This is a genomic window from Kluyvera chengduensis (genome assembly GCF_044197065.1).
Taxonomy (GTDB): Bacteria; Pseudomonadota; Gammaproteobacteria; order Enterobacterales; family Enterobacteriaceae; genus Kluyvera; species Kluyvera ascorbata_C.
The window spans coordinates 56,280-113,950 of record NZ_JBIQOI010000005.1; the positions used below are offsets into that span (position 1 = coordinate 56,280).

Here is a 57,671-nt window from a genome sequence, read left to right on the forward strand (position 1 = left end):
TGCCTTGAGCGCGCTGGCTGGCAGTTGAGCGATGTGGATTTGATTGAAGCCAATGAAGCCTTTGCGGCGCAAGCCATTTCGGTGGGTAAAATGCTGGAGTGGAACGAACAGAAGGTGAACGTGAACGGCGGGGCGATTGCATTGGGGCATCCTATCGGTGCTTCAGGCTGCCGTATCCTGGTTTCACTGGTCCACGAAATGGTGAAACGCGATGCTCGCAAAGGGCTTGCCACGTTGTGCATTGGTGGTGGTCAGGGCGTTGCGCTGGCCGTGGAGCGAGATATTCAGTAATAACGCTTTAGTTTCCTCGTAATTACCCCATCCCAGAAAGGCCTCAATAGAGGCTTTTTTTGTTTATCTGCACTGAGTTACGTGATTATCGTTGTGATTTTGTCTAGTTCATTCCTTTATGAATTTATGTTTATTTGTGTCGATTGCAAATTTTACGCATGAGTAGATGCTTAGCTGAATTATTAATTAAACATAAATTATTACTATTGCTAAGAATAACGTCAGTTATTTTTGGTGGTATAAGGTATTGAAAATGTTGTTTTTTATTTTTATCAAAATAAGGATGTGTGATCCATGTTCTATTTTTTGAGACCAGTTTCTATTTTTTGTTGAGCTTTATCACGTCCTTATTGTGCCACTTTTTATGAAACAAATAATTACGATCCTGATCACTAAAATGCATATCCGGAAAAAATAAAATCAAATTTCATAAAAAAGAAACATAATTTCAATTGAGGGATGGCAAATGTTTAAGAAAACTCTGGCCCTGGCCGTATTAACTGGCATGTCGTTCGCTGCTTCGGCGGTTACCGTTGACCTGCGTCATGAATATATTGACAGCGGCTCCAACGCAGACCGTGTTGCGGTGTCCCATCGCTTTGATAATGGTCTCGGTTTTGGCGTGGAAGCAAAATGGAAGACGGGCGGTGATACTGATAAGCAGGATCGTCCGTTTAACGAAATGGTGGGTAATGGTCATGAAGAATCCATTAACTGGCGCTGGAAGGCGACGGATAATTTTGCCCTGAACCCAGGTTTTAACATTGAAAGTAAAGACAGTTTCTCAATCTACAAGCCTTATTTACACGCGCAGTACAGCTTTGATAATGGTTTCTACGTAGCAGCGCGTTACCGCTATGAATATACCCGTGTACCGGCAACCTCCAGCAATGGCGGCGGCGTTGATGATAAAGTCAATAAAGTGGATACCTGGGTGGGTTGGGTAATGGGCGACTGGCGCGCTGAGTTGAACTATGTTTATGCGCGCAGTACGGTTGCCGACGATGAGCATAAGAGCCTGTATCGTAATAACAACAAACCGTACAGCACCGAATATAACGCTAAGCTGGCCTACAAATGGGATAAGAACTGGTCCCCGTACTTTGAAGTGGGCAACGTGGGCGTGAAATCTACCGATGAACGTCAGACCCGTTTACGTGTTGGTGTTGCTTACTCCTTCTAAATAAATTCGGACCCTCATCCGTTTTCCCCCCGGAGCATTTAGCCGGGGGTTTTTGTTTTTGTGGCTGTGTACGGTTTTCCCCCTCACCCTAACCCTCTCCCCAAAGGGGCGAGGGGACATTACTGCCCGCACCCAACGGTTCCCTCTCCCTTTTTAAGGGAGAGGGCTAGGGTGAGGGTTCCCGCACCGCCCCAAAAAACGGTCAAAAAAAAGCCCTCCAGAGGAGGGCAAGGCCAGTTACAGAAACACAAAACTCAGAATTATTATGCCTTCACTAACGCACGTTCAGAGGGCAGCTTAGCGATGTACAGCGCCGGCTTGCCGTCCTTGTCAGAGCTAAACAGCACCGCGCTGTCGTCCGGGGTAAAGGACGGATGCGGGTGGGTTACCTGACGGCTGTTTTGTACCGTTGCCCACGAGGTATCGTGACGAGCAACGCGGAAGTAGGCCTGTTTCGCCACGTCAAAGGCGTACAGGTACGGATCGTTATCAATGGTGTAGCCGCTGGTGTCTTTCACATCAACCGGCGTGCCGGAACCGTCGCCGACCAGCATGGTGCCGTCGAAGTTACTCATCAGGTGTGAGCAGGCTGGCATCTGCATCAGCGCTTCGTTAACGTTGGTATCCGGGTTGAAGCGGTAGATGGTGCGACCCTGTTGTCCTTTCAGGTAAGAGACGTACACCAGCGCAGAGCCGTTTGGCACCCAGAATTCGTGCGTGCAGCTTTCGCCTTCCGCGTGTTCTTTGACTTTGCGAACGTTGCTGCCGTCTTCGTTGACCAGCCACATGCGCGCGTCGACCAGGTCATGCGGACCCTCGTGACAGAAGGCGACGGTGCTGTCATCAAACGGACGGTAGATTGGGTGACCGAGCCAGATTTTTTCTTCGTGGATCACCGCGCTTTCGCCGGTTTTCAGGTCAACGCGCAGCAAACGGCAGTGCGGACCTTTATGGAAGAAATCGTGGAACAGCTGCCAGTCGTTCAGCGGCGTCCAGTCGCTTTTCGCAATCTCAATACCCACCAGCTTGGTGCAGTCGCTGTTAGAAACCCAGGTGCCGTAGCCAACCCACTCCTCCGGCACGCGGTATACTTCACGCTCGGCCAGGGTTTTCAGGTTCACTTCCAGCAGCGTGCGGTCGTTCTTCACATAGTAGAGCGATTTATCATCAGGGGAGAGGAAACCACCAAAGGTATTGTCGCCCGCGCCTTCGGTAAGCTGTACCGCTTCGGCATTAGCCACATCCAGCAAATAGTAGTTCCAATGGCCATCGAACTCGCCGGCAAATAACAGATGACTGCCATCATTAAAGAAACACTTCTGATAGAAGTAGTTACGATGACAAGTTACCTCCGGTGGCGTTAAGCGGGTGACCTCCGCGCCGGTATCTGGGTCGCGGCTGACCTCATAGTTCAATTTAACCCGCATGCCTTTAGCCATGATGCTCTCCTTTTACTCAAGCGGTCTCGGGGTGCTATCTCCCTCACAGGCCGATTTGGATGTTATTTTAAAAACTGAGTGTTAATTTATCAAAACAGCGTTTCATTGTTTGTGATGTCAGACTCACTTTATACGAAAAATCATCATTTCTGCTACTTTTTTGAGAAGCCACTCAGCGCATTGTCAAGCCCACCTTTGTTTTTACGTCGTCCTTTCCACCAAAGTGGTAATTTTTCAAAGAAAGCTGTAACCGAATGAATAACATTGTTTTTTATTTTTTCGCAACGCGTCTGAAGCGCGTATTCGTGATCGGATTTGCATTTTTGACAATATTATCCAGGAAAAATGAAACGATGTTTTATTTGCAATTGAAAACCCATTTCATCAGGGATAAGATACAAGCATTAAACAAATCGGAACGCAGTTTCGTTTCAATAAATAGAACATAAGACCACATTATCCTGGAGGTTCAGGTGGAAGTACGACAGAGCATTCATAGCGCTCACGCTAAAACGCTGGATACGCAGGGTCTTCGCGATGAGTTTTTAGTTGAGCAGGTTTTCAAGGCTGATGAATACACCATGGTGTATAGCCATATCGACCGCATTATCGTTGGCGGCATTATGCCGGTTGCAAAAACGGTCTCCGTCGGCGGTGAAGTCGGTAAACAGCTTGGCGTCAGCTATTTCCTGGAGCGTCGCGAGCTTGGCGTTATCAACATTGGCGGCGCGGGCACGATTACCGTTGACGGCCAGTGCTACGAAATTGGCCATCGCGATGCCCTGTACGTGGGTAAAGGCGCGAAAGAGGTGGTGTTCGCCAGCGTCGATGCGGCGAAACCAGCGAAGTTTTACTACAACTGCGCACCGGCCCATACGACTTACCCGACTAAAAAAGTCACGCCTGCGGACGTTGCGCCGGTCACGCTTGGGGATAACCTCACCAGCAACCGCCGCACCATCAATAAATACTTTGTTCCCGATGTGCTGGAAACCTGCCAGCTCAGCATGGGCCTGACCGAACTGGCGCCAGGCAACCTGTGGAACACCATGCCGTGCCATACCCACGAGCGCCGCATGGAGGTGTACTTCTACTTCAACATGGATGAAGACAGCTGCGTGTTCCATATGATGGGGCAGCCGCAAGAGACGCGTCATATCGTTATGCACAATGAACAGGCGGTGATTTCACCGAGCTGGTCAATCCATTCCGGCGTCGGTACGAAGGCTTACACCTTCATCTGGGGAATGGTGGGTGAGAACCAGGTCTTTGATGACATGGATCATGTAGCAGTTAGGGATCTGCGCTAGTCGCGGACAGCATTAGATTAACAATGCCTGTCCGGTACAGGCGCAAAACGACAAGGAATAAAAAATGATTTTGGATTCATTCTCTCTGCAGGGCAAAGTTGCCGTGGTTACTGGTTGCGATACCGGTCTGGGTCAAGGTATGGCGTTAGGTCTGGCGGAAGCGGGCTGCGATATCGTCGGTATCAACATCGTTGAGCCAACCGAAACCATCGAACGCGTTACCGCACTGGGCCGCCGCTTCCTGAGCCTGACCGCTGACCTGCGTAAAATCGATGGCATCCCAGAACTGCTGGAGCGTGCGGTGGCGGAATTCGGCCATATCGATATCCTGGTGAACAACGCGGGCCTGATTCGTCGTGAAGACGCTATCGACTTCAGCGAAAAAGACTGGGATGACGTGATGAACCTGAACATCAAGAGCGTGTTCTTCATGTCTCAGGCTGCGGCTAAGCACTTCATCGCACAGGGTAACGGCGGCAAAATCATCAACATCGCGTCCATGCTCTCCTTCCAGGGCGGTATCCGCGTACCGTCTTACACCGCGTCCAAAAGCGGCGTCATGGGCGTTACCCGCCTGATGGCGAACGAGTGGGCGAAACACGGTATCAACGTGAACGCGATTGCACCGGGCTACATGGCGACCAACAACACCCAGCAGCTGCGTGCTGACGAAGAGCGTAGCGCAGCTATCCTCGACCGTATCCCGGCGGGTCGTTGGGGTCTGCCAAGCGACCTGATGGGGCCAATCGTCTTCCTGGCTTCCCCGGCATCCGACTATATCAACGGCTATACCGTTGCGGTTGATGGCGGCTGGCTGGCGCGCTAAGTTCGCGTTGAGATGATAAAAAAACCTGCTTCGGCAGGTTTTTTTATGTCTGTAGGATTCCCGACGTCGCTTCGCTCGGACGGGCTACGCCAATGCCATCTATAGACTCAAATGTAGGCCGGATAAGCGCAGCGCCATCCGGCGGTCGGGTTGCCTGATGGCACTGCGCTTATCAGGCCTACACATCCCGCATCCTCGCCCGACCGAATGCCGCAGCGCCGGGGTCATTAATCATCCATATCCATATATTCATATAGTCCATGCTATTCATCCCATCATGAAATAGTAACGCATGTGTAATAGGGTTTTTTGCCGATGTGTAACAGGATTTCCTTCCATGCGAAAGTCGAATGTCCATCACAAAACGGACCTGTGCAGCAATATAGTCCATATTAATAACGTTTCTCGCCTGACGTCCTGACGTGGCTATCTCGTATTTTCATCTCATGTTTTATTTTGTCAGGCAGGAAAAAAATGACTTCAATCAGTAACGATTCAACGCTAGTACCGGGCGCGCAACGCGATACCCGACGTATGAATATGTTTGTTTCCTTTGCTGCTGCGGTGGCGGGTCTGCTTTTTGGTCTGGATATCGGGGTCATTGCCGGGGCGCTGCCCTTTATCACCGATCACTTTGTGTTAACCAACCGCCTGCAGGAGTGGGTGGTGAGCAGCATGATGCTGGGCGCGGCGATTGGCGCGCTGTTTAACGGCTGGCTGTCGTTCCGCCTGGGGCGCAAATACAGCCTGATGGTTGGCGCCGTGCTGTTTGTGGCGGGTTCTCTTGGCTCCGGGTTTGCCGTCAACGTTGAAATGCTGCTGGTCGCCAGGGTTATCCTCGGCGTGGCCGTGGGCATCGCCTCGTATACTGCACCGCTGTATCTGTCTGAAATGGCTAGCGAAAATGTGCGTGGCAAAATGATCAGTATGTACCAGTTGATGGTCACGCTGGGCATCGTGATGGCGTTTCTCTCCGACACCGCGTTTAGCTACAGCGGCAACTGGCGTGCGATGCTCGCCGTGCTGGCGCTGCCTGCCGTGATTCTGATTGTGCTGGTGGTATTCCTGCCGAACAGCCCGCGCTGGCTGGCGGAAAAAGGCCGTCATATTGAAGCGGAAGAGGTGCTGCGCATGCTGCGTGACACCTCTGAAAAAGCGCGCGACGAGCTGAATGAAATTCGCGAAAGCCTCAAGCTGAAGCAGGGCGGCTGGGCGCTGTTCAAGGTGAACCGCAACGTACGCCGCGCGGTGTTCCTCGGCATGCTGTTACAGGCGATGCAGCAGTTTACCGGCATGAACATCATCATGTACTACGCGCCGCGCATCTTTAAAATGGCGGGCTTCACCACCACCGAGCAGCAGATGATTGCGACCCTGGTGGTCGGCTTAACCTTTATGTTCGCCACCTTTATTGCGGTGTTTACCGTCGATAAAGCCGGACGTAAACCGGCGCTGAAAATTGGTTTTACGGTGATGGCTATCGGCACGCTGGTGCTGGGCTACTGCCTGATGCAGTTTGATAACGGCACCGCGACCAGCGGGCTCTCCTGGCTTTCCGTCGGCATGACCATGATGTGCATTGCGGGCTATGCGATGAGCGCCGCGCCGGTAGTGTGGATCCTGTGCTCTGAAATTCAGCCGCTGAAATGCCGCGACTTCGGTATCACCTGTTCGACCACCACCAACTGGGTGTCGAACATGATTATCGGTGCGACCTTCCTGACGCTGCTGGATTCCATCGGCGCGGCGGGGACGTTCTGGCTGTATACCGTGCTGAACGTGGCCTTTATCGGCGTGACTTTCTGGCTGATCCCGGAAACCAAAGGGGTTACGCTGGAGCATATTGAACGTAAGCTGATGAAAGGCGAGAAATTGCGGGATATCGGCGTCTAATCAGGAACCCGGCGGCGCTGCGCTTGGCCGGGCTACAGAATTAAAACGTAGCCCGGCCAAGCGCAGCGCCGCCGGGAAAGCTCAGTTCTACACCTTCGCTAAATACAATGCCGGCATTCCCTCAGCGTCCGAGGTATACAGCACCCACTCGCCGTCCGGTGAAAATGACGGATGCGGATGCGTCACCTGACGGTCACCGTCCAGCACCTTCCAACTGCTGTTGTGCTGGCAAATCGCTTTTTTCTCACCCGTTTTTAAATCAAACACCCAAATAAACGGATCGTTCAGGCTGATATCGCCGGTATTATGCGGCGCGCCATCGCCGACTACCTTTGAGCCGTCGTGGTTGCTCATCAGGTGAGAGCAGGGCGGGATCGCCATCAACTGGCGGTTTTCCAGCGTTGTCGGGTTGGCGCTGTAGAGATAACGGTGCGGGCTGTTCTCCTGATGCGCCACGTAGTAAAGCGCGGAGCCGTCCGGCACCCAGAATTCGTGGGTAAAGCTTTCGCCTTTTTGGTGCTGGCGTACACAGCGCATGTCGCTACCATCTTCATTAATCAGCCACATACGCGCATCGATAGCGTCACGCGGGCCCTCGTGGCAAAACGCCACCGTCTTATCGTCAAACGGGCGGTAGATAGGGTGCCCAAGCCAGCGTTTTTCTTGCAGAATGGTTCGCTGTTCCCCGGTTCTCAGGTCGATGTTAATCAGGCGGCATTCCGGGTTGGTAAAGTAGTAGGCGCGGAATTTCGACCAGTCGGTTAGCGGCTGCCAGTCGCTTTTTTTAATTTCGATGCCGACGAGCTTCGTACAGTCTGAGTTCGCCACCCATGTGCCGTAAGCGACCCACTCATCGTCCACTTCGTAAACCACGTATTCTTCCAGCGTGGAGAGATCCAGGCGTCTCAGCTGGCGCGTGTCTTTGACGTACCATAAGGATTTATCGTCGTCGGACAGGAAGCCGCCGAAGGTGTTATCCCCCGCGCCATCGGTAAGCTGGGTCGCCTGTTGGGCGGCAATATCCAGTAAATAGTAGTTCCAGTGCCCCTCGAATGCGCCGCCAAAAATCAGCTTGCCGCCGTCGCGGGTGAAGCATTTTTGGTAGAAGTAGTTTCGGTGGCAAATAATGTGCGGTGGCGTCATCCGGATCACCTCGTGACCGGTTTCGCTGTCTTTCTGCGTGCGGAAATTCAGCGGGATGATTTTGCCTTTCATGTGCTTTCTCCTTGAATAAAAAAATACCCCGCAACCGGAAGTTGCAGGGTATTGATAGCTAAATCGCGATTAGCGCATGGCGCGTTTCAGAATACGCTCGCCCTGACGCTGGAAGTCAGTTGCCGCTTCTTCTACGGATTTCTGGCCGTAGTCGATGTACTGCAGCGTGGTACCGAACTGGGCAACGATCTGCGGGTCATCAAAGTAAGGAGAGACGCTCAGCTTCGCTGGCAGAGACTGCGCCAGACGCAGGCCCGCAACAGAAGGATCGCTCTCTTTCAGGATGCCGTCTTCGGTCAGGTATTTCACCGCCACTTTGCTCAGCGGCACGCCGCGCTCCAGACCTAACGTATCGACCCCTTCTTTGCTGTTCAGCAGGAAGTTAATCACTTTCGCCGCGGCTTCTGGGTTCTTGGTTGATTTGCCGATAGAGAGCATCTGCGCTGGTTTGAAGAACAGACCCGCATCGGTGGCGCCCGGCAGCATTGGATAGCTACCCAGCTCCAGTTTTGCAGGTGGCTTCAGGTTATCGGAGTACTTGTTAATGGTGGAGTTCCACATGTAAGTACCGCCCCATTCGCCCTGAATCCACGGCTTCATTTCATACATGTTGCTCTTACCGAAGGACGCGTAGTACTTGGTATCCGGCATCACGTGGCTGTCGACCAGCTTTTTATACATCTGGAAGAACTCAACCCACTGCTCTTTGCTGTAGGAGAATTTCTTGGTTTCCGGGTTGATGGCCGGAATGTTGTACTTCTGGGTCATGTAGGAGTTCAGCAGCGCCAGGGTATCCTGGTGCTCCAGTACCACCGGGTAGTACTGTTTGCCCAGCTTGCTTTCGAAGGTTTTACCCGCCGCCAGCAGTTCGTCCCAGGTTTTCGGGTATTCAACGCCAGCCTGTTTCCAGGTTTCGTCGTTGAAGTAGAACACGCGCGCTGTCACGGAGATTGGAATACCGTTCAGCTTGCCGTTGACGGTGGTGGACTGCAGCTCTTTGGCATCGAACTGGCTTAAGTCGATCACGTCCTTCATTTTGTTCAGATCGTAGAAGCCGTCGCCGTTTTTGGAGAAGATCGGCAGCCAGTTCCAGTTAGTCTGCATCACGTCTGGCTCGGTGCCACCGGCAATCTGGGTGGTCAGACGGGATAAGTGGCCGTCCCAACCGGTGTATTCTGCTTTAACGTTAATATCAGGGTTCTGCTTATGGAACTCTTCCAGCGCCTTCAGGGTAACCTGGTGACGACCGTTACCTCCCCACCAGGACATACGAAGATCGACATCCTTTGCCATAGAAGGTAGGGCCGTGAGGCCCAGGGTGGCGGAGATTGCTGCGCTTAAAAGCACTTTTTTCATTTTAATACTCCAGATTAAAGGGAGAGGTTCTGTTCAGTTTTAGCATCAAAAATATGGCATTTATTCATATCAAACTTGAAGTACACCTTACGATGAAGCCCCTTATCAATCATCGGCTTAGCTTCATCTGAAGGGATTCGTGCCGTCAGCTCGTAGTTCGCGACTTTCAGGTAAACGAAGAACTCGTGGCCCATGTTTTCCACGCGAACCATCTCGCCGCTGCAGCCGCCTTCGGCAAACGGCTCGTCGGACAGCGAGACAAATTCAGGGCGAATACCGTAGAACACCTCTTCGTTGTCGTGACCGGCGAGTTTCTGGTTCAGCCCTTCGCTGAGCGCCATGAACTCATCGCCAATCGCCAGGTTTAAGGTGCCGTCTTTGTTCACCAGCTTGCAGGCGCGGATGTTCATTTCCGGCGCGCCGATAAAGCCCGCCACGAACATGTTCTTCGGCTTGTGGTACAGGTTGTCCGGGGTATCTACCTGCATGATATGACCCAACTTCATCACGCAGATACGGTCGCCCATGGTCATCGCTTCGGTCTGATCGTGGGTCACGTAGACGGTGGTTGCTGGCTTGCCGGATTTCTTGAGCTGCTTGTGCAGGTCGGAAATACGGATACGCATTGACGCACGCAGCTTGGCATCGAGGTTCGACAGTGGTTCATCGAACAGGAACACGTCTGGCTTTTTCACAATCGCACGACCTACGGCCACACGTTGTGCCTGGCCGCCGGAGAGCTGACGCGGCAGACGGTCCAGCAGCTCTTCCAGTTCGAGGATTTTCGCCGCTTCGTTAACCTGTGCGTCAATCTGCGCTTTCGGCAGCTTGCTCAGCTTCAGGCCGAACGCCAGGTTTTCACGCACGGTCATGTGCGGATAGAGCGCATAGTTCTGGAACACCATCGCAATCCCACGCTCTTTTGGCGCGAGGTTGTTGACGATTTTCTCACCGATACGCACTTCGCCGCCGCTGATGGTTTCAAGTCCTGCCAGCATACGCAGGGTGGTGGACTTGGCGCAGCCGGACGGGCCGACAATCACCATGAACTCACCTTCAGCGATTTTCAGGTCGATACCATGTACCGCTTTGAAGCCGTTGGAGTACACTTTTTCCAGTTTGTTGAAAATAACTTCAGCCATGATATATCCCTCTTAACCTTTAATTCCGCTGCTGGTAACGCCCTGTACGAAGTAGCGCTGCGCCAGGAAGAACACAATGATAGATGGCAGAATGGAGATGCTCGCCATTGCCAGAATTTCGTTCCACGGCGCGCCTTCGGTCACGTCGATGGACATTTTCAGTGCCAGTGCAATCGGATACTTATCAACGCTATAGACGTAGATCAGCGGGCCGATAAAGTCGTTCATGGACCACATGAACTGGAACAGTGCGACGGAGATAATCGCTGGCTTCAGAATCGGTACCACCACGTACCACAGCACCTGGATGGAGTTACAGCCGTCAATCTGCGCCGCTTCTTCCATGTCACGCGGCACGCCACGCAGGAACTGAATCAACATGAAGACGAAGAACCCTTGCGTGGCGAAGGCCAGCGGCAGGTACAGCGGCATGTAGCTGTTCAGCATGCCCATTTCGCGGAACATCAGGTACTGAGGAATCAGCAGTACGGTGCTCGGCAGCAGCATGGTGGTGATGAGCGTCGCGAACCAGAATTTCTTCCATGGGATCTCGAAGCGGGCAAAGCCGTACGCCACGATGGTGGAAGAGATAATGGTCAGGATGACCTTAGGAATCACATACTTGAAGGTGTTCAGCATGTAATGCCCGAAGGTGTACTCGGTACCGGTTTTCCAGCCGTTAATGAAACCGTCCCAGGTAGCATGTGCTGGCCACAGGCTCAGGGTAGTGAAGATCTCGTGGTTCGGTTTGAACGACGCCGAGAACATCCACGCCAGCGGGTAAAGCATTAACAGACCGACGATCAGCAGGATGGTGTAGCGAATCCAGGCGTTGATCTTCTCGCGACGCAGGGTGCGGGCAACCTCACGCTCGGCGATGGTTCTTGCGTCGGAGATTTGTTGGATATCAGCCATTTTTGCCTCCCTTATCGGCGGAGTAGAACACCCAGTATTTTGAAGACTTAAAGGCGATGCCTGCGAAGACAGCAACCACCAGGAACAGAACCCATGCCAGCGCTGCGCCGTAACCCATGTCGAAGTACTTGAACGCCGTGTCGTAGATGTACAGCGAGAACAGGTACGTTGAGTAGGTTGGGCCGCCGCCGGTAATCACGTACGGGCCGGTAAACTCCTGGAATGCCTGAGTGGTCTGCATGATGAAGTTGAAGAAGATAACCGGCGTAATCAGCGGCACGGTCACTTTCATAAACATCTGCCATTTAGACGCGCCATCGATCATGGCGGCTTCGTACTGAGACTGTGGAACGTTTTGCAGCGCCGCCAGGAAGATAACCATCGCGGAGCCGAACTGCCAGACGCGCAGCAGGGTAACGGACATCAGCGCCAGAGACGGTTCACCCAGCCAGTTGACCGGATCAAAACCAAGCACGCCGATAAAGCTATTCAGCAGGCCGTCGATGGCGAACAGCGCACGCCACAGAACGGCGATAGCCACGGAGCTACCGAGGATTGACGGAATATAATAAGCAGTACGGAAGAAGCCGATACCGCGTAATTTAAAGTTAAGAACAAACGCAATCCCTAACGCAAAAGCGAGTTTTAAAGGGATGGTCAAAAATACGTAGGCGAACGTTACGCCCATGGATTTCCAGAAGAGCGTGTCTTCTGTAAACATGTAGCGATAATTTTCAATGCCGTTAAATACCGGTGGACTCATCAAGTCATACTCAGTAAAACTGAGGAAGAAAGATGAAACGAACGGGAAGGCCGTGAAGATTATCAACCCAATGATATAGGGTGAAATCCAGGCCAATCCCAACATTCTGTTTTCATTCATACATACCTACCTGGCGAACAAGTGTGTCAAACGGATTGGGTGTCTGTTACATCCCCTGCGCCTGTTGGCGCCTGGGCGTTAAAGTCTTAGCTTGTTATTGGTCATGCAGCCTTTCCCTGTAAGTAGATGTAATTCAAATTCTTTTGTGGCTATCCATCGTCTGGTTAGTTGGTGTTTTAAATTCTTGCCCTTTGCGAGGGCTTTTTTATAAAACGCCGTTTTAAATTTATTTTATTGCGATTTGTTTCTGCGTCATTCGATTAATCATGAAAGTGTGATCGAAGTCGAAACGATGTTTCATTATAGTGATGGCGATTGTGTTTTTGCCGATGGTACGGCGCTTTCAGGGGGATCTGGTATGGAAGTTGATGGCTCCGTAAAAAACGATATAGTTGATCGTTCTAATGATTAACCCACTAATTCTTAGCGTTGCAGGAAATATTTAGTTGTAGCAACAAATACTGCGCTGGACGGTGGCGTAAATTCATTCTGGCGGTATGCGGATTATGATTAGGCGTGATAGGTTTTGTCGGAAAAAACGAATATTTAATGCGTAAGAGAGTAGCGCTAAGACGAATGTATAAATAAAAAAGCCGGGGTCGTGAAACGACCCCGGCTTTTTTATACGATGTCAGGCTTTAAGAAAGTCCTGACGCATTGGCGTAAAGGTATCCAGTAGCGTACCGGCTTTCAGGCAAACGCAGCCGTGCATAATGTTCGGCTGTTTATACAGCGTATCGCCCGAGCCAACCACGTGCTTTTCGTCACCGATGGTGAATTCGAATTCGCCCGACAGCACATAGGTCAGTTGTTCGTGCGGGTGGTTGTGCATCGGGCCGATAGCGCCCTGTTCGAAGTTCACCTCAACGGCCATCATTTTGCCATCGTGCGCGAGAATGCGGCGGGTTACGCCATTGCCCAGATCTTCAAGGGTGGTTTCTTTATGAAAAATAAACATCAGGCGATCCTGTTTGTATGTTGAAACGTTGTTTCATTAAATTTATCTCAGAAACGATCAAAAAGAAATCTATCGCCGCAGATGTGGAAAGTTGATCACAACTTTGGTTCACTGAGAGCACGACGCAAAACAAGGTGAACGACATGAAAACGATTGGGCTTCTGGGCGGAATGAGCTGGGAATCGACGATTCCCTACTATCGCTTGATTAACGAAGGGATAAAACAGCGGTTGGGCGGCCTGCATTCAGCACAAATTTTGCTGCACAGTGTAGATTTCCATGAGATTGAGCTTTGTCAGTCGCAGGGGGATTGGCAGAAGGCAGGAGATATTCTGGCGCAGGCGGCTGTGGGTCTTCAGCAGGCTGGCGCAGAGGGTATCGTGCTCTGTACCAACACCATGCACAAAGTCGCTGAAGCTATCGAAACTGCCTGCGATGTACCGTTTCTGCATATCGCTGATGCCACCGGCCGCGCTATCAGTCAGCAGAAAATGACCAACGTCGCGCTGCTCGGTACGCGCTACACCATGGAGCAGGATTTTTATCGCGGGCGCTTGCAGCAGGAATTTGGCATTAACACGCTGATTCCAGAGCAGGATGAACGTCAGAAGATTAACCAGATTATTTTTGATGAACTGTGTCTGGGGGAGTTCAGCGAGGCTTCACGTGATTATTATCTGAGCGTGATTGAAACCCTGGCGCGTCAGGGGGCGGAAGGGGTGATTTTCGGCTGTACCGAGATTGGCCTGTTGGTGCCTACTGCGATGAGTCCGCTGCCGGTGTTTGATACCGCGGCGATCCATGCGGAAGATGCGGTGGCGTTTATGCTGTCGTGATATTGGTTGCCGGATGGCGCTGGCGCTTATCCGGCTTACGGGCACGCGTTGGGTAGGCCGGATAAGATGCTTTGCGTCGCCATCCGGCAAGAACTGCTGAAATCCCTATTTCGCTCTGGTCAATAATTGCCAGGTGATATCCGTCTCCAGTTGCGTTTCATCGTTATTGCCGCTGAATGCGGCATCGTTTAATACCGGGAACAGCGTTACGGTCATACTCATCTGTTTGCCCGTCGGCACGCTATTATTCTCCACCGCTACGATCGTATCGTTGTTGCGAATGTACATGCTGGCGGCGGAGCCGCTCTCTGGTGTCAGGTTGATTTGATCGGTGGTTTTACCGACGTTGTATTCTTTACCATCCACCATAACGTGGCTGACTTTAAAGGCGACACCGCCTTTTTGCCCAAACTGGAAGCGCCCTTTTTCTCCTGCTGCGCCCTGCGCCTGAATGCCCATCTGCATTTTTTCCGGGCAAGATGCACTCATCGTCACTTCCCGCTCGGCCATTTTGTGCCAGCGTTGTTGTGTAGTGACAATGTCATCGCGTTTAAGCTTTGAGTAGTTAACTTCCGCCTGCGAAACGCTGAGCTGGCAATCATCATTATCTGCGTGAGCAAAGGTGGATAGCACTAACCCCGTGCCGATTAGAAGGCATTTCACACTATTTTTCATCGGCACTCTCCGTTTGCTTCTTCGTAAAATGCTTCTTCATCCCGATTGTCTCTGAGGGTATAAGCGATTTTACAAATCCGGTTGTTATTGTTGTCCATGGCGTACAGCGCCGCTAATTGATCCGCGTCATTCAGGAATACATGGCCGTCATCGACGCTGGTCACGACGTAATTCCCTTTGCCATCAACGATAGATAGGCCCTTGGCTAACGCGCTGCCATCGGCGCGTTTAACTCGCAACATCACGCGGCGGCTGTTGAGGACCTTAAAGCTGACTTCACTGACAGAAGCGTGTGCGGCGGCAACATACTTGGTGCCGTTGGCTAGCGTCATGCTTTGTGGCAGCTTGTTGGCATCAATTTCGATACGTGAGTTACGCCATTCATTGAGCGCAGGAATCACCGCCTGGCCCCATTTGTCCGTCCAGACGGTGCCCTGAGGCGTTGTGATCTCCACGCCCGCCTTTTGTTCGTTCAGCTTTGCAATCGCAAAGGTGTCGCGGATGGAATATGGGGTGAAGGTGACACCACTTTTATGCATGGCCACACCGCCAGATAGCGTAGCGTTATAGTTGCGCTGATGATTCCCGCTGCTGCCGCCACCAATACCTAGCTGGGTGTAGTGAAGGTTGCTGGTGACGTTGCCGTTAAAGCTGTTTTCGTTGCTTTCGTTATCGCGGTCGGCCGAGATGTAATAATGGGTATGCGGTGACAGGTTTCCTGAGTTTTGCACACCGTAACTGGTGCGGTTACCCTGATTACGCATATAGGCGCTGATACTCTGTGAGCCTCCGAGTGGAATACTCAGGTTCACGTAGAGCATGTCGTCATCTTGCGAATCGTCGTTGTTACCTACCGAACTTTGCCAGTTCACGGAAACTGAAGCGTATTTGAAGGATTTCCCCCACGATGCCAGCACATAGCGTGAATCTTCACCGTTGCCGCTGGCCTGGTTATAGTTAAAGCCGACGCTAAACGCCCCTGCAATGCCTGTTGCCCAGCTCAGGTTGGCAGACCAACTGTTGTCATAAGGCTGGAAATCATCGTCCATGGCATCTGCCAGTTCGCGATAGCCGCCGCTGTAATGCGATGCGCTGGTCGAAAGGCTAATCTGGTCACTTAATGACAGGTTGTTTTGCAGCTCCGTTTTCAGACCGCTATTTTCATCACCGAACTGTTCACGGCTTCCCGCTACGGTGGCTGAGATGTTCCAGATATCGGTCAATAACACTTCCGCACGAGTACCGACGGCCTGGTAATCCTGCGCGGCAGCGCCAGAGGTCAGGACATTCAGGCGAGGCAATACCCGCCAGCCGTCGGAAATATTCATTACCCATGGATCGTCGTAATCGCTATCGATATTGCGTACGCGACCTACCGATGCCGATAGCCCTTGAGGGCGCGATAGCTGCTGGGCTTTTACCGCCGATGCCGGAACGATAAAACGGTTGGATGCGCCATCGGATTCAATCACCGTGACTTCCAGATCGACGTTGCTGCGCACCATCGGGACATCATCCAGCGTGAACGGCCCGGCAGGGACGAGGGTGTTAAAGATCAGGCGTCCATTCTGGCGTACTTCGACACGGGCCTGTGACGTTCGGGCAATACCCGACACGCTGACGCCGTTGCCACTGTTGTTCAGGCCACTGGTTGGTGTTAACTGAACACCGGTAATGGGCAATCCGCTGAGAACGTCAGAATTGGCGTTGATCTCGCCAACCTGCATCGTCATTTTCTGCGCCATAAATACGTGTTCGGCGTAGGTGTAGATGCTTTCGGCATTTTTATCGCCGTCATCGTCGGTCATGATATAGCGGCTTCGTAGCGCCCAGTCAGCGACGTTAAAGCCACCTTCCAGGCTCGCCTGCGAGTAGTTATTGCTCTGGCTACCTTCATATTCATTGCGGGTGCTAAACAGGGAATAGTTCAGCAGTCCGGCCGTACCACCGTGCTGAAAGTTTTTGATATCCCCATTCAGACCATTCAATGCTTCCGGCGGCAGATAAAGTTCAACGGTTTCCTGTCCAGGCACTGCGTTGACAACAGCCTGCGGGTAGTCGCTACTGATATTGTGGCACTGCTCGCCAGATTTTATTGGCACCGGCATCAGCCCGGCAAAATCGAGAAAATCACTGTCGATGCACAGCGTGCCGTCTTCACCAAAGCGCGCGGCTGCCGTGCCGCGTTCCTTACCGTTTACCACAATCCTGACCGAGTGGACGCCGGGCAAAAAGCGCGGCGTTTCGGCAAAGTAACGGTTCAGGTCGGCACTGAGTCCTCGAGACTGGAGGATCCCAGTGTCGAAGGTGACTTCCCGTGCCTGAGGGCTCGAGGTGAAGAGGAGAGGCAATGCGCAGTACAGCGCGCGACGGATGCCTGAAGCAAGAGGTCGTTGTTTATGCATCGAGGTATCCCTTTATTTCGCGTTGAAATCGGCGATAAAACTCGGGACCTCTACACCATAACGACTGGCAGGGAAAAACTTCACTTTACTATTACCGCTGACGCTTTTAGATACCGTCACATCCAGGGTTTCGCCGGGCAGGATATAGGTTTTTTTAATACTGCCAGCGGTGCCTGAAGGCTGAAATACCACATTTTGCGCCAGACGAACGACGTATTTACTCGGGTTGGTTACTTTAGCGGTTGTGCCAGAACCCGACCATTGCAGCGTTTTCCAGGCATCGGTGACAACAGCCAGCTTCGCAGGGCGAATTAATACCGGGAGATCCTGGCGGATGTTAATGCCGATTTTAATTTTTTTGTCGTCATTTTTCGGCGGAATACCTTCAAAAGTGACGCGCTTATAATGCTCTGTTTCCAACGGCGCATTGTTTTGCAAAATAAAACGCAGCTGCTGTGTTTGCCCTGGCTCCAGACGAACCACGGGTTGGGTGACAACAAGCTTAATGCCGTTATTATCATCGGGAAGATCGACTACGGTGGTATATAACAGCGCGGGTACGCTGTCGGTGTTTTTGATGTTCATCGTGCCGCTATGGGTGGCTTCGTCAATCACCAATAAACTGGTTTCAGGCACCATGCCGGCGGCAAAAATAGAAAAAGGACTTAATAATAATGCAAAGGCCAACGCGGTATTACGAAAACTGCATTTTGAGTAAGACATAAATATTCTTCCTGAAAATAACACGACACTCCGTGTCCGTTGTTGAAGGCGTGAGGGGAGTTACGACTCACCCTCACGAAGAATAAATGAATAACCGATTAAATAATGATTAGAGGTAATTCAGGCTGATAGTTACCTGTCCATCTATAGGTGTATCATCAGTAATGGCTAATGTTGTCGTATCCTGAATGGTCGGATGGGGCTTCAGGGTAAAGGTTGCCGTGGTAAAGGCAAGGGGATCCACCGTGCCTGTAGAGGCGACAGTGAGCTGTTCAAAATGATCGCTTCTTTGTGTATTAACCTGATCGTCCCATGCTTTGGATGCACCCCAATCATTGTTACGATAAATCAGCGTACCTGCTTTTCCATCAACCGTAGGGTTTGGAGCAATCAAAAGTGCATAGTTACCAATATTTACGCCATCCTTTGTTTGGCCGAGGCCGAATACAAGGTACTTAGGTAAGCTGACCAACGAACCGGAAGCGTTTTTTACCTTTAATATTGAGGAGGGTACGCTATCAGCACGGTCATCCTGGGTATACCAGGATACTTTGGTCGGCGCAGTACAATTGATGGTGAGCTCTATACTTTTTTCATCTAACGGATTGATTGCTGTCGCAGACAGCGTGCCCAGACGCACATAGCCGTAATCGACTACTCCGCCGTTACTTAACTCCGGCGTACAAGCGGCATTTGTCAGCTTGCCGTTAACCTGTAGCACTGCCGTGGAGTCAGCGAAAGCAGAGCCTGCACACATCATCAATGTCGCTGCAATTAATGTCTTTTTCATTGGTTAGTCCTTAACGTCGTTTGGTCAATTACAGGTAGCGCAGGCTGATAGTCACCTGACCGTTCAGGTCAGTGTCATCAGTAATGGCCAGCGTTTTGGTATCCTGGATTGCCAAAGAGGTTACCAGTGGGAAGGTTGCTGTGGTGAAGCCCACCGGTTCAAGGCTCCCTGTAGTGGCAACGGTAATGTCGCGGTTGTTCTGGCCTTCGGTTATGCCGTCGGTGGTTGCGGACCAGACGTTGTTATTGCCGAGCATGTAAATGGTGTCGGCGCTTTTGCCATCAGCGACGACATTACTGACCTTGACAAATAGCGAGTAGTTACCGATCGCGACATCGTCTGCCGTCTTGCCAACGCCGTAGGTCTGGTTGGCATCAGAAATAGAACCATTGGTTGCGGAGCCGTTTGCGACGGCGACACCAGCGCGGCTGTCTACACGGTCGTCAGCCAGGTTCCAGGAGACTTTGGTTTCCGCATCGCAGGTAATGGTCAGGTCGATAGTTTTCTGGCCCAGTTGGTTAACTGCAGAGTCAGAAAGTTCAGACAGATGGATGGTGCCGTAGTCAACAACGCCGCTGTTGGATAATTCAGGAGTACAGGCAGAATTCGTTAATACACCTTTAATTTTTAATACAGCGGTCGGTTCGGCGAAAGCAGAGGTCGCACAAGCAGCCATAATAATGGCGAGAAGCGTTTTTTTCATTTGTTAGTCCTTAACAAAAATTCACTTACCATAGTAAGTGGTGGGTTGATATTCATTCTGATGAATGAATTTATTTCGAAATGCCGTCCTTGATTAATAAAAACACTCAGCGATTCTTAAATTTTATTTATATAACCGATGTAACTCAATGCTGATATGCCAAGTGCTTTTAGATACTAACTGGATAATATATTTGACGATTACAAATAGACCAGGCTAACTGTTAGTTGTCCGTCCAGATTCGTGTCATCAGTAATAGCAAGCGTTGTGGTGTCTCTTATTGCCAACGAGGTGACAATCGGGAAAGTAACGTCGCTGACTGCGATAGGATCATACGTACCGGTTGCATTGCCAACGCTCCAGGTTCGATAGCTATTGCCTTGTAAATAGAAACCGACAACCTGGGTCCATTTTTCACTGCCCTTCTGGTTGTAAACGGCCCGTACTTTATTTCCGTCTGCAATAACATTAGCTGCGTCAATAAAGGCAGAATAGGCGCCAATCGTTACATCGTCTTTCGTTTTTCCCACACCGAAGGTCCAGGTGTTACCCGTACCGGTTGAGTCACCATTATAGAATGCATTTTTAATGGTGATGCCTGTTGCAGCAGTATCGGCCTTATCGTCAACCAGAGTCCATCCAATTTTGGTAGGGGAAATACAGTTGATGTTAAAATCGATTTTTTTCTGGCCAAGTTGATTTGTTTCAGTAGAGGAGAGTTCGCCCAGGCGAATGTATCCATAGTCGATGATGCCGCCATTGCTGAATTCAGGAGTGCAGGACGAATTGGTCAATTTACCATTGAGCTGCAGCACCGCCGTGGGATCGGCATAAACTGTGCTGGCACATGCGGTGAGTGCCAGAATAATAAGCGATTTTTTCATGTGTTAATCCTTAACATGTGAAAAGTATTATATATCATCCGTGATATTATATTTTATTTACACTGATGACGGTTATGTATTGTACATGAGCACGTAATAGCTAAAGATAAAAAAAATTAAATTTGTTTTTTAATTTTTCTTAAATTGCGAGTTTATTCACTTTGTGAATTTTATATCCGACAGGAATGAATTGATTTTTACTATTTGTGGGGTGAAGAATGTTGCTCGATATTTATTGTGATGCAAAGATTATGCGATGTTAAAAATCTCACCTTGTCTTTTTGTGCGTAAATTTGGTTTCTTATCTTTCAAATCGTTAGCGAGTTTTCACACGCTATAATCAGCTTTGGCATTTCGGTGAAAAGATGTGCGCTAAACGCATCTACCAGTGCAGAGGCAGGGCGATGCAAAGGGTGAATCAGGCTCACCGTAAAGGGGACCGGGATGCTGAATTGGCGGATAGTAATTCCGCTATTGGCATAGTCCAGTGCGGTCAGCGGATTGACGATGGAAATCCCCACCCCTGCACGTACCATTGCACAAATTGACGCGGCGCTATGGGTTTCAATCACCATTCGGCGCTTCACCTGGTGCTCATGGAATAGCGCGTCTAACAATTGACGGTAACTGTCGGTGCGCGACAGGCTAATATAATTTTCCCCCTCGAAATCAGCGGGGGTTAATACGGGCTTATTCGCTAACGGATGCTCCTGAGGCAGAACACAAACTTCGTTCAGCGAAAGCAATTCGGTCCGTTTGGTACCGGCGGGCGTGTGCAGTGTTTCGGTTAACCCCAAATCATGGCGCTGCGCCGACAGCCATTCCTCCAGTAGCGGTGACTCCTGCGGCACTATCTGAATATTTACCTGCGGATAGCGGGCCAAAAACGGCTGCAGTAGGGGGGGCAAAAAGGATTGTGAAAAGACCGGCAGGCAAACAATAGATAACTCACCCTGGCGGAACTCGCGCAGGCTTTCAGCGGCGCTGACAATCCGGTCCAGCCCGTACCAGGAGCGCTGCACCTCTTCAAATAACCGTAATCCCTGCACCGTGGGGTGCAAACGCCCACGGCTGCGCTCAAATAGCTTTAACCCCAAAACCTGCTCGAAGCGCGCTAGCTCGCGACTGACGGTCGGCTGTGAGGTATTGAGCATTCGCGCGGCTTCCGTCAGGTTTCCCGCCGTCATAATGGCGTGAAAGATTTCGATATGGCGCAGGTTAACGGCTGGCATGGGCATCTCTCTGGTTAAGCATCCATATCATTTTTGCATAGACTCGCGATAAAACGATATTTTTTATTCGCTTCAGGCTGTGGCGTAATCATAAAAAAGATGATTACCGGAGTCTGCCAATGCCACGTCCGCTCAACAATACCGAAACCGACCTCACCGCCGACAACCTGCTGCGCCTGCCTGCTGAATTTGGCTGCCCGGTATGGGTGTACGATGCGCAGATTATTCGCGCGCAGATTGCTAAGCTGCACAAGTTTGACGTGGTGCGTTTTGCCCAAAAAGCGTGCTCGAATATCCACATTCTGCGCCTGATGCGTGAGCAGGGTGTGAAGGTGGACTCCGTCTCATTAGGGGAAATTGAACGTGCGCTGGTGGCCGGTTACGAAGCGGGTAAAGACGAGATCGTTTTTACCGCCGATACCATTGATGATGCGACGCTTGCCCGCGTGCATGAACTGCAAATTCCGGTCAACGCTGGCTCTGTGGATATGCTGGAGCAGCTCGGCCAAATTTCTGCGGGCCATCGCGTATGGCTGCGCGTGAACCCGGGCTTTGGGCACGGCCACAGTCAGAAAACCAATACCGGCGGCGAAAACAGCAAGCACGGCATCTGGTATAGCGATCTTCCGGCGGCCCTTGAGGTGATCCAGCGCTATGAGCTGAAGCTGGTGGGCATTCATATGCACATTGGCTCCGGCGTAGACTATGGTCACCTGGAGCAGGTATGCGGTGCGATGGTGCGTCAGGTGATTGAATTTGGTCAGGATCTTGAGGCGATCTCCGCGGGTGGTGGCTTATCCATTCCGTATCGCGAAGGGGAAGAGGCGATCGATACCGATCATTACTTCGGCCTGTGGAACGCCGCGCGTGAGCAGATTGCGAAACACCTGGGGCATCCGGTCAAGCTGGAGCTGGAGCCCGGTCGTTTCCTGGTGGCGGAATCCGGCGTGCTGGTGGCGCAGGTGCGCAGTGTGAAGGAGATGGGCAGCCGTCACTTTGTGCTGATTGACGCTGGCTTTAACGATCTGATGCGCCCGGCGATGTACGGCAGCTATCACCATATTTCCGCGCTGGCGGGTGATGGTCGTGCGCTGGATGCAGCACCGCAAATTGAAACCGTCGTGGCCGGGCCGCTGTGTGAATCGGGCGATGTCTTTACCCAGCAGGAGGGCGGCAAAGTAGAAACGCGTCTGCTGCCTGCGGTGGTGCCAGGGGATTATCTGGTGCTGCACGATACCGGCGCGTACGGCGCATCGATGTCGTCGAACTACAACAGCCGTCCGCTGCTGCCTGAAGTGCTGTTTGATAACGGCGTGGCGAAGTTGATTCGTCGTCGTCAGACGATTGAAGAGCTGCTGGCGCTGGAGCTTATCTGAGGGAATGCCCGATGGCGCTACGCTTATCGGGCCTACGGGGATGTAGGCCGGATAAGGTGCTTGCGCCGCCATCCGGCATGTTATTTGTAATACGGCCCCGTCGTCACCGAATCGCGCAATACCAGCGTGCCGGTAAACGGCGGGATCGTCTCGATCTCTTCCCCACTTGCCAGCTTAATGGCCTGATCGATAGCGGTAACGATCATATTATCGATCGGCAGATAAACCGTAGAGAGCCCCGGCTCCAGCCACTTAGCGCTAGGCGCATCATCAAAACCAAACAGTGAAATATCCTGCGGAATCCGAAGCCCCGCCTGATGTAGCGCCTTTGACGCGCCAAGCGCCATATCGTCGTTACAGGCAAAGAGGGCGCTGAACGTCACTTTCTCTTTCAACAACGCATTGCACATGTCATAGCCGCAGTTCATGGTGGAGTCACCGTGCTTCACTTTCGCCGGATCCCACGCAATACCGTTTTGCTCCAGTGCCCGGCGATAGCCCTGTAAACGTGCTTTACCGGTTGGCGTATGGATAGGAACGGTGATACAGGCGATATCCCGATGTCCTTGAGAAATCAGGTATTCCACTGCCTGAAACGCCGCGTCCTGCTGTTCGAAGAAGACGCAGCGTTCGCGTGCCTGGCTGACGTCACGGTTAATAACAACCAGCGGCATCGGCGTGCTGTTCACCAACGACATAATAGCCTTTTCGCTCATATGGCGGGTGTAGAGGACGATGGCATCGCACTGGCGGTCGGCCAGCATCTGCACTGCCTGCTCCTCGCGTTCGGGCGTGTCGTGGCCGTCGGTGACGATAAGCTGTTTACCCCACGCTTCCGTCTGGCGGGAAGCCTGCTGAAGCAGGCGACCAAAGTAGAAACCATCAAAGGTGGAAACCACCAGGCCAATGCTGTTGCTGGTGCGGTTTGCCAATGAACGCGCCAGGAAGTTGGGGCGGTAGCCTAACTCTTCCATTGCTTTGAACACCTGCTGACGGGTGCTCTCTTTAACCTGACCAGTACCATTCAGCACGCGAGAAACCGTCGCTTTCGAGACGCCTGCGCGTATTGATACATCCAGCATTGTTGCCATTGTTAATCCCTGAGACTTCGTGATAGCCCGCAGTTTATCACAGACATTCATCGGTGATATGAACTCCACAGAGGATAAAAAACCTATCGCGATCACGCTTTTGCAGTTAATCGTCGTAAAAAACCAGTTTCAATCATGTGGCATGCCAATAACCCTACTGTTTTTGTTTTTGGAATACCAGATTGGAGGTTGGGAGTTAAATCACAGAACTTTTCAGCGATGATGATTATTTTTGGCATACCAAAAGGTGTTTGGCTGTACACCGAATGCGCGATAAAGCCCTTAAACTTGAGGTACTTTCTATGGCATTGCAGGAAAAATTGATCGATTCGCTGGGGAGTTTCGCCACGAAATTCAACAGCTATCGCTACATCATGGCGATCAAACACGCCTTTATTACGCTGATGCCGGTGATCATCGTCGGTGCCTTCTCTGTCTTGATCTCCAACATGGTTCTGGATCCCAAAAACGGCCTCGCCAGCTTCCAGTCGCTATCGTTCCTGGCTGAACTTAAGCCGATCACCGGGGCAATCAACTACGCGACGCTGAACTTTCTCAACATTGGCGCCGTGTTTCTTATCGGTATCGAGCTGGGGCGCATCAACGGTATTAAGACGCTGTTCCCCGGCCTGCTGGCGGTTATCTGCTTTATCTGCGTTACGCCGACAACCGTACAGATGATGGTTGATGGTCAAATGCATGAGGTAAAAGATGTGCTGCTGCGCCAGTTCTCTGATACCCGTAGCCTGTTCCTTGGCATGTTTATCGCCATTCTGTCCGTCGAGATCTACTGCTGGCTGGAAACGCGCAACGGGCTGAAGATCAAAATGCCGGACACCGTGCCGCCAAACGTCGCGGCCTCGTTTTCGGCGCTGATCCCCGCGATCATCACCGTCACCGCGATCGCCACCTTCGGTTTTATCTTCCATCAGTTGACCGGCATGTACCTTTACGATGCGGTATACCAGGTCGTGCAGCAGCCGCTGGAGCGGGTGATGCAGAGCTTACCGGGGATCCTGCTACTGATGTTTGTGGCGCAGATTTTCTGGGTGATTGGGATCCACGGCAACCAGATGATCAAACCCATTCGCGAACCGCTGCTGCTGGGGGCGATTACCGTCAACATGAGTGCGTTTGAGCAGGGTAAAGAGGTGCCGAATATCATCACCATGCCGTTCTGGGATGTTTATATGAGCATTGGTGGTTCAGGCCTGACCATCGGGCTGCTCATTGCCGTGATGATTGCGACGAAACGTAAAGAGATGAAAGAGATAGCCAAGCTGTCAATTGGCCCGGGAATTTTCAATATCAACGAACCGGTTATCTTCGGGATGCCTATCATGCTCAACCCGATTCTGGCTATTCCGTTCATCATCACTCCGCTGGTAACCGGCAGTATCGGCTATTTTGCCACCGTCACCGGGTTTGCTGGTAAAGCGGTGGTGATGGTGCCGTGGACGACGCCGCCGTTGATCAACGCCTGGCTCTCAACCGCTGGCTCAATGGGGGCGGTGGTTACCCAACTGATTTGCATTGTCGTGGCGGTGCTGATTTACCTGCCGTTCGTCAAAATTGCATCCCGCCGCGCCGAGATTTCCGAGCGTCTGGCGGAAAAAGCACCGGCTACCGATAACCTTTGAGGATGCTATGAGCATAAAACGGATGACCATTCCCGATGACTTTATTCTCGGGGCCGCGGCTTCGGCCTGGCAGACGGAAGGCTGGAGCGGGAAGAAACCAGGGCAGGATTCCTGGCCCGATCTCTGGTACAAAAACGATCGCCACGTCTGGCACAACGGCTACGGCCCGGCGGTTGCCACCGATTTCATCAACCGCTTTCGTGAAGACGTGCAGTTGATGAAGCTGGCTGGGCTGACCCACTACCGCACCTCGATCAACTGGTCACGCTTTTTAACCGATTACGATGCGGTGACCGTTGATGAAGCGTATGCCGCCTATTACGACCAGCTTTTTGATGAACTGCTGGCCAACGGCATTGAGCCGATGATCTGCCTTGAACACTATGAGCTACCGGGCTACCTGCTGGAACAGTACGGCGGCTGGGGCTCGAAAAAGGTGGTCGAGCTCTACGTGCGCTACGTTGAGCAGGTATTTGCCCGCTATCACCACAAGGTCACGCGCTGGTTTACGTTTAACGAGCCGATTGTGGTGCAGACCCGCGTGTATCTGGACGCGCTGCGCTGGCCGTATGAACAAAATACGGGGAAATGGATGCAGTGGAACCACCACAAGGTGCTGGCCACGGCGAAAGTGGTGAAGTTGTTCCGCGAGAAAGGCTACCCGGGAACCGTGGGCTGCATTCTTAACCCTGAAGTGACCTATCCGCGTTCTCATGCCGCTCACGACCAGCGTGCGGCCGAGGTGTATGACCTGTTCTACAACCGCGTATTCCTCGACCCGCTGGTGCACGGTACTTATCCTGCTGAGCTTTTCACGTTGCTGGAGAAGCACGGGGTCACCTGGGACTATCACGCCGATGAACTGGCGATTATCCGTGACAATACGGTCGATGAACTGGGCATTAACCTCTATTACCCCCACAGGGTAAAAGCGCCATCACGTGCCTGGCACCCGGATACGCCGTTCCATCCGGCCTGGTACTACGAGCCGTTTGAACTGCCGGGTCGTAAGATGAACAACTCGCGCGGCTGGGAAATTTACCCGCAGATTGTCTATGACATGGCGATGCGTATCAAAAACGACTATCGCAATATTCCATGGTTTGTCGCTGAAAGCGGCATGGGCGTGGAAAATGAAGGCCAGTTCCGTAACGCCGACGGTGTGATTGCCGATGACTATCGAATCCGTTTTATCAGCGAGCACCTGTGGCAGACGCTGCGGGCGAAAGAAGACGGGGCTAACTGCCATGGCTATATGCTGTGGGCGTTTACCGACAACGTCTCGCCGATGAACGCTTTTAAAAACCGCTATGGGCTGATTGAAATCGACCTCGACAACGACCGCGCGCGGCGGCCAAAAGCCTCTGCCAACTGGTTCCGCCAGCTACGGGACAGCCGCGAGTTGGTGGTGGATATCGATGATGAATGGCGCTAATTTTTGCTAAGATAGCGCCGATATTCGCATAACGTACAGGTGATATTGTGGAGAAGGCTACCGTCCCGCCGGAAAAGAAACCCTATCAGGAGATTGGCGATGATTTGCGCGCTCAGATTATGCAGGGCCGCTATCCCGTCGGGTCGCGTCTGCCGCCAGAACGCAATATCGCCGAAACCTACGGCGTTAGCCGCACCATCGTGCGTGAAGCGCTGCTGATGCTGGAACTACAGGGAACGGTGGATATCCGCCAGGGGTCCGGCGTGTATGTGATGCGCATTCCACAGGAATGCGACGGTGGGGAAGAGCGGATGCTGAGTAGCGACATTGGCCCGTTTGAAATTCTGCAGGCACGCCAACTGCTGGAGAGCAACATCGCCGCCTTCGCCGCGAAGATGGCAACCCGCGCGGATATCGATAACCTTAAACAGATTATTGAGCAAGAGCAGCGCGCTATTGCACTGAATGATACCAGCCAGGACAACGGCCGCCTGTTCCATCTGGTGCTGGCGGGAGCCACGCAAAACCAAATGTTGCTGTCGACCATTGAACGCGTCTGGATCCAGATGGACAGCAGCCCGCTGTGGCAACAGTTCAATGCCCATATTGCCAGTCGCACCTACCGGCTGAAGTGGCTCGGAGACCGCCAGACCATCCTCGCCGCACTGCGTCGCCGCGATGTGATGGGAGCCTGGCAGGCGATGGGGCAACACCTTGAGAACGTCAAAAATAGCCTGATGGAGCTGTCTGACGAAGACGCGCCGGATTTTGACGGCTATCTGTTTGATTCGGTGCCCATCTTCCAGGGAAAATTAATGTGACTATCTTGCCACTGCACGCTTGCCCGCAGTTTGCCGGTCAGGTGACCGACTGGCTGTGGCACGCTTTTGGGGGGAAAGGCCTGTCACGCGCCTTTTTTGCCAGCATCATCGAACATAGCCAGAGCGCCGGCGCGCTGCCGCTGACCTTTATTGCTGTTGAAGATGAGAAAGTGATGGGAACCGTAGGTCTATGGCGCTGTGACTTAATTAGCCGTCAGGATCTGTGGCCGTGGATGGCGGCACTGTATGTCGCGCCAGAAGCGCGCGGCTGTGGCCTGGCGGGCCAGCTTCAGCGGCACGTGATGGCCTATGCCGCAAAACAAGGGTTTACGCAGTTGCACCTCTATTCGGCTTGCCGGGATTTTTATGAACGTTTCGGTTGGCAGTACATCGGCGATGCCCTGGATTATCCGGACACCACCGTACATCTTTATCGCTACGACTTAACCTCTTCCGCAGGCGAACTCACCGAGTGACGGCGTACCAGCGTCGGGCTGAACAGATGGGTGATATCCGGTAACGGACGCTTTTCTGCCAGCGCCAGCGCCAGCTCCGCAGCCTGCGTAGCCATGGTGACAATCGGATAACGGATGGTAGTCAGTCGCGGACGTACATAGCGGGAAACCAACACATCATCAAAGCCAATCAGCGAAATTTCCTGCGGTACATCGATACCGTTATCGTTGAGCACGCCCATCGCGCCCGCGGCCATTGAGTCGTTATAGCAGGCCACCGCGGTAAACTGCTTGCCGCGGCCAAGCAGTTCGGTCATTGCCTGTTCACCACCGCTCTCGTCCGGCTCGGCGAAGGTCACCAGTCGCTCATTGCACGGCAGTCCGCTCTCTTTAAGCGCATCGTAGTAGCCCTGCAGGCGGTCTTCCGCATCCGAAATGGTATGGTTTGAGCAAATATAGCCAATGCGGGTATGGCCCTGTTGGATCAGATGGCGGGTGGCGAGCCAGGCGCCGTAGCGGTCATCCAGCGCCACGCAGCGCTTTTCAAAGCCGGGCAGAATGCGGTTTATCAGCACCATACCGGGGATTTGCTTCATTAAATCTGCCAGCTCGGCGTCAGGGATAAGCTTGGCGTGCACGACCAGCGCCGCACAGCGATGGCGGATAAGCTGCTCAATGGCCTGACGTTCTTTGGTTTCGTTATGGTAGCCGTTGCCGATCAGTAAAAAATTTCCGGTGTTGTAGGCCACATGCTCCACGGCTTTGACCATGGCGCCGAAAAAGGGGTCGGATACATCGCCTACCACCAGGCCGACGGTTTCGGTCGACTGCTGGGCCAGCGCGCGCGCGTTGGCGTTGGGATGATAGCTAAGCGTTTCCATGGCGGTGGAGACCGCCAGGCGCGAGGCATCGCTGGCTTTAGGGGAGTTGTTGATGACGCGGGATACGGTGGCGACGGAGACGCCTGCAAGCCGGGCCACATCTTTTATTGTCGCCATAATCTGCCTTAATCAAAATTCTGAGGGTAAACGCTTACACCACAACAGTGTTACGGAAATCCCCGTGCTATTCAAGGATGGCGGTGTGGTGAATTGCACAATTATGATGCAGAGGTGACATTATCAGGAAAAGTTACACCGCATGGCGCTCAACCTTGCAACGAAACGCGAGAATTCAAATGTTTGCTTACACTTTGCGAAATGCTGTTGCGAATGTCTGCTGGAGAACGCGTTAGGCGACTTGCTAATCTGATTATCCCAGAGGTATTGATAGGTGAAGTCGCCCCACAAGGTTGACCACTTGATTACACCAACCTGCGCAGATGCGCAGGTTTTTTTTTGCCTCACGCCCGCCTGTTACAGTTCCCGACAATCGCAATACCTCGTTTCATTTGCGCTCATTCTCTTGCGCTTTTCCGCTGGTTGCAGGCTATGGAGGGCGCGACAATAGCTGTCCCAGAGGTATTGATTGGTGAATGTTTCATGGTACGCCTTGCGTACTTCATCACTTACACCGACCTGCGCAGATGCGCAGGTTTTTTTTTGCCTGGATCCTGCCGCAGACTGCTTTTCCTCAGTTTTCTCGTGTAACCTTCAATGACAAAACTATGGCAAAAGGAGTTTGTATGCTTCTCTGTTTTTTCCGACAGCTATTTAAGGTGCTCTTTCGAGTCAGGATGACGGGAAACACCGATGCGCTGAACCAGCCGAAGGTGCTGATTACCCCGAACCACGTCTCGTTTCTCGACGGCATATTATTGGCGTTGTTTCTGCCCGTTCGCCCGGTTTTCGCCGTCTACACCTCAATTTCACAGAAATGGTTTATGCGGTGGCTGACGCCCATTATCGATTTTGTGCCGTTAGATCCCACCAAACCGATGTCAATTAAGCATCTGGTTCGTCTGATTGAGCAGGGCCGTCCGGTGGTGATATTCCCGGAAGGGCGTATTTCGGTCTCCGGCTCGCTGATGAAGATTTACGACGGCGCGGCCTTTGTGGCTGCGAAGTCCGGGGCGACGATTATCCCGCTGCGTATTGAAGGTGCGGAACTGACCCACTTCAGCCGTCTTAAAGGGCTGGTTAAGCAGCGCCTGTTCCCGAAAATTACGCTGCACCTGCTGCCGCCAACCACGCTGCCGATGCCGGAAGCGCCGCGCGCGCGCGACCGTCGCAAAATCGCCGGTGAAATGCTGCATCAGATTATGATGGAAGCGCGCATGGCGGTGCGCCCGCGCGAAACGCTGTATGAATCTTTGCTGACGGCTATGCACCGCTATGGCGAGAAAAAACCGTGCGTTGAAGACATAAACTTCCAGCCGGATAACTATCGCAAGCTGCTGACCAAAACGCTGTTTGTGGCGCGCATTCTGGATAAATACAGCAAGAAGGGTGAAAAGATTGGCCTGATGCTGCCAAATGCGGGCATCAGTGCGGCGGTCATCTTCGGCGCTATCGCCCGTGGGCGTATTCCGGCCATGATGAACTACACCGCCGGAGTCAAAGGGCTCACCAGCGCGATTACCGCCGCGCAAATTGGCACCATTTTTACCTCCCGCACTTTCCTTGATAAAGGCAAGCTCTGGCACCTGACCGAGCAGCTCACCCAGGTACGCTGGGTATTCCTCGAAGATTTAAAAGGGGATATCACCACCGCCGATAAGCTGTGGATCTTCTCCCGCGTGCTGATGCCGCGTCTGGCGCAGGTTGCACAGAAGCCGGAAGACCCGGCAATTATCCTCTTTACCTCGGGTTCGGAAGGTCACCCGAAAGGAGTGGTGCACAGCCATAAAAGCATCCTGGCAAACGTCGAGCAGATTAAAACCATCGCCGACTTCACCGCCAACGACCGCTTTATGTCGGCGCTGCCGCTGTTCCACTCCTTCGGCCTGACGGTGGGGTTGTTCACGCCGCTGCTGACCGGCGCGGAGGTGTTCCTCTACCCAAGCCCGCTGCATTATCGCGTGGTGCCGGAGCTGGTCTATGACCGCAACTGTACCGTGCTGTTTGGCACCTCTACCTTCCTCGCTAACTACGCACGCTTCGCCAACCCGTACGATTTCTATCGTCTGCGCTATGTCGTGGCGGGTGCGGAAAAACTGCAGCAGAGCACCAAAGAACTGTGGCAGGACAAATTTGGCCTGCGCATTCTTGAAGGCTACGGCGTAACCGAGTGCGCACCGGTGGTTTCTATCAACGTGCCGATGGCGGCAAAACCGGGCACGGTGGGGCGTATTCTGCCGGGTATGGATGCGCGTTTGCTGGAAGTTCCTGGTATTGAACAGGGCGGCCGCCTGCAGGTAAAAGGGCCGAACATCATGGCGGGCTATCTGCGCGTCGAGAATCCGGGCGTGCTGGAAGTACCGACGGCGGAGAATCAGCACGGCGAGCTGGAAACCGGCTGGTATGACACCGGTGATATCGTCGCCTTTGACGCGCAGGGCTTTGTGCAAATTCAGGGCCGCGCGAAGCGTTTTGCCAAAATTGCCGGTGAAATGGTCTCGCTGGAGATCGTTGAACAGCTGGCGCTGGGCGTATCGCCTGAGAAGATGCATGCCACGGCGGTGAAAAGCGACGCCAGCAAAGGCGAGGCGCTGGTGCTGTTTACCACCGATAATGAACTTACCCGCGACAAGCTGCTGCAGTATGCGCGGGCCCACGGCGTACCGGAGCTGGCGGTGCCGCGAGATATTCGCTGGCTGAAACAGCTACCGCTGCTTGGCAGCGGTAAACCGGATTTCGTCACCCTGAAGAGCATGGTTGCAGAGACGGAACATCTGAATGAGTGAGTCAGTACACACTAACAACCGACTCCTGTCGAAAGGCATGATGGCGGTGATTGTGGCCCAGTTCTTTTCGGCGTTCGGCGATAACGCACTGCTGTTTGCCGTACTGGCGCTCATGAAGCAGCAGTTTTATCCGGAGTGGAGCCAGCCGGTGCTGCAAATGGTGTTTGTGGGCGCTTACATCATTTTTGCCCCGTTTGTCGGACAGGTGGCAGACAGCTTTGGTAAAGGCCGGGTGATGATGTTCGCCAACGGCCTGAAGTTGGTCGGCGCGGCGACGATTTGCGCGGGCCTGAATCCGTTTATCGGCTATACGCTGGTGGGCATTGGTGCGGCCTCATATTCGCCAGCGAAGTACGGCATTCTCGGTGAAATTACTACCGGCGATAAGCTGGTTAAAGCCAACGGTTTGATGGAAGCCTCGACCATTGCCGCCATCCTGATTGGCTCTGTCGCCGGTGGCGTAGTGGCCGACTGGAGCGTGGTAGGGGCGCTGGTGCTTTGTGCGGTGGTGTACGGCATTGCGGTGGTGGCTAACCTCTTTATCCCGAAACTGCCTGCGGCGCGTCCGGGTCAGTCCTGGCGTTTTCGTCCAATGACCCACAGCTTCTTTAACGCCTGCAACGTGCTGTGGCACAACGGCGAAACGCGTTTCTCGCTGCTCGGCACCAGCATGTTCTGGGGAGCGGGGGTGACGCTGCGCTTCCTGCTGGTGCTGTGGGTGCCGGTGGCGTTGGGGATCACCGATAACGCCACGCCAACCTATCTGAATGCGATGGTCGCCGTCGGGATTGTCGTTGGCGCGGGGGCGGCGGCGAAGCTGGTGACGCTCGAAACCGTGGCGCGCTGTATGCCTGCCGGGGTGTTGATTGGCGTGGTTGTCGCCATTTTCGCCTTCCAGCATGCGCTGCTGCCAGCGTACGTGCTGCTGTTTATCATCGGTATCTGCGGTGGCTTCTTCGTGGTGCCGCTCAATGCGCTGCTGCAGGACCGTGGGAAACAGACCGTGGGCTCCGGTAATGCGATAGCGGTACAAAACCTCGGTGAAAACAGCGCTATGCTGATTATGCTGGGGCTCTATTCGCTAGCGGTAGCGGTGAATATTCCGGTGGTCGGCGTGGGGATTGGCTTTGGCGTGCTGTTTGCGCTGGCGATTATCGCGCTGTGGCTGTGGGGTAAGCGCCGCTGAGGTAAACCCGGCGGCGCTTCGCTTGGCCGGGCTACATTTGTTCCGGTAGCCAGGCGAGCGCAAGCGACCCCGGGACTGCTCATTGTAGGCCGGATAAGCGTAGCGCCATCCGGCACGATGCGGCACCTTGCCGGATGGCGGCGTCACCGCCTTATCCGGCCTACATTTTACGGTGCCGGGTAGGTATAAACCTGATGCACCGCCTCAATCTCCGCTAACACTTCCGCGCTTAACTCCAGATGCAAGCTCTCAACGTTAGTTTTCAACTGCTCCATCGTCGTCGCGCCTAACAGCGTGCTGGCAACGAACGGCTGACGGCGAACGAACGCCAGCGCCATTTGCGCCGGGTCGAGGTTATGGCGTTTGGCGATATCGACGTACGCTGCCACCGCCTTCTGCGTCTGCTCACCGCTGTAGCGGGTGAAACGGCTAAACAGCGTATTACGTGCGCCCGCAGGCTTCGCGCCGTTCAGATACTTACCGGTGAGCGTCCCGAAGGCCAGGCAGGAATAGGCCAGCAGCTCAACGCCTTCAAACTGGCTCACTTCCGCAAGCGCCACTTCGTAGCTGCGGTTCACCAGGCTGTACGGGTTCTGGATGGTGACAATGCGCGGCAGGTCGTGTTTATCCGCCAGATGCAGATAGCGCATCACGCCGAACGCCGTTTCGTTGGATACGCCGATATAGCGAATCTTCCCGGCGCGCTGATATTCGGTAAGCGCTTCCAGCGTCTCCAGCAGCGACACCACCGGCGCGGAGTCGGCCCAGGTGTAGCCCAGTTTGCCAAAGCAGTTGGTCGGGCGCTGCGGCCAGTGTACCTGGTAGAGATCGAGATAGTCGGTTTGCAGGCGCGTCAGCGAGTTATGCAGCGCATCGCGAATGTTTTTACGGTCCAGCGCCTGATTAGGGCGAATGCCGCTGTCGTTGTTGCGCGAGGGGCCGCTCACCTTGGAGGCGATAACCAGCTTCTCGCGGTTGCCGTGCTTGGCCAGCCAGTTGCCGACATAGGTCTCGGTCAGCCCCTGGGTTTCCGGTCGCGGAGGAACGGGGTACATCTCGGCGACATCGATAAGATTGATGCCCTGGCTAACGGCATAATCGAGCTGTGTATGGGCGTCGGCTTCGCTATTTTGTTCACCAAACGTCATAGTGCCAAGCCCAAGGGTGCTTATCTCAAGCGAGCTGTGGGGGATACGGTGGTACTGCATAAGCCGGCTTCCTTTTATTAACAGCGTCAGGAAAGAGTCCTGACAAAGGAATATAAAAATGGCAGAGGGGGAGAAAAAGGGAAAGCAGAAAATGAAAAAAGGCCAGCAGGTGGCTGACCTCTCTGATTAGCGTTTGATAATTTGCGACACGTCGTCGCGGTTGATCTGCATCTTATTACCTTGCTGATCTTCGTAGCTGATAAGCCCGGTGTCGTCATCGACTTCCGGTTTACCGTCGGTCAGGATCATCCGACCGTCTTTGGTGGCCATCACGTAATCGCTGCTACAGCCGGAAACTGCAAAGGCTAAACCTACTGCGGAAATCAACACTGCCCATTTTGTCATCGTTATCCCCTTCATCGCCGCACTCTTAATAGTCTAGTAATAACCGACCTAAGCCACAGCATAAAGCAGGAAAATCTTAAAAAAACCAGACACAGCCCTCAATTGAGGGCTGTTGATGAATGATTAATGTTTATTTTTCTTACTTCGCAGCAGATTGAGGCTCTCGACTGCCATAGAGAAGAACATCGCGAAGTAGATATAGCCTTTTGGTACATGGACATCGAGACTTTCAAGAATCAGCGTGAAGCCCACCAGAATCAGGAACGACAGGGCTAGCATTTTCACCGACGGGTGTCTTTCGACGAATTCGCCAATCGAACGTGCAGCGAACATCATCACGCCAACCGCAATGACCACGGCGGCCATCATAATAAACAGATGATCGGAGAGACCTACGGCGGTAATGACCGAATCAAGGCTGAAGATGATATCCAGCATCATAATCTGCACGATCGCGCCCAAAAACGAATGAACGTTCGTTTTTATGCTCTCTTCATCGCCTTCAATCGACTCGTGAATTTCCATACTGGCCTTCCAGATAAGGAACAGCCCACCGAGTAGTAAAATCAGATCGCGAATCGAAATCGCCTGACCAAACAGAGTAAACAGCGGCTGAGTGAGTTTTACCACCCAGGCAATGGAGGCCAGTAGCGCGAGGCGCATGAGCATGGCCCCCATTAACCCTAAACGACGGGCATGCGCACGCTGCGCGGTAGGGAGCTTAGCCACAACCAGAGAGAGAAAAATAATATTATCGATCCCCAGAACGATTTCCAGAATCGTCAGCGTGCCGAGCGCAAGCCAGGCATTGGGGTCGGTGATCCATGCAAATAACATTAGATAAGTCCTGCCAAATAAAACGAAAGCGTTAATAGATATACGTTGAGGTGCGTTGCAACAACCGATACAGAACCCTGCCCAGAAACGCATTCCAGGCGCTCAGTGGGAGGGCGAAGGCGTGCCGGTTGCGCGCGGCGGGGGAAGTATAATCCCGCTGCGCGGCAGGACAAAAAAATTAATCGACTCGCAGCATGAAGTGGCGCGCCAGCAGGGCCGCGGTGAAGTTCTTTTTGAGATAGAAGCCGCGCGGTAGCGTCATGATGGGCTCGCCTTTTGCGCCAATGGCTTCGGTCAGCGCTTTACTGTTAGCGGCCTTCGGCCTGAGCTGCAGCACTTCGCCGTGGCGGGCGGTGATACGTTCCACCTGGCCGAGAACGATGAGATCCATCAGCTCTTCCCAGTCCATCTGTAGCTGGTTCTCTTCTTCTGCGCTAGGGCTCCACAGCAGCGGTGCGCCAACGCGGCGTTCAGCAAGCGGGATCGACCGCTCACCTTCAACCGGGATCCACAGCACCCGCTTAAGCTTGTGGCGCACGTGGCTATTCTCCCAGGTGACGCCAGAGTTACCGGTCAGCGGCGCGACGCACACGAAGGTGGTCTCTAGCGGGCGCCCCTGGGAATCGATAGGAATGGTTTTCAGCTCAACGCCCAGCGCGGCGAAATCCTGCTCGGGTTTACTCCCGGCGCTAGCGCCCAGCCAGACCTCCAGCAGCACGCCAATCCAGCCTTTGTCTCGCTTTAAATCCTTCGGCGCGACGATGCCAGCCATCGCCGCCAGCTCACCCAACGAATAGCCCGCCAGCCGCTGCGCCTGAGCAAGAAGTTCAGCCTGGGTTTTAGGCGATTCACGAAGTGGAGCAAGGGTGGACATGATGGTGTGCCTTGTGGTGAAAAAATGAACGACAATTTTACCGGGTGTGGATAGAGTTTAACTTTTTCTGGGTAAATATGACAACGTGATGATTATCATGCCTTTTTTTTGAGAAAAAATGACGAAAAAATGATGCCAAAAAAGGTTTTCCAAATCTGGTCACTGACAATGAACAGGATCTTACACCATGTTATCCACAGAAAAGTGGGATAACTGGGGAAAAGCCTGACTACTGTTTCAATTTACAGCCTTGACGTGCGACGAAAATCGAATTTTCGCACAAAAGATGCCTAAGATGTTTGCACAATCTGTGGGTAAAACCAACGTTGCTCGATCTTTCATCAATTGAAGGATCGCCTATGTGATGATCATCACGTTATGCGCTAATGCATCAGGATTAACTATAATAACATGATGAAAAATATAGTTTTACTGATTGAAGGTGACATGCGATTATTCAGAGTACTCTGGGTTTTCCCTGGGTAATTCCGTACTTCTTCACAACTCTATCCACAGAAAAAGTGAATAAAATCGTCGGCGAGCGCGGTTCTCTGTTTATAACTCTGATGATTACTGTGAGTTATTCAAATGTTATTCGTTAGTCGTGGCGTAATAGAGTGGTTTACCGTTTACAGCGAGTGTGAAACAATCATTCACATTGAAGCTTATTTTGAGGTAGTCCGGTGATTGATGACGATGGCTACCGCCCGAATGTAGGTATTGTAATTTGCAATCGTCAGGGTCAGGTAATGTGGGCCCGGCGCTATGGTCAGCACTCCTGGCAATTTCCCCAAGGGGGCATAAACCCCGGTGAGACGGCAGAACAGGCGATGTATCGGGAACTGTTCGAAGAAGTTGGATTAAGCCGCAAGGATGTGCGGATCCTCGCTTCGACCCGAAACTGGTTGCGTTACAAGTTGCCAAAACGTTTGGTGCGTTGGGACACTAAGCCGGTTTGTATCGGCCAGAAACAAAAGTGGTTTCTCTTGCAGTTGATCGGCAATGACGCGGATATCAATATGCAAACCAGCAGCACGCCGGAGTTCGACGGCTGGCGCTGGGTGAGTTACTGGTATCCGGTGCGTCAGGTCGTCTCGTTTAAACGCGACGTCTACCGCCGGGTGATGAAAGAGTTCGCCAGTGTAGTGATGGCGCTTGCGGAGAGCGCCCCAAAACCGCAAAGCGCGCCTGCTTATCGACGCAAAAGAGGTTAAGCCACGCACATTATGCTCACGCGCTTACGCGAAATTGTTGAGAAGGTCGCGAGTGCGCCTCGTCTGAACGAGGCGCTGGATATTCTGGTCACTGACGTCTGCCACGCGATGGAGACGGAGGTTTGCTCGGTCTATCTCGCTGACAACGATCGACGCTGCTTTTATCTGATGGCGACCCGTGGTCTGAAAAAGCCACGCGGTCGTACCATTACGCTCGCCTTTGATGAAGGTATTGTTGGCCTGGTTGGCCGACTGGCCGAACCCATCAACCTTGCTGACGCGCAAAAACACCCCAGCTATAAATATATTCCCTCCGTAAAAGAAGAGCGCTTCCGCGCGTTTCTTGGCGTGCCGATTATCCAGCGCCGTCAACTGCTGGGCGTACTGGTGGTGCAGCAGCGTGAACTGCGTCAGTTCGACGAAAGCGAAGAGTCATTCCTGGTGACGCTCGCCACACAAATGGCGGCAATCCTCTCTCAATCTCAGCTGACGGCGCTGTTTGGTCAGTATCGTCAGACGCGCATTCGCGCGCTGCCCGCCTCGCCGGGCGTAGCGATTGCCGAAGGCTGGATGGACGCGACCCTGCCATTAATGGAGCAGGTTTACGAAGCCTCCTCGCTGGACACCGCGCTTGAGCGCGAGCGCTTAACCGGCGCGCTGGAAGAGGCGGCGAACGAATTCCGCCGCTACAGCAAACGCTATGCCGCCGGGGCGCAAAAAGAGACGGCGGCAATTTTTGACCTCTATTCGCACCTGCTCTCTGATGCCAGCCTGCGCCGCGAGCTGTTTGCGGAAGTGGATAAAGGCTCGGTTGCCGAATGGTCGGTGAAGAAAGTCATCGAGAAGTTCGCCGAACAGTTTGCCGCGCTGAGCGACGGCTATCTGAAAGAGCGGGCGGGCGATCTGCGTACGCTTGGGCAGCGCCTGCTGTTCCATCTTGATGACACCACCCAGGGCGCTAACGGTTGGCCAGAGCGCTTTGTGCTGGTGGCCGACGAGCTTTCTGCGGCGACGCTGGCGGAAGTTCCACAGGATCGGTTAGCCGGTGTGGTCGTCCGCGACGGTGCCGCTAACTCCCACGCGGCGATTATGGTTCGCGCGCTGGGCATTCCTACGGTGATGGGCGCGGATATCCAACCTGCCGTCCTTCATGGGCGTACGCTGGTGGTGGACGGCTATCGCGGCGAACTGCTGGTCGATCCCGAACCGATCCTGGTGCAGGAATACCAGCGCCTTATCAGCGAAGAAAATGAGCTGAGCCGCCTGGCGGAAGGGGACGTTGAGCGTCCGGCCGAACTGAAAAGCGGCGAGCGCGTGAAGGTGATGCTCAACGCCGGTTTAAGCCCGGAACATGAACAAAAGCTGGGTCGTCGCATCGACGGCATCGGCCTGTATCGCACCGAAATTCCGTTTATGCTGCAAAGCGGCTTCCCATCGGAAGAGGAGCAGGTGGCGCAGTATCAGGGCATGCTGCAGATGTTTAACGATAAGCCCGTGACGCTGCGTACGCTCGACGTTGGGGCGGATAAACAGCTGCCGTACATGCCAATTAGCGAAGAGAACCCGTGTCTTGGCTGGCGCGGGATCCGCATCACGCTCGATCAGCCAGAGATCTTCCTTATCCAGGTGCGCGCAATGCTGCGTGCTAACGCGGCAACCGGCAATCTCAGCATTCTGCTGCCGATGATCACTAATCTGGAAGAGGTGGACGAAGCACGCCGCCTTATCGACCGCGCCGGTCGTGAAGTGGAAGAGATGATCGGCTACGCGATTCCAAAACCGCGTATCGGGATCATGCTGGAAGTGCCGTCGATGATCTTCATGCTGCCGAATCTGGTAAATCGCGTCGATTTCATTTCGGTTGGCACCAACGATCTGACCCAGTACGTGCTGGCGGTAGACCGTAACAACACGCGCGTCGCCAGCATGTATGACAGCCTGCACCCAGGCATGATTCGGGTGTTGTCGATGATTGTCCAGGAAGCCGAACGCTACGGCATTGATTTACGCCTGTGCGGCGAAATGGCGGGCGACCCGATGTGCGTCACCATTCTGGTAGGGCTGGGCTTCCGTCATTTGTCGATGAACGGCCGCTCGGTGGCGCGCGTGAAGTATCTGCTGCGTAATATCGACCTTGAAGATGCCGAAACGCTGGCGCGTCGCAGTCTCGACGCGCAGATGGCTACCGAAGTGCGCCATCAGGTCGCGGCGTTTATGGAGCGCCGTGGCCTTGGCGGCTTGATTCGCGGCGGCCTGTAGGCAGCCTGGCGCACATTGTCGGATGTACATTCTGCACCACCTCGTAGCCCGGCCGAGCGTAGCGACGCCGGGATCTCACGAAGCTCTCCGTTTATACATATCTTTTACATCTTCAGCGCATCATCTCTTATCTCCCCTGTGCTATCATTCGCACCTTTGGAGCGCCAGAAACGTCCGGCGCGCATCTCTACCGCTGTCCACTTTCGGCGGAATAACAAGCATTTGTGGTGACAGATGAATAGTGGTTATCTGCGTTTCCCGGACTTTGATCCGGTAATTTTCTCCATCGGACCGGTTTCCCTGCATTGGTACGGCATGATGTACCTTGTGGGCTTTATCTTTGCCATGTGGCTGGCGACGCGTCGAGCGAACCGCCCAAACAGCGGCTGGACCAAAAACGAAGTTGAAAACCTGCTGTACGCGGGCTTCCTCGGGGTATTTCTCGGCGGGCGCATCGGTTACGTCATGTTCTACAATTTCGACTCCTTCCTGCATGACCCGCTGTATCTGTTCCGCGTGTGGGACGGTGGGATGTCCTTCCACGGCGGCCTGATTGGCGTGATCGTGGTGATGATTATCTTCGCCAAACGCACCAAGCGTACCTTCTTCCAGGTGTCTGACTTTATTGCGCCGCTGATTCCGTTTGGTCTTGGCTGCGGCCGTCTGGGGAACTTTATCAACGGCGAACTGTGGGGCCGCGTCGACCCGAGCTTCCACTACACCATGCTGTTCCCGGGCTCCCGTGCGGAAGACCTGGCGCTGCTGCCGTCTCACCCTGAATGGCAAACGCTGTTTGATACCTACGGCTCGCTGCCGCGCCATGCGTCCCAGCTGTACGAACTGGCGCTGGAAGGCGTGGTGCTGTTCCTGATCCTGAACTTCTTTATCCGTAAACCACGCCCGGCGGGCTCGGTCTCCGGCCTGTTCCTGATTGGCTACGGCCTGTTCCGTATCATCTCTGAATTCTTCCGCCAGCCGGACGCGCAGTTCACCGGTGAGTGGGTGCAGTACATCAGCATGGGGCAGATTCTTTCGATTCCGATGGTGCTTGCGGGTATCATTATGATGGTCTGGGCGTTTCGCCGTCCGCAGCAACAGATCTCCTGAGGAAGCATGAAACAGTATCTTGAACTGATGCAGAAGGTGCTCGATGAGGGCACCCAGAAAAACGACCGTACCGGCACCGGCACCGTCTCCATTTTTGGCCACCAGATGCGCTTTAACCTGCAAGAAGGTTTCCCGCTGGTGACCACCAAGCGCTGCCACCTGCGCTCCATCATCCACGAACTGCTGTGGTTCCTGCAGGGCGACACCAACGTTGCCTACCTGCACGAAAACAACGTCAGCATCTGGGATGAATGGGCCGACGAGAACGGCAACCTGGGCCCGGTGTATGGTAAACAATGGCGCGCCTGGCCGACGCCGGATGGCCGCCATATCGACCAGATCACCACCGTGATGAACCAGCTGAAAAATGACCCGGACTCGCGCCGTATCATCGTTTCTGCGTGGAACGTCGGTGAACTGGACAAAATGGCGCTGGCGCCTTGCCACGCGTTCTTCCAGTTCTACGTGGCTGACGGCAAACTTTCCTGCCAGCTCTATCAGCGCTCCTGCGACGTGTTCCTCGGTCTGCCATTCAACATCGCCAGCTATGCGCTGCTGGTGCATATGATGGCGCAGCAGTGCGACCTGGAAGTCGGTGATTTTGTCTGGACCGGCGGGGATACTCACCTGTACAGCAACCACATGGAACAGACCGCGCTGCAGCTGACCCGCGAACCGCGCGCGCTGCCGAAGCTGGTGATTAAACGCAAGCCGGAGTCTATTTTTGACTACCGCTTTGATGACTTCGAAATCGAAGGTTACGACCCGCACCCGGGTATCAAAGCGCCGGTGGCGATTTAACGGGCATCACCATAAAAAACGGCGCACTCTGCGCCGTTTTTTTATGCCGTCGTTAATACCTCTCGCCGCGGTTGGCGTACCAGCGCCACCAGCGCCACAATCCCTACCACCGCCAGCACGCTCGCCAGAATAAACGCCGAGTTATAGCCCCCACCGTACTGAATCAACAGGCCGGTTACCGCCGGAGACATAATTCCCGCCAGGTTGGCCAGCAGATGCACGAAGCCACCGGTCGTACCAATACGGTCGGCAGGCACGATATCCTGCAATAGCGACCAGCAGGCCTGCGGTGTCATATAGGCGAAAACGGTGGCAACGGTAATGCAGGCCACCGCGCTGAACAGGCTATGGGTATAGGCGGTGGCGAGCACGGCAACCGCGGCCACGGCCAGCCCGATAAAAATCACCAGCTTGCGGGAGAGCAAGAAGTTGCCGCTCTTACGATACAGCGCATCGCAGACCATCCCGCCGCCTAAGAATCCAAGCGTCGCGCCGAGCCACGGCAGGATGCCGATAATGCTCATGCTCTTAATATCCAGATGCTGGAAGTCGGTCAGGTAGCTTGGCAGCCAGGAGAGGAAAAAGTACTGAATGTAGTTAAAGCAGAAGAACGCCGCCGCCACGCCCAGTACCGCAGGCGAGAGGATATAGTGCCAGAAGGAGTGCGTCGACTGCGCGTTAGCGTCGCTAACCGCCGAGGTTGCAGGGCGCTGGCTGCTAATAAGCTGAGCTTCTTCCGGGCTAACTGAAGGGTGCATTTCAGGCTTATCGCGGAACAGCCACAGCCATGCGCAAACCCACAAAATGCCCATCAGGGCGATGACGACAAAGGCCACGCGCCAGCCAAACGCTAATCCGACTAACCCTACTACCGGGGCGGCAATGGCGGCACCCAGCGGCTGCCCGGCGTTGGTAAAGCCGACCGCCCGACCAATTTCCTTACGCGGGAACCAGTTGGAAATCGACTTATTGGTGGTGGTGCCCATTGGCCCTTCGCCAATGCCAAACAGCACGCGGGCAATCAGCAACTGCCAGAAGCCAGTGACCAGCGCGGTAATGCCGCAGAAAATAGACCAGATGGTGGCCGCCCAGGCGTAAACCTTACGTGGACCAAACTTATCGGCCCCCCAGCCACCGATAAAGCAGAACAGGCAGTAGCCGACGAAGAAGCAGCTGAATAAAAAGCCCAACTGGGCATCGTTAATATGCAGGTCGGCTTTGACCAGCGGCGCCATAACCGACAGCGCGGCGCGGTCCATGTAGTTCAGCATCCCGGCGAAGAACAGCAGCAGGGCGATAATCACGCGATAGCGATTTTTAAACATGATGTTCTCCTTTCGCACTGGAGCAAACGGCGAAATCAATACGGTAGTCCGCAAGCACCTGAGCATCTGGCATAAAGCCAATGCCCGGTGCGTCCGGCAGCGTCATTTTGGGCTGGAAATTCAGGAACGGATGCAGCGGTGGGGTCCACTGTAGCCACGGCACCTCCAGACGTGTCGTTTCAGGTAGCAGCGCCACAAGCTGCGCAGCCGCCATCATGCCGGCACCGTAGTAGAAACAGTGTGGGATAACCGTCACCGGGTAGCATTTTGCCTGTTCAAACACGCGCAGCATGGCGGTAATACCGCCCACTTTGGTGACGCTGGGCTGGATAATATCGACGGCGCCGGAAGCCATCAGATGAAGAAGGTCGCCATCCCCGGCGGCGTTTTCCCCCGCAGAAAGCGGAATGCCCGCAGTGCGGACATAGGCCAGCGCATCCGTATCTTCTGGCGGCCAGACCGGCTCTTCCAGCCATTTCAGGTTCAGCCCTGCCCATGACTCGGCCTGGCGGAAAGCCTCTTCGGCGCTCCACGGACAGTTCACATCAACCATGATCTCCGCCTGGTTGCCTACGGCTTCACGCGCGGCGGCAACGGCTTCACGGGTGGTTTCATGGAGTTTAATTTCACGGTAGCCCCGTTCAAATACCTGGGAAACCTGACGGGCAACCGCCTCCGGTTGGTTGTCATAGCTCACCAGGCTTGGATAGAGCCCAATCTGGTTGCGGACGGCGCCAAGCATCTTCCACAGCGGTTTCTGCGCCTGCTTGCCGAGTAAGTCCCACAGCGCAATATCGATAGCCGACAGCGCATAGCGTACCGGGCCGGTACGCCCGAAGCCGTGGAAAGCCTGTTCCGCGTCTTTCATCAGCGCTTCAATTTCCGTAACGGAATCAAACTGCCGGTTGATGAAGAAGGGCGCGACGGCGCTTTCTAACGCGGTAAAGGTGACGGGGTTAATCAGATGGCCGAACGCTTCGCCCCAGCCGCAGAGTCCCGTATCGCTATAGACGGCAACAAGCAGGGTTTCCATCTTCGTCACCCTTGATGAGGCCGCATTGTAATCCTGTTGCTCTGAACCACTCTTTTCCCTGCCGGAATCGAAAGGAATGGCGAGCCGGATGATTTCAATTTTTTCTATTTTCATTTTTATTCCGGGCGTTTCGTAGAGGTAAGACTTTGCAAAATCATTATTACGTAAACGACGCTAATGTGTTTTATGCAGATGCCAATAGATTTGCGCGAAATTTCGCCTGAAATTGGGCGATGGCTGGGATTTGTGTGCGAGCTATCACAGCTTTTGCATCCGGGTAATTGACCACTCACAGCGTGTATGAATAAGCGGAGGTTTCGCTTTTTGTTTTTCTGCCGCCGTTTTGCGAGGCGATATCCAATGTTCGCTGCATCTTGCAGCAAACGTGAAAATTCCGCTGAAGGCGGCTCGTAAAATCCAGAAACCTCGCTCGTGGCGTGGCTTTCCGCTAGGCATACTTGCCGCCATGAAGAAAGAACGGGGCTATACCCTTATTGAAACGCTGGTGGCGTTAACGCTGGTGCTTATTCTTAGCGCCTCTGGTCTTTACGGCTGGCGAAACTGGCAACAGTCACAGCGCCTATGGCAAACCGCCAGCGAACTGCGCGGCTTTCTGACGGCAATGCGTAGCGATGCTAATTGGCAGAACCACGATCGCCGATTCCGGGTTAATCGTCATGCCGTGGCGTGGTGCCTGGTGGCAGATGACACGGTTCTGGACGGCTGTCCTGCGGGAAACCCGGCGGTCTATCGCTCGCAATGGGCCGAAGTTGAGTTAACGAAAATCACGCCGAATCTGGCTTTCTTTGGCCTGCGTAATACGGCATGGGCTGGCAGCATTACGCTGGAAAGTGAGGTGGGAAGCTGGACGATACTTATCTCGAGCTGGGGACGGGTACGTTTATGTGAGGGGGCAACATGCTGATGCGTGGCTTTTCACTGCTGGAAGTGCTGATTGCGATGGCTATCAGCAGCATTTTATTGCTGGGGGCTTCCCGATTTTTGCCCGCATTGCAGCGCGGCATATTCCAGCAGATGCGGCAGCAAGCGCTCGAAGACGATCTCTGGCAGAGCGCCTTCACCATTGCTAAGCACCTACAGCGTGCGGGCTACTGTGGCGGCGACGGTTGTGTTGGCGAGGCGCTGCAAATCGCGCAACAGGGGGCGTGCGTCATTGCGCGCTGGGATAGTAACAGCAATGGCGTCTGGGAAACCGCGCCAGCGGATAGCGCCGATACTATCGGTTTTCGCCTGCAATCCGGCGTGCTGGAAACGCTGCGCGGGGTGAATACCTGCAATGATAAAGGCTGGAACAAAATGACCGACCCGAATACGGTGACGGTTACGATGTTTGAGGTGACGCGTCATGTGAACTCAGGCTACACACCGGATCTGTTTATTACCCTCTCTGCGATGGCCGCGGGTAACATCGCGGCGAGCGTGCAGTACGGCGTGACGGGATACAACCAGTGAACCGTGAGCTCGGCGTTTCGTCACTGGCGATGGTGCTCATGCTGCTGGTCTTAGGGAGCCTGATGCTCCAGGGGTTAAATCAGGCGCAGCGCCAGCAGATGCAGAAAGTGAGCAACGAAAGTCGCTTGATTCAGCGTACCGCGGAGGTTCACTCCGCCTTACAGTGGGGGAAGGTTCAGCGCTGGAAGACAGAGGCTGGGGTGCAATGCCAGGTTTATGAATCCGACAGCCGGGTCTGCCTGCGGCGCTTTAGCGACGACACACTGCTGCTGATAGCAAAAAATGACGCGCTCAGCCTCTGGCAGTCGGGCACATGGGAAAACGGAAACCTCCATTTTTCGCCGCATGGCTGGAGTGATTTTTGCCCTTTAAAGGAGGCTGCGTTATGCCAGACACCCTGAAAATCAGAGGCTTTAGCTTGCCGGAAGTGGTGCTGGCGATGTTTCTGATGGTGAGCGTAGTGACGGCGCTTGGCGGCTATTATCGCGTGCTGGCAACCAGCAGCGTTGAGCTTAATCAGTACCGCCAGATGTGGCGCTACGCCTGGGTGCAAACGCAGCAGCAGGCGCAGACGCTTCCCGACGGCTGGACGCGCGAGCGGGGGCAGACATCGTCACAACGTTGTGTCAGCATCAATGCTACTATTACCACCCCCATGGGCAGGCAGGGGCGTATGTCTCGTCTGCATTGCCCGGTCAGTCAGTAGTCAGGAGCGATTATGTTAAGGGTCTATCATTCCAACCGTCTGGATGTTCTGGAAGCATTGATGGAGTTCATTGTTGAACAGGACCGGCTGGCGGACCCTTTCGAGCCTGAAATGATTCTGGTACAGAGTACCGGGATGGCGCAGTGGCTGCAGATGACGCTATCACAGCGTTTTGGCATTGCCGCGAATATAGATTTCCCGCTGCCCGCCAGTTTTATCTGGGATATGTTTACCCGCGTTCTGCCCGAAATCCCTGCCGAGAGCGCCTTCAATAAGCAGAGCATGAGCTGGAAGCTGATGACCCTGCTGCCGGGCATGCTGGATGATGAGGCCTTTACCCCGCTGCGCCACTATCTCACCGACGATGCCGACAAACGTAAGCTGTTCCAGTTGGCCTCCCGCGTTGCTGACCTGTATGACCAGTATCTGGTCTATCGCCCTGAATGGCTTACGGAGTGGGAAGCTGGAAGATTGGTTGACGGCGTGGGAGATGCACAGGCGTGGCAAGCGCCGCTGTGGAAAGCGCTGGTGGAGCATACTGCCGCGCTGGGTCAGCCGCTGTGGCATCGCGCTAACTTATACCAGCGCTTTATTGACACGCTGGAAAACAGCAACCAACCGCCTGCAGGATTGCCACCGCGGGTCTTTATCTGTGGGATCTCCGCGCTGCCACCGGTCTATCTGCATGCGCTACAGGCGCTGGGCAAACACATTGATATCTACGTGTTGTTCACCAATCCGTGCCGCTACTACTGGGGTGATATTAAAGACCCGGCGTTTCTGGCGCGGCTGATGGCGCGTCAGCGCCGCCACTACCGAGAGCAGCGTGAACTGCCGCTGTTCCAGGACGCCAGCCACGCGCCAGGGCTGTTTAACAACGACGGCGAGCAGGACGTTGACAACCCGATGCTGGCCTCCTGGGGCAAGCTGGGGCGCGACTACATCTACCTGTTGGCGGGGCTTGAGCGCTATCAGGAACTGGATGCGTTCGTCGATATCGAACCCGATAATCTGTTACACAACCTTCAATACGACGTGCTGGAGCTGAAAAACTCCGCCATTGCCGGGCGCAGCGCGGAAGAGTTCGCCCACAGCGGTGACAAGCGCCCGCTGGCGCGAGACGACCGCAGCCTCACCGTTCACGTTTGCCACAGCCCGCAGCGCGAAGTCGAGGTTCTGCACGACCGTCTGCTCGCTATGCTGGAGGCCGACCCGACGCTGACGCCGCGCGACATTATCGTGATGGTGGCGGATATCGATAGCTACAGTCCTTTTATTCAGGCCGTTTTTGGCAGCGCGACTGGTGAACGCTACCTGCCGTACGCCATTTCGGACCGTCGTGCCCGTCAGGCGCACCCGGCGATGCAGGCGTTTATCACTCTGCTATCGCTGCCCGATAGCCGTTTTACCAGCGAAGACGTGCTGGCGCTGCTTGACGTGCCGGTGCTGGCGGCGCGCTTTAACATTGATGAAGCGGGCCTGCTGCACCTGCGTCAATGGGTCAGCGAGTCCGGCGTACGCTGGGGGATGGACGATGACAACGTCCGCGAAATGGACCTGCCCGCCACCGGTCAGCATACCTGGCGCTTTGGCCTCACGCGTATGCTGCTGGGCTACGCGATGGAGAGCGAGCAGGGCGAATGGCAGGACGTGCTGCCGTATGATGAGTCCAGCGGCCTGATTGCCGAGCTGGTTGGCTACCTGGCTTCTTTGCTGATGCAGTTAAACCGCTGGCGTCAGATATTGACGCAAACACGCTCGCTGGAGGAGTGGCTGCCGGTGTGTCGTGAGATGCTCAACGACTTTTTCCTGCCGGATCAGGACACTGAGGCCGCGCTGACGCTGATTGAACAGCAGTGGCAGGCGATAATCGCCCAGGGCGTCCAGTCGCAATATGCCGGCGAGGTGCCGCTGACGCTGCTGCGCGATGAACTGGCGCAGCGCCTCGATCAGGAACGTATCAGCCAGCGCTTCCTGGCGGGCCCTATCAATATTTGTACCCTAATGCCGATGCGCTCCATTCCGTTCAAAGTGGTGTGCCTGCTGGGCATGAACGACGGAATTTACCCACGTGCGCTCGCCCCGCTCGGTTTTGATCTGATGAGCCAGAAACCGCTGCGCGGCGACCGTAGCCGCCGCGACGATGACCGTTATCTGTTCCTGGAAGCGATGATGTCGGCGGAAAAATCGCTCTATATCAGCTACATCGGCCGTTCTATTCAGGATAACAGCGAACGCTACCCGTCAGTATTGGTACAAGAGCTGCTGGACTACATCGGCCAGAGCCACTGCCTTGAGGGCGATGAAGGGCTCAACTGCGACGAAAGCGAACAGCGCGTGAAGCGCCATATCATGCAGTTACACCCGCGTATGCCGTTTGATGCCGACAACTATAAAGCCGGTGAGCAGCAAAGCTATGCCCAGGAGTGGCTGGCGGCGGCGAGTCAGCAGGGCGAAGCGCACAGTAGCTTTATCCAGCCGCTGGAACCACGGGAGTTGACCGTGCTGCCGCTCGAACAGCTTCAGCGCTTCTGGGCGCACCCGGTGCGCGCGTTCTTCCAGATGCGTTTGCAGGTGAACTTCCGCAATGAAGAGAGCGATATCCCAGATACCGAACCGTTCACCCTCGAAGGGCTAACGCGCTATCAGCTTAATCAGCAGTTGCTAAACACCCTGATTGAGCAGAAAGATGCGGGGCAGATGTACCGCCGCTATCGCGCGGCCGGTGAATTGCCCTACGGCCCGTTTGGTGAAATTGCCTGGGAGGCCCAGCATCAGGAAATGACCGCGCTGGCGAGCCGGGTGATTGAGTATCGGCGCACGGCGCAGAGCATGGAAATTGATCTCGACTGCGACGGGGTGAATATCACCGGCTGGCTGCCTCAGGTTCAGGAAAATGGCCTGCTGCGCTGGCGTCCCTCTTTGCTTAGCGTTTCACAGGGAATGCAACTTTGGCTGGAACACCTTGTCTACTGTGCAAGTGGCGGAACGGGTGACAGCCGCTTGCTGTTGCGTAAAGAAGGGGAGTGGTGCTTCCCACCGCTGGCGGCAGATGAAGCGAAAGCGTATTTGTCGCAGTTGGTTGCAGGCTATCGTCAGGGAATGTGTCAACCGTTGTTGTTCCTGCCGGAGAGCGGCGGCGCATGGATAAAAGCCTGTTACGATGCCGAAAATGATGCCATCTTAGAAGACCAGGACTCGCAGCAGAAAGCCCGCAGTAAGTTTTTACAGGCTTACGAAGGCAACATGATAGTGAGTGGTGAAGGGGCCGACGTCTGGTATCAGCGCTTATGGCGTACCCTGGAACCTGCGCAATATGAATCGATTATCGCGCAGACGACACCGTATCTGCTGCCGGTATTCCGTTTCAACCAGTCATCGTGACTGTATAAAAATTGCGCAAGCTAAAGGCTTCATTTACTATGCGCAGAAGTCACGGACTGATGAGTGGCAGCAGACGAAGCGGTAAGCTGAGGCTGAAACTGCCCACAAGAGCATGCTGATTTTTGAAGTATCTGTTAATGGTGAGGTCCGTGAATGCCCCGCAGTATCTGGTTGAGTATTGTTGTTTTCGTCACCGCCCTTTGGGCGACCGTAGGTCAGGCAGACACAGGATGGCAACCGATTCAGGAAACCATCCGTAAAAGCGAAAAAGACACCCGTCAGTATCAAGCGATAACGCTCGACAACAAGATGGTCGTCCTGCTGGTTTCAGACCCACAGGCGGTAAAATCGTTGTCGGCGCTGGTGGTGCCCGTCGGCTCGCTGGAAGACCCTGATTCCCATCCGGGCCTTGCGCACTTCCTCGAACACATGACGCTGATGGGCTCGAAAAACTACCCGCAGCCTGACAGCCTTGCTGAATTCTTAAAAATGCACGGCGGCAGCCACAATGCCAGTACCGCGCCGTATCGCACCGCCTTCTATCTTGAAGTCGAAAACGATGCCCTGCAGGGGGCGGTCGACCGCCTGGCCGACGCCATTGCCGCGCCGCTGCTGGAAAAAAAATACGCCGACCGCGAGCGTAATGCCGTCAACGCTGAGTTGACCATGGCGCGTACTCGTGACGGTATGCGTATGGCGCAGGTGAGCGCGGAAACCATCAACCCGGCGCACCCCGGCGCACGCTTCTCCGGCGGCAACCTCGAAACGCTCAGCGACAAACCCGATAGTCCGGTGTATGACGCGCTGCTGGCGTTTCGCAACAAGTACTACTCCGCGAACCTGATGAAAGCGGTGATTTACAGCAATAAACCGCTGCCTGAACTGGCGCAGATTGCTGCGCAAACCTACGGTCGCGTACCCAATAAATCCATCGAGCGCCCGGAAATCACCGTCCCGGTGGTCACTGATGCACAGAAAGGCATCATCATTCATTACGTTCCTGCGCTGCCGCGTAAGGTGCTGCGCGTTGAGTTCCGTATTGATAACAACTCCGCGCAGTTCCGGAGCAAAACCGACGAGCTGATTACCTACCTGATTGGTAACCGCACGCCGGGTACCTTATCCGACTGGCTGCAAAAGCAGGGGCTGGTGGAAGGTATTCGCGCCGACTCTGACCCGGTCGTCAACGGCAACAGCGGCGTGCTGGCGATTTCTGCCACCTTAACCGATAAAGGGCTGGCCCACCGCGATGAAGTGGTCGCTGCCATCTTTAGCTATCTTGATACGCTGCGCCAGAAAGGCGTAGATAAAAGCTACTTTGACGAGCTGGCGCACGTGCTGAACCTTGATTTCCGCTACCCGTCCATCACCCGCGATATGGGTTACGTGGAATGGCTGGCGGATACCATGATTCGCGTGCCGGTAGCGCATACGCTGGACGCAGTAAACATTGCCGACCGCTATGACGCGCAGGCGGTTAAAGATCGTCTGGCGATGATGACGCCGCAAAATGCTCGTATCTGGTATATCAGCCCGAAAGAGCCGCACAACAAAGTGGCCTACTTTGTCGATGCCCCTTACCAGGTTGATAAAATTAGCGCCGATACTTTTGCCAAATGGCAGAAGGACGCCAGCGGCATTGCGCTGAATCTGCCACAGCTTAACCCGTATATACCGGACGACTTCACGCTGATTAAAAGCGAGAAAAAGTACCCCCATCCGGAGCTGATTGTTGATGAGCAAAATCTGCGTCTGGTCTATATGCCGAGCCGCTATTTTGCCAGCGAACCGAAGGCCGATATCACGTTGATCCTGCGTAACCCTAAAGCGATGGACAGCGCCCGTAATCAGGTGATGTTTGCGCTGAATGATTACCTGGCTGGCATTGCGCTTGACCAGTTGAGCAACCAGGCCGCCGTCGGCGGGATTAGCTTCTCTACCGGTGCGAACAATGGCCTGATGCTTAACGCCAACGGTTACACTCAACGTCTGCCGCAGCTGTTTGATGCACTGCTGCAGGGCTACTTCAGCTACACGCCAACCGAAGAACAGCTGGAACAGGCGAAATCCTGGTATCGGCAAATGATGGATTCCGCCGACAAAGGTAAAGCCTACGAGCAGGCGATTATGCCGGTGCAGATGCTGTCGCAGGTGCCTTATTTCCAGCGTGAAGATCGTAAAGCGCTGCTGCCGTCCATTACGCTCAAAGAGGTGATGGACTACCGCGACCGCCTGAAAACCGGGGCGCGACCGGAATTTATGGTCATTGGCAACCTGAGCGCCGAGCAGTCCACGACGCTTGCGCGCAACGTTCAGACCCAGCTTGGGGCCAACGGCAGCGAGTGGTGTCGCAACAAAGATGTGCTGGTGGATAAACAGCAAAACGTCATCTTCGAGAAAGCAGGCGCCAGCACCGACTCCGCGCTGGCAGCGGTGTTCGCGCCGCCAAACGTCGATGAGTTCTCAAGCTCGGCGGCAAGCGCCATGCTGGCGCAAATCGTCCAGCCATGGTTCTACACCCAACTGCGCACCGAAGAGCAGTTAGGCTACGCGGTCTTCGCCTTCTCGATGAACGTGGGTCGCCAGTGGGGAATGGGATTCCTGCTGCAAAGTAACGAAAAACAGCCGTCCTTCCTGTGGGAGCGCTTCAAGGCCTTCTTCCCGACCGCCGAACAGAAGCTGCGCGCAATGAAGCCGGAAGAGTTTGCCCAGATCCAGCAGGCGGTGGTAGCCGACATGCTGCAAGCACCGCAAACGCTGAGCGATGAAGCCTCGCAGCTGAGCAAAGATTTCGATCGCGGTAATATGGCCTTTGATTCACGTGATAAAGTAGTGGCCCAGATTAAGCTGCTGACGCCGCAAAAGCTGGCCGACTTCTTCCACCAGACGGTTGTTGACCCACAGGGTATGACGGTGCTGTCTCAGGTCTCCGGTAGCCAGAATGGCAAAACGGACTACGCGCATCCTGAAGGCTGGAAAGTGTGGCAGAGCATTACTGAGCTGCAGCAAACCTTACCTATACGAAGAGAGAACGAATGACCGGAACCGCCGAGTCCCTTGATCCCCTGCGCTTGCCTCTGACTGGTGAGCGCCTGATTGAAGCCTCTGCGGGCACCGGAAAAACCTTCACCATCGCCGCACTCTACCTGCGGCTGTTGCTGGGGCTGGGCGGCGAGGCCGCCTTTCCTCGGCCCGTCAACGTTGAAGAGCTGCTGGTGGTGACCTTCACCGAAGCCGCCACCGAAGAGCTTCGCGGACGTATTCGTAGCAACATCCACGAGCTGCGCGTCGCCTGCCTGCGTAACGCCACCGATAACCCGCTCTATGCCAGCCTGCTGGCGGAAATTGACGACCTCCAGCAGGCGGCCAATGTGCTGCTACTGGCGGAGCGTCAGATGGACGATGCCGCCGTCTTTACCATCCACGGTTTCTGTCAGCGCATGCTGAGCCTCAACGCCTTTGAGTCCGGCATGCTGTTTGAACAGCAGCTGATTGAAGACGAATCCCAGCTTCGCTACCAGGCCTGCGCCGACTTCTGGCGACGCCACTGCTACCCGCTTGAACGCGAGATTGCCCAGGTGATCGTTGAATCGTGGAAAGGGCCGCAGGATCTGCTCAAATCTATCGACCGCTACCTTCAGGGCGAAGCGCCGGAGCTTAAGGTACCCCTCGGCGAGGCCGAAACGCTGGCGTCACGGCACCAGCAGATCCTCTCCCAGATCAACGACATTAAACAGCGTTGGCTGGAAAGCGTGGGCGAGCTGGACTCACTGCTTGAAAATTCAGGGATCGACAGACGCAAATTCAACCGCGGCAATCAGGGTAAGTGGATCGAAAAGATCAGCGACTGGGCCCAGGAAGAAACCAAAAACTATCAGTTGCCTGATGCACTGGAGAAATTCAGCCAGCCATTTCTGGCTGACCGAACCAAAGCGGGCGGTGAAGTGCCTACCCATCCGCTTTTCAGCGCGATTGAACGTCTGCTGGCCTCGCCGCTGACGCTCAACGATCTGGTGATAGCCCAGGCGATGAAAGAGATCCGTGAAGCGGTCGCCCGCGAGAAGCGCCGACGCGGCGAGTTAGGCTTTGACGATATGCTAAGCCGCCTTGATGAAGCGCTAGAGAGCGACAGCGGTGACGCGCTGGCCGCCGCTATTCGCCAGCGTTTTCCGGTAGCGATGATCGATGAATTCCAGGACACCGACCCGCAGCAGTACCGTATTTTCCGCCGAATCTGGCGACAGCAGCCGGACACCGCGCTGCTGCTTATCGGCGACCCGAAGCAGGCGATTTACGCCTTCCGCGGCGCGGATATCTTTACCTATATGCGCGCGCGCAGCGATGTGGCCGCCCATTACACCCTCGACACCAACTGGCGTTCCGCACCGGGGATGGTCGAAAGCGTCAACCGCCTGTTTGGGCTGGTTGATAACCCCTTTATGTTCCGCGATATCCCGTTCCTGCCGGTGAAATCCGCGCCAAAAAACGCCTCGCTGCGCTTCGAAGTTGACGGTGAAAACCAGCCAGCGATGAACCTGTGGCTGATGCCCGGTGAAGGCGTCAGCGCGGGGGATTATCAAACCTTTATGGCCCAGCAGTGCGCGGCGCAAATTCGTGACTGGCTGACGGCGGGGCAACAGGGAACCGCGCTGCTGTGGCGTGGCGATAATGCCCGCCCGGTGCAGGCATCGGACATTACCGTGCTGGTGCGTAACCGCCAGGAAGCGTCGCTGATTCGCGATGCGCTCAACGCGCTGGCGATCCCATCAGTGTACCTCTCCAACCGCGACAGCGTGTTTGAAACCCCCGAAGCGCAGGAGCTGCTGTGGGTGCTTCAGGCCGTGTTGACGCCCGAGCGGGAAAACACGCTGCGCAGCGCGCTGGCGACGGCGATGTTTGGCCTGAATGCGCAGGATATTGAACGCCTTAACCAGGATGAGCACGCCTGGGATGCGCTGGTGGAAGAGTTCAGCGACTACCGGCTTATCTGGCAGCGACGCGGCGTAATGCCGATGATTCGTGCCCTGATGAGTGCGCGCTCCATGGCGGAAAACCTGCTGGCGACCCACGGCGGCGAACGGCGCTTAACCGATATTCTGCACCTGAGCGAACTGCTTCAGGAAGCGGCAACCCAGCTTGAAAGCGAGCATGCGCTGGTGCGCTGGCTCAACCAGCAGGTCGCCGAGCCGGATACCAACGCTTCCAGCCAGCAGATGCGTCTGGAGAGCGATAAGCATCTGGTGCAGATAGTCACTATCCACAAATCGAAGGGGCTGGAGTACCCGCTGGTCTGGCTGCCGTTTATTGCCCGTTTCCGCAAAGAGAAACAGGCGTTCTACCACGACCGTGAATCCTTCAAGGCGGTGCTGGATCTCAACGAAAGCGACGAGAGCCTTGAGCTGGCGGAAGCAGAGCGTCTGGCGGAAGACCTGCGTCTGCTGTACGTCGCGCTGACGCGCGCCATCTGGCACTGTAGCCTGGGCATTGCCCCGCTGACGGCGCGGCGCAGCGATAAACCGACCGATACCGAATTACACCACAGCGCGCCGGGCAGGCTGCTGCAAAAAGGCGAAGTGCTGGATGCTGCTGGTCTGAATGCCTGTCTTCAGGCGCTGTGCGACGAACATATCTCTCTGACGCTTGCCACCGCGCCGGACGACGCCCGCTGGCAGGCGGCGCAACCCGAGATGCCCGAGCTGGCGGCGCGCCAGGTGCTACGCCGCGTGGTTGATGACTGGCGCGTAACCAGCTACTCCGGCCTACAGCAGCGCGGGCACAGCGTGGCGCAGGACCTGCTGCCGCGTATCGATATTGACGCCTCGGGCGCCGCGGACGCCCCAACCGAGCCGGAGATGACGCCGCACCACTTCCCGCGCGGTGCGTCGCCGGGGACGTTCCTGCACAGCCTGTTTGAAGACCTCGACTTCACTCAGCCCATATCACCCGAGTGGATGCGTGAAAAGCTGCAAAACAACGGCTTTGATGAAGTGTGGGCGCCGGTGCTGACCCGCTGGATCACCCAGGTGCTGGCCGCGCCGCTGGCGGATACCGGCGTTGCGCTTAATCAGCTTAGCGCCCGACAAAAACAGGTGGAGATGGAGTTTTATCTACCGATTATCCAGACGCTGGACGCGCGGGCGCTGGACGCCGTGACCCGCCGCTATGACCCGCTATCGGCGGGCTGCCCGGAGCTGGATTTCCGTCAGGTGCGCGGCATGCTGAAGGGCTTTATCGACCTTGTATTCCGCCACGACGGCCGCTACTACCTGCTGGATTACAAGTCCAACTGGCTCGGTGAGAGCGGCGAGGCCTATACCCAAGAGGCAATGGCAGAGGCAATGCAGTCACATCGTTATGATTTGCAGTATCAGCTCTACAGCCTGGCGCTACATCGTTATCTACGTCACCGCATTGCCGACTATGACTATGAACGTCATTTTGGCGGCGTGATTTATCTGTTCCTGCGCGGCGTGGACGGCGAAGCGGGGCAGCAGGGAATATTTGCCACCCGGCCCGACCCGGCGCTGATAATGGCAATGGACGCACTGTTTGCCGGTGAGGAGAGCAACGTATGACGCTCGAACAACGTTTACTGGAAGCTGCTGAACTGAAGCTGCTGCGTCCGCTCGACGTGCAGTTTGCGCTGATGGTGGCGAAAGATGAGCATCCCGCCGTGATGCTGGCCGCCGCGATGCTCAGCCGCGATACCGGAGAAGGGCACGTTTGCTTGCCACTCTCCCATCTCAACCCATCCATGCAGCCGAAAGGCCGCGCCCGTGACCTCTGGCAGCAGTTGTTTGCCGAGGCGAACGAGCCAGAGGATTGGGAAACTTTACTGCTGAGTTCGGACGCCGTGAGCGGTGGGGAGCGCCCGTCACCGCTGATCCTGAGCCGCGGCAGGCTTTATCTCAACCGCATGTGGCGCAACGAACTCAGCGTGGCGCGCTTCTTTAGTGAAACTAACGCGCCGTTTGCCGTTGATGAAGCCCAGCTTGCCGCGACGCTTAACGCGCTATTTCCGGCAAGCGACGCCATCGACTGGCAGAAGGTCGCCGCCGCCGTGGCGCTGACTCGCCGTATTTCCGTTATCTCCGGTGGTCCCGGTACGGGAAAAACCACCACTGTGGCTAAACTGCTGGCGGCGCTGGTACAGATGACGGGGACGGAGAAATGCCGCATTCGCCTGGCTGCGCCAACCGGTAAAGCGGCAGCGCGACTCACGGAATCGTTGGGCGCGGCGCTGCGAAAACTCGATTTAAGCGACGCGCAAAAAGCGATGCTGCCCACTGATGCCAGCACGTTGCACCGACTGCTGGGCGCGCAGCCGGGCAGCCAGAAGATGCGCTACCACGCCGGAAACCCGCTGCATCTGGACGTGCTGGTGGTGGATGAAGCCTCAATGATTGACCTGCCGATGATGGCGCGGCTGATTGACGCACTGCCGCCGCACGGGCGAGTTGTCTTCCTTGGCGACCGTGACCAGCTTGCTTCGGTAGAAGCTGGCGCGGTGCTTGGCGATATCTGTAGCTGGGTGAACGCAGGCTATACCGCAGAGCGCGCAGAGCAGCTCAGCCGCCTGGCGGGGGCAACGGTACCTGCCGGTGACGGCCAGACAGCAGGGGCGTTACGCGACAGCCTTTGTCTGCTACGTACCAGCT

Annotated in this window: 48 protein-coding genes (2 of these 48 cut by a window edge); 26 read left to right on the top strand and 22 right to left on the bottom strand. The window is 54.7% G+C overall.

The genetic code is table 11. The features are described 5' to 3' along the window. Positions 1 to 291: the final stretch of an acetyl-CoA C-acetyltransferase gene (locus ACH1XZ_RS14430; protein ID WP_123650663.1), read on the top strand. Its footprint begins 894 nt before the window's first position; the window shows 291 of its 1,185 coding nt (coding positions 895-1,185); its start codon lies beyond the left edge, outside the window; the stop codon is at positions 289 to 291. 466 nt (positions 292 to 757) lie between these two features. Beyond that, a complete protein-coding gene (locus ACH1XZ_RS14435) occupies positions 758 to 1,474 on the top strand; it encodes an oligogalacturonate-specific porin KdgM family protein (RefSeq protein WP_395596102.1) in 717 nt (238 codons plus the stop codon). 263 nt (positions 1,475 to 1,737) lie between these two features. Here the strand turns inward: ACH1XZ_RS14435 and ACH1XZ_RS14440 are convergent, their stop codons facing one another. Further along, positions 1,738 to 2,913: an oligogalacturonate lyase family protein gene (locus ACH1XZ_RS14440; RefSeq protein ID WP_395596103.1), complete on the bottom strand. Its 1,176-nt coding sequence runs from the start codon at positions 2,911 to 2,913 to the stop codon at positions 1,738 to 1,740. Positions 2,914 to 3,386: 473 nt separating this feature from the next. Between ACH1XZ_RS14440 and kduI the strand changes: the two genes are divergently transcribed. From kduI to araE, 3 genes are all read left to right on the top strand, one after another. Then, positions 3,387 to 4,223: a 5-dehydro-4-deoxy-D-glucuronate isomerase gene (gene kduI, locus ACH1XZ_RS14445; protein ID WP_115073724.1), complete on the top strand. Its 837-nt coding sequence runs from the start codon at positions 3,387 to 3,389 to the stop codon at positions 4,221 to 4,223. Positions 4,224 to 4,287: 64 nt separating this feature from the next. Further along, positions 4,288 to 5,049, top strand: a complete 762-nt coding sequence (kduD, locus tag ACH1XZ_RS14450) for a 2-dehydro-3-deoxy-D-gluconate 5-dehydrogenase KduD (protein WP_185670018.1) — start codon at positions 4,288 to 4,290, stop codon at positions 5,047 to 5,049. 474 nt (positions 5,050 to 5,523) lie between these two features. Beyond that, positions 5,524 to 6,942, top strand: coding sequence for an arabinose-proton symporter AraE (araE, locus tag ACH1XZ_RS14455; RefSeq protein ID WP_395596104.1), 1,419 nt, complete (start codon positions 5,524 to 5,526; stop codon positions 6,940 to 6,942). Positions 6,943 to 7,029: 87 nt separating this feature from the next. Here the strand turns inward: araE and ACH1XZ_RS14460 are convergent, their stop codons facing one another. The 5 genes from ACH1XZ_RS14460 to ACH1XZ_RS14480 form a co-directional block, all read right to left on the bottom strand. Next, a complete protein-coding gene (locus ACH1XZ_RS14460) occupies positions 7,030 to 8,157 on the bottom strand; it encodes an oligogalacturonate lyase family protein (RefSeq protein ID WP_395596105.1) in 1,128 nt (375 codons plus the stop codon). 69 nt (positions 8,158 to 8,226) lie between these two features. Beyond that, positions 8,227 to 9,513 carry an ABC transporter substrate-binding protein gene (locus ACH1XZ_RS14465; protein WP_395596106.1) on the bottom strand — a complete coding sequence of 429 codons (1,287 nt, stop codon included), beginning with the start codon at positions 9,511 to 9,513 and terminating at the stop codon, positions 8,227 to 8,229. Positions 9,514 to 9,527: 14 nt separating this feature from the next. Beyond that, the gene (locus tag ACH1XZ_RS14470; protein WP_395596107.1) at positions 9,528 to 10,655 is read right to left on the bottom strand and encodes an ABC transporter ATP-binding protein; all 1,128 of its coding nucleotides are present in this window, start codon (positions 10,653 to 10,655) and stop codon (positions 9,528 to 9,530) included. A gap of 12 nt (positions 10,656 to 10,667) precedes the next feature. After that, positions 10,668 to 11,570, bottom strand: a complete 903-nt coding sequence (locus ACH1XZ_RS14475) for a carbohydrate ABC transporter permease (protein WP_035893992.1) — start codon at positions 11,568 to 11,570, stop codon at positions 10,668 to 10,670. After that, on the bottom strand, positions 11,563 to 12,453 hold the full coding sequence (locus tag ACH1XZ_RS14480; RefSeq protein WP_035893990.1) for a carbohydrate ABC transporter permease: 891 nt from the start codon (positions 12,451 to 12,453) through the stop codon (positions 11,563 to 11,565). The genes ACH1XZ_RS14475 and ACH1XZ_RS14480 overlap by 8 nt, the downstream gene beginning before the upstream one ends. Before the next feature lie 274 nt (positions 12,454 to 12,727). On the opposite strand from ACH1XZ_RS14480, the gene ACH1XZ_RS14485 reads away from it, so the two are divergent. Next, a complete protein-coding gene (locus ACH1XZ_RS14485; protein WP_395596108.1) occupies positions 12,728 to 12,865 on the top strand; it encodes a hypothetical protein in 138 nt (45 codons plus the stop codon). 219 nt (positions 12,866 to 13,084) lie between these two features. Here the strand turns inward: ACH1XZ_RS14485 and ACH1XZ_RS14490 are convergent, their stop codons facing one another. After that, positions 13,085 to 13,411, bottom strand: a complete 327-nt coding sequence (locus ACH1XZ_RS14490; protein WP_395596109.1) for a cupin domain-containing protein — start codon at positions 13,409 to 13,411, stop codon at positions 13,085 to 13,087. 143 nt (positions 13,412 to 13,554) lie between these two features. On the opposite strand from ACH1XZ_RS14490, the gene ACH1XZ_RS14495 reads away from it, so the two are divergent. After that, the gene (locus ACH1XZ_RS14495; RefSeq protein WP_395596110.1) at positions 13,555 to 14,247 is read left to right on the top strand and encodes an aspartate/glutamate racemase; all 693 of its coding nucleotides are present in this window, start codon (positions 13,555 to 13,557) and stop codon (positions 14,245 to 14,247) included. A 105-nt stretch (positions 14,248 to 14,352) separates the two neighbouring features. Here ACH1XZ_RS14495 and ACH1XZ_RS14500 read toward each other — a convergent pair whose 3' ends face one another. The 7 genes from ACH1XZ_RS14500 to ACH1XZ_RS14530 all read right to left on the bottom strand — a co-directional run bounded on the left by ACH1XZ_RS14500 (position 14,353) and on the right by ACH1XZ_RS14530 (position 21,659). Further along, positions 14,353 to 14,922, bottom strand: a complete 570-nt coding sequence (locus ACH1XZ_RS14500) for a DUF1120 domain-containing protein (protein WP_395596111.1) — start codon at positions 14,920 to 14,922, stop codon at positions 14,353 to 14,355. Continuing rightward, positions 14,919 to 17,327, bottom strand: coding sequence for a fimbrial biogenesis outer membrane usher protein (locus tag ACH1XZ_RS14505; RefSeq protein ID WP_395596112.1), 2,409 nt, complete (start codon positions 17,325 to 17,327; stop codon positions 14,919 to 14,921). Before ACH1XZ_RS14505 ends, ACH1XZ_RS14500 begins: the two co-directional genes overlap by 4 nt. Before the next feature lie 12 nt (positions 17,328 to 17,339). Further along, positions 17,340 to 18,050 (bottom strand): fimbria/pilus chaperone family protein, encoded by a 711-nt coding sequence (locus tag ACH1XZ_RS14510; protein WP_336284893.1) that lies wholly within the window; start codon positions 18,048 to 18,050, stop codon positions 17,340 to 17,342. A gap of 109 nt (positions 18,051 to 18,159) precedes the next feature. Next, positions 18,160 to 18,840 carry a DUF1120 domain-containing protein gene (locus tag ACH1XZ_RS14515; RefSeq protein ID WP_395596113.1) on the bottom strand — a complete coding sequence of 227 codons (681 nt, stop codon included), beginning with the start codon at positions 18,838 to 18,840 and terminating at the stop codon, positions 18,160 to 18,162. A 28-nt stretch (positions 18,841 to 18,868) separates the two neighbouring features. Beyond that, positions 18,869 to 19,543 carry a DUF1120 domain-containing protein gene (locus ACH1XZ_RS14520; RefSeq protein ID WP_395596114.1) on the bottom strand — a complete coding sequence of 225 codons (675 nt, stop codon included), beginning with the start codon at positions 19,541 to 19,543 and terminating at the stop codon, positions 18,869 to 18,871. 200 nt (positions 19,544 to 19,743) lie between these two features. Beyond that, on the bottom strand, positions 19,744 to 20,427 hold the full coding sequence (locus ACH1XZ_RS14525; protein ID WP_395596115.1) for a DUF1120 domain-containing protein: 684 nt from the start codon (positions 20,425 to 20,427) through the stop codon (positions 19,744 to 19,746). Positions 20,428 to 20,735: 308 nt separating this feature from the next. Beyond that, positions 20,736 to 21,659 (bottom strand): LysR family transcriptional regulator, encoded by a 924-nt coding sequence (locus ACH1XZ_RS14530; RefSeq protein WP_395596116.1) that lies wholly within the window; start codon positions 21,657 to 21,659, stop codon positions 20,736 to 20,738. A gap of 119 nt (positions 21,660 to 21,778) precedes the next feature. On the opposite strand from ACH1XZ_RS14530, the gene lysA reads away from it, so the two are divergent. Next, entirely contained in the window at positions 21,779 to 23,035 is a 1,257-nt protein-coding gene (lysA, locus tag ACH1XZ_RS14535) for a diaminopimelate decarboxylase (protein WP_395596117.1), read from the top strand. Between the two features lie 80 nt (positions 23,036 to 23,115). Here lysA and ACH1XZ_RS14540 read toward each other — a convergent pair whose 3' ends face one another. After that, positions 23,116 to 24,126, bottom strand: a complete 1,011-nt coding sequence (locus tag ACH1XZ_RS14540) for a LacI family DNA-binding transcriptional regulator (protein WP_394765005.1) — start codon at positions 24,124 to 24,126, stop codon at positions 23,116 to 23,118. Between the two features lie 302 nt (positions 24,127 to 24,428). On the opposite strand from ACH1XZ_RS14540, the gene ACH1XZ_RS14545 reads away from it, so the two are divergent. The 4 genes from ACH1XZ_RS14545 to ACH1XZ_RS14560 are packed head-to-tail and all read left to right on the top strand — an operon-like array spanning position 24,429 to position 28,498. After that, a complete protein-coding gene (locus ACH1XZ_RS14545; protein WP_395596118.1) occupies positions 24,429 to 25,766 on the top strand; it encodes a PTS sugar transporter subunit IIC in 1,338 nt (445 codons plus the stop codon). Between the two features lie 7 nt (positions 25,767 to 25,773). Continuing rightward, positions 25,774 to 27,201, top strand: coding sequence for a glycoside hydrolase family 1 protein (locus ACH1XZ_RS14550; protein WP_395596119.1), 1,428 nt, complete (start codon positions 25,774 to 25,776; stop codon positions 27,199 to 27,201). 47 nt (positions 27,202 to 27,248) lie between these two features. Next, on the top strand, positions 27,249 to 28,022 hold the full coding sequence (locus ACH1XZ_RS14555) for a GntR family transcriptional regulator (RefSeq protein WP_395596120.1): 774 nt from the start codon (positions 27,249 to 27,251) through the stop codon (positions 28,020 to 28,022). Further along, positions 28,019 to 28,498, top strand: a complete 480-nt coding sequence (locus tag ACH1XZ_RS14560) for a GNAT family N-acetyltransferase (protein WP_395596121.1) — start codon at positions 28,019 to 28,021, stop codon at positions 28,496 to 28,498. Before ACH1XZ_RS14555 ends, ACH1XZ_RS14560 begins: the two co-directional genes overlap by 4 nt. Here ACH1XZ_RS14560 and galR read toward each other — a convergent pair. Continuing rightward, complete coding sequence (gene galR / locus ACH1XZ_RS14565) at positions 28,459 to 29,475, bottom strand: HTH-type transcriptional regulator GalR (RefSeq protein ID WP_395596122.1); 1,017 nt, start codon at positions 29,473 to 29,475, stop codon at positions 28,459 to 28,461. The genes ACH1XZ_RS14560 and galR overlap by 40 nt on opposite strands. Positions 29,476 to 30,101: 626 nt before the next feature. On the opposite strand from galR, the gene aas reads away from it, so the two are divergent. Continuing rightward, positions 30,102 to 32,261: a bifunctional acyl-ACP--phospholipid O-acyltransferase/long-chain-fatty-acid--ACP ligase gene (gene aas / locus ACH1XZ_RS14570; RefSeq protein ID WP_395596123.1), complete on the top strand. Its 2,160-nt coding sequence runs from the start codon at positions 30,102 to 30,104 to the stop codon at positions 32,259 to 32,261. Next, on the top strand, positions 32,254 to 33,447 hold the full coding sequence (lplT, locus tag ACH1XZ_RS14575; RefSeq protein ID WP_395596124.1) for a lysophospholipid transporter LplT: 1,194 nt from the start codon (positions 32,254 to 32,256) through the stop codon (positions 33,445 to 33,447). Before aas ends, lplT begins: the two co-directional genes overlap by 8 nt. A gap of 167 nt (positions 33,448 to 33,614) precedes the next feature. Here lplT and ACH1XZ_RS14580 read toward each other — a convergent pair whose 3' ends face one another. The 4 genes from ACH1XZ_RS14580 to mutH form a co-directional block, all read right to left on the bottom strand. Continuing rightward, a complete protein-coding gene (locus ACH1XZ_RS14580) occupies positions 33,615 to 34,655 on the bottom strand; it encodes an NADP(H)-dependent aldo-keto reductase (RefSeq protein WP_395596125.1) in 1,041 nt (346 codons plus the stop codon). A 126-nt stretch (positions 34,656 to 34,781) separates the two neighbouring features. Then, a complete protein-coding gene (locus ACH1XZ_RS14585; RefSeq protein WP_035893968.1) occupies positions 34,782 to 35,000 on the bottom strand; it encodes a YgdI/YgdR family lipoprotein in 219 nt (72 codons plus the stop codon). Positions 35,001 to 35,123: 123 nt separating this feature from the next. Next, on the bottom strand, positions 35,124 to 35,837 hold the full coding sequence (locus ACH1XZ_RS14590) for a TerC family protein (RefSeq protein WP_395596126.1): 714 nt from the start codon (positions 35,835 to 35,837) through the stop codon (positions 35,124 to 35,126). A 178-nt stretch (positions 35,838 to 36,015) separates the two neighbouring features. Then, positions 36,016 to 36,711 (bottom strand): DNA mismatch repair endonuclease MutH, encoded by a 696-nt coding sequence (mutH, locus tag ACH1XZ_RS14595; RefSeq protein WP_395596127.1) that lies wholly within the window; start codon positions 36,709 to 36,711, stop codon positions 36,016 to 36,018. Between the two features lie 683 nt (positions 36,712 to 37,394). Here mutH and rppH point away from each other — a divergent pair. The 4 genes from rppH to thyA all read left to right on the top strand — a co-directional run bounded on the left by rppH (position 37,395) and on the right by thyA (position 42,092). After that, positions 37,395 to 37,925 (top strand): RNA pyrophosphohydrolase, encoded by a 531-nt coding sequence (gene rppH, locus ACH1XZ_RS14600; RefSeq protein ID WP_035893962.1) that lies wholly within the window; start codon positions 37,395 to 37,397, stop codon positions 37,923 to 37,925. A gap of 12 nt (positions 37,926 to 37,937) precedes the next feature. Further along, entirely contained in the window at positions 37,938 to 40,184 is a 2,247-nt protein-coding gene (gene ptsP / locus ACH1XZ_RS14605) for a phosphoenolpyruvate--protein phosphotransferase (protein WP_395596128.1), read from the top strand. 234 nt (positions 40,185 to 40,418) lie between these two features. Continuing rightward, complete coding sequence (gene lgt, locus ACH1XZ_RS14610) at positions 40,419 to 41,291, top strand: prolipoprotein diacylglyceryl transferase (protein ID WP_395596129.1); 873 nt, start codon at positions 40,419 to 40,421, stop codon at positions 41,289 to 41,291. Between the two features lie 6 nt (positions 41,292 to 41,297). Beyond that, positions 41,298 to 42,092 carry a thymidylate synthase gene (gene thyA, locus ACH1XZ_RS14615; RefSeq protein WP_123650647.1) on the top strand — a complete coding sequence of 265 codons (795 nt, stop codon included), beginning with the start codon at positions 41,298 to 41,300 and terminating at the stop codon, positions 42,090 to 42,092. Positions 42,093 to 42,133: 41 nt separating this feature from the next. On the opposite strand, the gene ACH1XZ_RS14620 is transcribed toward thyA, so the two are convergent. Together ACH1XZ_RS14620 and ACH1XZ_RS14625 are read right to left on the bottom strand one after the other, a co-directional pair. After that, complete coding sequence (locus ACH1XZ_RS14620; protein WP_395596130.1) at positions 42,134 to 43,417, bottom strand: MFS transporter; 1,284 nt, start codon at positions 43,415 to 43,417, stop codon at positions 42,134 to 42,136. Beyond that, entirely contained in the window at positions 43,410 to 44,564 is a 1,155-nt protein-coding gene (locus ACH1XZ_RS14625) for a mandelate racemase/muconate lactonizing enzyme family protein (RefSeq protein ID WP_395596131.1), read from the bottom strand. The genes ACH1XZ_RS14620 and ACH1XZ_RS14625 overlap by 8 nt, the downstream gene beginning before the upstream one ends. 352 nt (positions 44,565 to 44,916) lie before the next feature. On the opposite strand from ACH1XZ_RS14625, the gene ACH1XZ_RS14630 reads away from it, so the two are divergent. The 8 genes from ACH1XZ_RS14630 to recD form a co-directional block, all read left to right on the top strand. Then, positions 44,917 to 45,375 (top strand): prepilin peptidase-dependent protein, encoded by a 459-nt coding sequence (locus ACH1XZ_RS14630; RefSeq protein WP_395596132.1) that lies wholly within the window; start codon positions 44,917 to 44,919, stop codon positions 45,373 to 45,375. Further along, positions 45,369 to 45,923, top strand: coding sequence for a prepilin peptidase-dependent protein (locus tag ACH1XZ_RS14635; protein WP_395596133.1), 555 nt, complete (start codon positions 45,369 to 45,371; stop codon positions 45,921 to 45,923). Before ACH1XZ_RS14630 ends, ACH1XZ_RS14635 begins: the two co-directional genes overlap by 7 nt. Continuing rightward, entirely contained in the window at positions 45,920 to 46,324 is a 405-nt protein-coding gene (locus tag ACH1XZ_RS14640; protein WP_395596134.1) for a DUF2509 family protein, read from the top strand. Before ACH1XZ_RS14635 ends, ACH1XZ_RS14640 begins: the two co-directional genes overlap by 4 nt. Further along, complete coding sequence (locus ACH1XZ_RS14645) at positions 46,309 to 46,629, top strand: prepilin-type N-terminal cleavage/methylation domain-containing protein (RefSeq protein WP_395596135.1); 321 nt, start codon at positions 46,309 to 46,311, stop codon at positions 46,627 to 46,629. Before ACH1XZ_RS14640 ends, ACH1XZ_RS14645 begins: the two co-directional genes overlap by 16 nt. 12 nt (positions 46,630 to 46,641) lie before the next feature. Beyond that, complete coding sequence (gene recC, locus ACH1XZ_RS14650; RefSeq protein ID WP_395596136.1) at positions 46,642 to 50,013, top strand: exodeoxyribonuclease V subunit gamma; 3,372 nt, start codon at positions 46,642 to 46,644, stop codon at positions 50,011 to 50,013. A gap of 153 nt (positions 50,014 to 50,166) precedes the next feature. Further along, entirely contained in the window at positions 50,167 to 53,052 is a 2,886-nt protein-coding gene (gene ptrA, locus ACH1XZ_RS14655; protein ID WP_395596137.1) for a pitrilysin, read from the top strand. Beyond that, complete coding sequence (gene recB / locus ACH1XZ_RS14660; RefSeq protein WP_395596138.1) at positions 53,049 to 56,588, top strand: exodeoxyribonuclease V subunit beta; 3,540 nt, start codon at positions 53,049 to 53,051, stop codon at positions 56,586 to 56,588. The genes ptrA and recB overlap by 4 nt, the downstream gene beginning before the upstream one ends. Further along, positions 56,585 to 57,671: the 5' portion of an exodeoxyribonuclease V subunit alpha gene (recD, locus tag ACH1XZ_RS14665; RefSeq protein WP_395596139.1), read on the top strand. The gene runs 752 nt beyond the window's last position; the window shows 1,087 of its 1,839 coding nt (coding positions 1-1,087); the start codon lies at positions 56,585 to 56,587; its stop codon lies off the right edge, out of view. Before recB ends, recD begins: the two co-directional genes overlap by 4 nt.

Excerpts from the sequence above, each read along its gene's own strand:
- ACH1XZ_RS14580 (WP_395596125.1), bottom strand. The coding sequence starts at position 34,655 with ATGCAGTACCACCGTATCCCCCACAGCTCGCTTGAGATAAGCACCCTT.
- ACH1XZ_RS14480 (WP_035893990.1), bottom strand. The coding sequence starts at position 12,453 with ATGAATGAAAACAGAATGTTGGGATTGGCCTGGATTTCACCCTATATC.
- ACH1XZ_RS14645 (WP_395596135.1), top strand. The coding sequence starts at position 46,309 with ATGCCAGACACCCTGAAAATCAGAGGCTTTAGCTTGCCGGAAGTGGTG.
- ACH1XZ_RS14545 (WP_395596118.1), top strand. The coding sequence starts at position 24,429 with ATGGCATTGCAGGAAAAATTGATCGATTCGCTGGGGAGTTTCGCCACG.
- lgt (WP_395596129.1), top strand. The coding sequence starts at position 40,419 with ATGAATAGTGGTTATCTGCGTTTCCCGGACTTTGATCCGGTAATTTTC.
- ACH1XZ_RS14460 (WP_395596105.1), bottom strand. The coding sequence starts at position 8,157 with ATGAAAGGCAAAATCATCCCGCTGAATTTCCGCACGCAGAAAGACAGC.
- ACH1XZ_RS14525 (WP_395596115.1), bottom strand. The coding sequence starts at position 20,427 with ATGAAAAAATCGCTTATTATTCTGGCACTCACCGCATGTGCCAGCACA.
- ACH1XZ_RS14435 (WP_395596102.1), top strand. The coding sequence starts at position 758 with ATGTTTAAGAAAACTCTGGCCCTGGCCGTATTAACTGGCATGTCGTTC.
- ACH1XZ_RS14585 (WP_035893968.1), bottom strand. The coding sequence starts at position 35,000 with ATGACAAAATGGGCAGTGTTGATTTCCGCAGTAGGTTTAGCCTTTGCA.
- araE (WP_395596104.1), top strand. The coding sequence starts at position 5,524 with ATGACTTCAATCAGTAACGATTCAACGCTAGTACCGGGCGCGCAACGC.
- ACH1XZ_RS14630 (WP_395596132.1), top strand. The coding sequence starts at position 44,917 with ATGAAGAAAGAACGGGGCTATACCCTTATTGAAACGCTGGTGGCGTTA.
- ACH1XZ_RS14500 (WP_395596111.1), bottom strand. The coding sequence starts at position 14,922 with ATGAAAAATAGTGTGAAATGCCTTCTAATCGGCACGGGGTTAGTGCTA.
- ACH1XZ_RS14590 (WP_395596126.1), bottom strand. The coding sequence starts at position 35,837 with ATGTTATTTGCATGGATCACCGACCCCAATGCCTGGCTTGCGCTCGGC.
- recC (WP_395596136.1), top strand. The coding sequence starts at position 46,642 with ATGTTAAGGGTCTATCATTCCAACCGTCTGGATGTTCTGGAAGCATTG.
- lplT (WP_395596124.1), top strand. The coding sequence starts at position 32,254 with ATGAGTGAGTCAGTACACACTAACAACCGACTCCTGTCGAAAGGCATG.
- ptrA (WP_395596137.1), top strand. The coding sequence starts at position 50,167 with ATGCCCCGCAGTATCTGGTTGAGTATTGTTGTTTTCGTCACCGCCCTT.
- thyA (WP_123650647.1), top strand. The coding sequence starts at position 41,298 with ATGAAACAGTATCTTGAACTGATGCAGAAGGTGCTCGATGAGGGCACC.
- ACH1XZ_RS14510 (WP_336284893.1), bottom strand. The coding sequence starts at position 18,050 with ATGTCTTACTCAAAATGCAGTTTTCGTAATACCGCGTTGGCCTTTGCA.
- kduD (WP_185670018.1), top strand. The coding sequence starts at position 4,288 with ATGATTTTGGATTCATTCTCTCTGCAGGGCAAAGTTGCCGTGGTTACT.
- ACH1XZ_RS14625 (WP_395596131.1), bottom strand. The coding sequence starts at position 44,564 with ATGAAAATAGAAAAAATTGAAATCATCCGGCTCGCCATTCCTTTCGAT.
- ACH1XZ_RS14520 (WP_395596114.1), bottom strand. The coding sequence starts at position 19,543 with ATGAAAAAAACGCTTCTCGCCATTATTATGGCTGCTTGTGCGACCTCT.
- ACH1XZ_RS14620 (WP_395596130.1), bottom strand. The coding sequence starts at position 43,417 with ATGTTTAAAAATCGCTATCGCGTGATTATCGCCCTGCTGCTGTTCTTC.
- galR (WP_395596122.1), bottom strand. The coding sequence starts at position 29,475 with ATGGCGACAATAAAAGATGTGGCCCGGCTTGCAGGCGTCTCCGTCGCC.
- ptsP (WP_395596128.1), top strand. The coding sequence starts at position 37,938 with ATGCTCACGCGCTTACGCGAAATTGTTGAGAAGGTCGCGAGTGCGCCT.
- ACH1XZ_RS14505 (WP_395596112.1), bottom strand. The coding sequence starts at position 17,327 with ATGCATAAACAACGACCTCTTGCTTCAGGCATCCGTCGCGCGCTGTAC.
- ACH1XZ_RS14490 (WP_395596109.1), bottom strand. The coding sequence starts at position 13,411 with ATGTTTATTTTTCATAAAGAAACCACCCTTGAAGATCTGGGCAATGGC.
- ACH1XZ_RS14475 (WP_035893992.1), bottom strand. The coding sequence starts at position 11,570 with ATGGCTGATATCCAACAAATCTCCGACGCAAGAACCATCGCCGAGCGT.
- recB (WP_395596138.1), top strand. The coding sequence starts at position 53,049 with ATGACCGGAACCGCCGAGTCCCTTGATCCCCTGCGCTTGCCTCTGACT.
- ACH1XZ_RS14540 (WP_394765005.1), bottom strand. The coding sequence starts at position 24,126 with ATGGCAACAATGCTGGATGTATCAATACGCGCAGGCGTCTCGAAAGCG.
- aas (WP_395596123.1), top strand. The coding sequence starts at position 30,102 with ATGCTTCTCTGTTTTTTCCGACAGCTATTTAAGGTGCTCTTTCGAGTC.
- ACH1XZ_RS14440 (WP_395596103.1), bottom strand. The coding sequence starts at position 2,913 with ATGGCTAAAGGCATGCGGGTTAAATTGAACTATGAGGTCAGCCGCGAC.
- mutH (WP_395596127.1), bottom strand. The coding sequence starts at position 36,711 with ATGTCCACCCTTGCTCCACTTCGTGAATCGCCTAAAACCCAGGCTGAA.
- ACH1XZ_RS14495 (WP_395596110.1), top strand. The coding sequence starts at position 13,555 with ATGAAAACGATTGGGCTTCTGGGCGGAATGAGCTGGGAATCGACGATT.
- lysA (WP_395596117.1), top strand. The coding sequence starts at position 21,779 with ATGCCACGTCCGCTCAACAATACCGAAACCGACCTCACCGCCGACAAC.
- ACH1XZ_RS14515 (WP_395596113.1), bottom strand. The coding sequence starts at position 18,840 with ATGAAAAAGACATTAATTGCAGCGACATTGATGATGTGTGCAGGCTCT.
- ACH1XZ_RS14470 (WP_395596107.1), bottom strand. The coding sequence starts at position 10,655 with ATGGCTGAAGTTATTTTCAACAAACTGGAAAAAGTGTACTCCAACGGC.
- ACH1XZ_RS14530 (WP_395596116.1), bottom strand. The coding sequence starts at position 21,659 with ATGCCAGCCGTTAACCTGCGCCATATCGAAATCTTTCACGCCATTATG.
- ACH1XZ_RS14550 (WP_395596119.1), top strand. The coding sequence starts at position 25,774 with ATGAGCATAAAACGGATGACCATTCCCGATGACTTTATTCTCGGGGCC.
- ACH1XZ_RS14635 (WP_395596133.1), top strand. The coding sequence starts at position 45,369 with ATGCTGATGCGTGGCTTTTCACTGCTGGAAGTGCTGATTGCGATGGCT.
- ACH1XZ_RS14465 (WP_395596106.1), bottom strand. The coding sequence starts at position 9,513 with ATGAAAAAAGTGCTTTTAAGCGCAGCAATCTCCGCCACCCTGGGCCTC.